Source organism: Novosphingobium sp. ERN07, assembly GCF_012641335.1.
Lineage (GTDB): Bacteria > Pseudomonadota > Alphaproteobacteria > Sphingomonadales > Sphingomonadaceae > Novosphingobium.
The window spans coordinates 1-55,765 of record NZ_JABAID010000014.1; the positions used below are offsets into that span (position 1 = coordinate 1).

56 protein-coding genes (1 of these 56 cut by a window edge) are annotated in these 55,765 nt (G+C 63.0%); 21 read left to right on the forward strand and 35 right to left on the reverse strand.

Annotated features, from left to right (window positions below):
- Window positions 1-227 precede the first annotated feature (227 nt).
- Window positions 228-1,766 (forward strand): lipopolysaccharide biosynthesis protein, encoded by a 1,539-nt coding sequence (locus HGI47_RS16130; RefSeq protein ID WP_168853803.1) that lies wholly within the window; start codon window positions 228-230, stop codon window positions 1,764-1,766.
- Here HGI47_RS16130 and HGI47_RS16135 read toward each other — a convergent pair.
- Both HGI47_RS16135 and HGI47_RS16140 read right to left on the reverse strand, forming a co-directional pair.
- Window positions 1,763-2,644: a glycosyltransferase gene (locus HGI47_RS16135; protein WP_168853804.1), complete on the reverse strand. Its 882-nt coding sequence runs from the start codon at window positions 2,642-2,644 to the stop codon at window positions 1,763-1,765. The two genes, HGI47_RS16130 and HGI47_RS16135, sit on opposite strands and share 4 nt — an antisense overlap.
- Window positions 2,641-3,258: a bifunctional 2-polyprenyl-6-hydroxyphenol methylase/3-demethylubiquinol 3-O-methyltransferase UbiG gene (locus HGI47_RS16140; RefSeq protein ID WP_168853805.1), complete on the reverse strand. Its 618-nt coding sequence runs from the start codon at window positions 3,256-3,258 to the stop codon at window positions 2,641-2,643. Before HGI47_RS16140 ends, HGI47_RS16135 begins: the two co-directional genes overlap by 4 nt.
- A gap of 104 nt (window positions 3,259-3,362) precedes the next feature.
- Between HGI47_RS16140 and HGI47_RS16145 the strand changes: the two genes are divergently transcribed.
- Entirely contained in the window at window positions 3,363-4,304 is a 942-nt protein-coding gene (locus HGI47_RS16145; protein WP_168853806.1) for an aspartyl protease family protein, read from the forward strand.
- A gap of 41 nt (window positions 4,305-4,345) precedes the next feature.
- Window positions 4,346-6,172: an ABC transporter ATP-binding protein/permease gene (locus HGI47_RS16150; RefSeq protein WP_168853807.1), complete on the forward strand. Its 1,827-nt coding sequence runs from the start codon at window positions 4,346-4,348 to the stop codon at window positions 6,170-6,172.
- 330 nt (window positions 6,173-6,502) lie between these two features.
- Here the strand turns inward: HGI47_RS16150 and HGI47_RS16155 are convergent, their stop codons facing one another.
- The 5 genes from HGI47_RS16155 to HGI47_RS16175 are packed head-to-tail and all read right to left on the reverse strand — an operon-like array spanning window position 6,503 to window position 9,568.
- On the reverse strand, window positions 6,503-6,715 hold the full coding sequence (locus tag HGI47_RS16155; protein ID WP_240950239.1) for a DUF1737 domain-containing protein: 213 nt from the start codon (window positions 6,713-6,715) through the stop codon (window positions 6,503-6,505).
- Window positions 6,716-7,120: a GFA family protein gene (locus HGI47_RS16160; protein WP_168853809.1), complete on the reverse strand. Its 405-nt coding sequence runs from the start codon at window positions 7,118-7,120 to the stop codon at window positions 6,716-6,718.
- 53 nt (window positions 7,121-7,173) lie between these two features.
- Entirely contained in the window at window positions 7,174-8,475 is a 1,302-nt protein-coding gene (gene hslU / locus HGI47_RS16165; protein WP_168853810.1) for an ATP-dependent protease ATPase subunit HslU, read from the reverse strand.
- Window positions 8,475-9,032, reverse strand: a complete 558-nt coding sequence (gene hslV / locus HGI47_RS16170) for an ATP-dependent protease subunit HslV (protein ID WP_168853811.1) — start codon at window positions 9,030-9,032, stop codon at window positions 8,475-8,477. The genes hslU and hslV overlap by 1 nt, the downstream gene beginning before the upstream one ends.
- Before the next feature lie 44 nt (window positions 9,033-9,076).
- Window positions 9,077-9,568, reverse strand: a complete 492-nt coding sequence (locus HGI47_RS16175; protein ID WP_168853812.1) for an outer membrane protein assembly factor BamE — start codon at window positions 9,566-9,568, stop codon at window positions 9,077-9,079.
- Window positions 9,569-9,757: 189 nt separating this feature from the next.
- Here HGI47_RS16175 and HGI47_RS16180 point away from each other — a divergent pair, with 189 nt between their 5' ends.
- Genes HGI47_RS16180 through HGI47_RS16190 form a run of 3 tightly spaced genes read left to right on the forward strand, consistent with a single transcriptional unit; the run spans window position 9,758 to window position 12,235 of the window.
- Window positions 9,758-10,276, forward strand: a complete 519-nt coding sequence (locus tag HGI47_RS16180) for a ubiquinol-cytochrome C chaperone family protein (protein ID WP_168853813.1) — start codon at window positions 9,758-9,760, stop codon at window positions 10,274-10,276.
- The gene (locus HGI47_RS16185; protein ID WP_168853814.1) at window positions 10,273-10,785 is read left to right on the forward strand and encodes a DUF177 domain-containing protein; all 513 of its coding nucleotides are present in this window, start codon (window positions 10,273-10,275) and stop codon (window positions 10,783-10,785) included. The genes HGI47_RS16180 and HGI47_RS16185 overlap by 4 nt, the downstream gene beginning before the upstream one ends.
- Window positions 10,786-10,789: 4 nt before the next feature.
- The gene (locus tag HGI47_RS16190; protein ID WP_168853815.1) at window positions 10,790-12,235 is read left to right on the forward strand and encodes an MATE family efflux transporter; all 1,446 of its coding nucleotides are present in this window, start codon (window positions 10,790-10,792) and stop codon (window positions 12,233-12,235) included.
- A 23-nt stretch (window positions 12,236-12,258) separates the two neighbouring features.
- Here the strand turns inward: HGI47_RS16190 and HGI47_RS16195 are convergent, their stop codons facing one another.
- The 5 genes from HGI47_RS16195 to HGI47_RS16215 form a co-directional block, all read right to left on the reverse strand.
- Entirely contained in the window at window positions 12,259-13,959 is a 1,701-nt protein-coding gene (locus tag HGI47_RS16195; protein WP_168853816.1) for an ATP-binding protein, read from the reverse strand.
- Between the two features lie 118 nt (window positions 13,960-14,077).
- Complete coding sequence (locus tag HGI47_RS16200) at window positions 14,078-14,800, reverse strand: TIGR02186 family protein (RefSeq protein WP_168853877.1); 723 nt, start codon at window positions 14,798-14,800, stop codon at window positions 14,078-14,080.
- Window positions 14,801-14,853: 53 nt separating this feature from the next.
- The gene (locus tag HGI47_RS16205) at window positions 14,854-15,768 is read right to left on the reverse strand and encodes a sulfite exporter TauE/SafE family protein (protein WP_168853817.1); all 915 of its coding nucleotides are present in this window, start codon (window positions 15,766-15,768) and stop codon (window positions 14,854-14,856) included.
- Between the two features lie 85 nt (window positions 15,769-15,853).
- On the reverse strand, window positions 15,854-16,960 hold the full coding sequence (locus HGI47_RS16210) for a hypothetical protein (protein ID WP_168853818.1): 1,107 nt from the start codon (window positions 16,958-16,960) through the stop codon (window positions 15,854-15,856).
- The gene (locus HGI47_RS16215) at window positions 16,960-18,441 is read right to left on the reverse strand and encodes a glycosyl transferase family protein (RefSeq protein WP_168853819.1); all 1,482 of its coding nucleotides are present in this window, start codon (window positions 18,439-18,441) and stop codon (window positions 16,960-16,962) included. The genes HGI47_RS16210 and HGI47_RS16215 overlap by 1 nt, the downstream gene beginning before the upstream one ends.
- Window positions 18,442-18,522: 81 nt before the next feature.
- On the opposite strand from HGI47_RS16215, the gene nhaA reads away from it, so the two are divergent.
- Both nhaA and HGI47_RS16225 read left to right on the forward strand, forming a co-directional pair.
- Window positions 18,523-19,695, forward strand: a complete 1,173-nt coding sequence (gene nhaA / locus HGI47_RS16220; protein WP_168853820.1) for a Na+/H+ antiporter NhaA — start codon at window positions 18,523-18,525, stop codon at window positions 19,693-19,695.
- A 102-nt stretch (window positions 19,696-19,797) separates the two neighbouring features.
- A complete protein-coding gene (locus tag HGI47_RS16225) occupies window positions 19,798-20,253 on the forward strand; it encodes a Dps family protein (protein WP_168853821.1) in 456 nt (151 codons plus the stop codon).
- A gap of 3 nt (window positions 20,254-20,256) precedes the next feature.
- Here HGI47_RS16225 and gspN read toward each other — a convergent pair whose 3' ends face one another.
- The 8 genes from gspN to HGI47_RS16265 are packed head-to-tail and all read right to left on the reverse strand — an operon-like array spanning window position 20,257 to window position 28,889.
- Entirely contained in the window at window positions 20,257-20,967 is a 711-nt protein-coding gene (gene gspN, locus HGI47_RS16230) for a type II secretion system protein N (protein ID WP_168853822.1), read from the reverse strand.
- Window positions 20,964-21,443 (reverse strand): type II secretion system protein GspM, encoded by a 480-nt coding sequence (gspM, locus tag HGI47_RS16235; RefSeq protein ID WP_168853823.1) that lies wholly within the window; start codon window positions 21,441-21,443, stop codon window positions 20,964-20,966. The genes gspN and gspM overlap by 4 nt, the downstream gene beginning before the upstream one ends.
- Window positions 21,440-22,558 carry a type II secretion system protein GspL gene (gene gspL, locus HGI47_RS16240; RefSeq protein WP_168853824.1) on the reverse strand — a complete coding sequence of 373 codons (1,119 nt, stop codon included), beginning with the start codon at window positions 22,556-22,558 and terminating at the stop codon, window positions 21,440-21,442. The genes gspM and gspL overlap by 4 nt, the downstream gene beginning before the upstream one ends.
- A 6-nt stretch (window positions 22,559-22,564) precedes the next feature.
- A complete protein-coding gene (gene gspG / locus HGI47_RS16245) occupies window positions 22,565-23,032 on the reverse strand; it encodes a type II secretion system major pseudopilin GspG (RefSeq protein WP_168853825.1) in 468 nt (155 codons plus the stop codon).
- Between the two features lie 2 nt (window positions 23,033-23,034).
- Entirely contained in the window at window positions 23,035-24,264 is a 1,230-nt protein-coding gene (gene gspF / locus HGI47_RS16250; protein WP_168853826.1) for a type II secretion system inner membrane protein GspF, read from the reverse strand.
- Complete coding sequence (gspE, locus tag HGI47_RS16255; protein WP_168853827.1) at window positions 24,264-25,778, reverse strand: type II secretion system ATPase GspE; 1,515 nt, start codon at window positions 25,776-25,778, stop codon at window positions 24,264-24,266. The genes gspF and gspE overlap by 1 nt, the downstream gene beginning before the upstream one ends.
- 4 nt (window positions 25,779-25,782) lie before the next feature.
- Entirely contained in the window at window positions 25,783-28,029 is a 2,247-nt protein-coding gene (gene gspD / locus HGI47_RS16260; protein WP_168853828.1) for a type II secretion system secretin GspD, read from the reverse strand.
- An 11-nt stretch (window positions 28,030-28,040) separates the two neighbouring features.
- A complete protein-coding gene (locus tag HGI47_RS16265) occupies window positions 28,041-28,889 on the reverse strand; it encodes a type II secretion system protein N (protein WP_168853829.1) in 849 nt (282 codons plus the stop codon).
- 189 nt (window positions 28,890-29,078) lie between these two features.
- On the opposite strand from HGI47_RS16265, the gene HGI47_RS16270 reads away from it, so the two are divergent.
- Window positions 29,079-29,561, forward strand: coding sequence for an NUDIX domain-containing protein (locus tag HGI47_RS16270; protein WP_168853830.1), 483 nt, complete (start codon window positions 29,079-29,081; stop codon window positions 29,559-29,561).
- On the opposite strand, the gene dinB is transcribed toward HGI47_RS16270, so the two are convergent.
- Complete coding sequence (gene dinB, locus HGI47_RS16275; protein WP_370521770.1) at window positions 29,540-30,685, reverse strand: DNA polymerase IV; 1,146 nt, start codon at window positions 30,683-30,685, stop codon at window positions 29,540-29,542. The two genes, HGI47_RS16270 and dinB, sit on opposite strands and share 22 nt — an antisense overlap.
- Window positions 30,686-30,787: 102 nt before the next feature.
- Here dinB and HGI47_RS16280 point away from each other — a divergent pair, with 102 nt between their 5' ends.
- Window positions 30,788-32,014, forward strand: coding sequence for a multidrug effflux MFS transporter (locus HGI47_RS16280; RefSeq protein ID WP_240950240.1), 1,227 nt, complete (start codon window positions 30,788-30,790; stop codon window positions 32,012-32,014).
- 9 nt (window positions 32,015-32,023) lie between these two features.
- Here HGI47_RS16280 and HGI47_RS16285 read toward each other — a convergent pair whose 3' ends face one another.
- The 3 genes from HGI47_RS16285 to apaG all read right to left on the reverse strand — a co-directional run bounded on the left by HGI47_RS16285 (window position 32,024) and on the right by apaG (window position 35,344).
- Window positions 32,024-33,967: a putative bifunctional diguanylate cyclase/phosphodiesterase gene (locus HGI47_RS16285; RefSeq protein ID WP_370521771.1), complete on the reverse strand. Its 1,944-nt coding sequence runs from the start codon at window positions 33,965-33,967 to the stop codon at window positions 32,024-32,026.
- A 168-nt stretch (window positions 33,968-34,135) separates the two neighbouring features.
- Complete coding sequence (locus HGI47_RS16290; RefSeq protein WP_168853833.1) at window positions 34,136-34,933, reverse strand: LysR family transcriptional regulator; 798 nt, start codon at window positions 34,931-34,933, stop codon at window positions 34,136-34,138.
- Between the two features lie 12 nt (window positions 34,934-34,945).
- Window positions 34,946-35,344 carry a Co2+/Mg2+ efflux protein ApaG gene (apaG, locus tag HGI47_RS16295; protein WP_168853834.1) on the reverse strand — a complete coding sequence of 133 codons (399 nt, stop codon included), beginning with the start codon at window positions 35,342-35,344 and terminating at the stop codon, window positions 34,946-34,948.
- 97 nt (window positions 35,345-35,441) lie between these two features.
- Between apaG and HGI47_RS16300 the strand changes: the two genes are divergently transcribed.
- From HGI47_RS16300 to HGI47_RS16310, 3 genes are all read left to right on the forward strand, one after another.
- A complete protein-coding gene (locus HGI47_RS16300; RefSeq protein WP_168853835.1) occupies window positions 35,442-36,050 on the forward strand; it encodes a DNA repair protein RecO in 609 nt (202 codons plus the stop codon).
- 23 nt (window positions 36,051-36,073) lie between these two features.
- Window positions 36,074-37,132, forward strand: coding sequence for a 3-isopropylmalate dehydrogenase (leuB, locus tag HGI47_RS16305; protein ID WP_168853836.1), 1,059 nt, complete (start codon window positions 36,074-36,076; stop codon window positions 37,130-37,132).
- Between the two features lie 277 nt (window positions 37,133-37,409).
- Entirely contained in the window at window positions 37,410-38,534 is a 1,125-nt protein-coding gene (locus HGI47_RS16310; RefSeq protein ID WP_168853837.1) for a glycosyltransferase family 2 protein, read from the forward strand.
- 1 nt (window position 38,535) lies between these two features.
- Here the strand turns inward: HGI47_RS16310 and HGI47_RS16315 are convergent, their stop codons facing one another.
- Window positions 38,536-39,840, reverse strand: a complete 1,305-nt coding sequence (locus HGI47_RS16315; RefSeq protein WP_168853838.1) for a phospholipid carrier-dependent glycosyltransferase — start codon at window positions 39,838-39,840, stop codon at window positions 38,536-38,538.
- A gap of 82 nt (window positions 39,841-39,922) precedes the next feature.
- Between HGI47_RS16315 and HGI47_RS16320 the strand changes: the two genes are divergently transcribed.
- Window positions 39,923-41,131, forward strand: a complete 1,209-nt coding sequence (locus HGI47_RS16320; RefSeq protein WP_168853839.1) for a PLP-dependent aspartate aminotransferase family protein — start codon at window positions 39,923-39,925, stop codon at window positions 41,129-41,131.
- 81 nt (window positions 41,132-41,212) lie between these two features.
- Window positions 41,213-42,550, forward strand: a complete 1,338-nt coding sequence (locus HGI47_RS16325; protein ID WP_168853840.1) for a sensor histidine kinase — start codon at window positions 41,213-41,215, stop codon at window positions 42,548-42,550.
- On the opposite strand, the gene HGI47_RS16330 is transcribed toward HGI47_RS16325, so the two are convergent.
- From HGI47_RS16330 to HGI47_RS16345, 4 genes are all read right to left on the reverse strand, one after another.
- Window positions 42,547-42,807 (reverse strand): hypothetical protein, encoded by a 261-nt coding sequence (locus HGI47_RS16330; protein WP_168853841.1) that lies wholly within the window; start codon window positions 42,805-42,807, stop codon window positions 42,547-42,549. The two genes, HGI47_RS16325 and HGI47_RS16330, sit on opposite strands and share 4 nt — an antisense overlap.
- 85 nt (window positions 42,808-42,892) lie before the next feature.
- Entirely contained in the window at window positions 42,893-43,144 is a 252-nt protein-coding gene (locus HGI47_RS16335; RefSeq protein ID WP_168853842.1) for an accessory factor UbiK family protein, read from the reverse strand.
- 78 nt (window positions 43,145-43,222) lie between these two features.
- Window positions 43,223-43,777, reverse strand: a complete 555-nt coding sequence (locus HGI47_RS16340; protein ID WP_168853843.1) for a TspO/MBR family protein — start codon at window positions 43,775-43,777, stop codon at window positions 43,223-43,225.
- Window positions 43,778-43,912: 135 nt separating this feature from the next.
- Window positions 43,913-44,668 carry a TlyA family RNA methyltransferase gene (locus HGI47_RS16345; RefSeq protein ID WP_370521772.1) on the reverse strand — a complete coding sequence of 252 codons (756 nt, stop codon included), beginning with the start codon at window positions 44,666-44,668 and terminating at the stop codon, window positions 43,913-43,915.
- Window positions 44,669-44,693: 25 nt separating this feature from the next.
- On the opposite strand from HGI47_RS16345, the gene HGI47_RS16350 reads away from it, so the two are divergent.
- Window positions 44,694-45,236, forward strand: coding sequence for a hypothetical protein (locus HGI47_RS16350; protein ID WP_168853845.1), 543 nt, complete (start codon window positions 44,694-44,696; stop codon window positions 45,234-45,236).
- Window positions 45,237-45,664: 428 nt separating this feature from the next.
- On the forward strand, window positions 45,665-46,765 hold the full coding sequence (locus HGI47_RS16355; RefSeq protein ID WP_168853846.1) for a branched-chain amino acid aminotransferase: 1,101 nt from the start codon (window positions 45,665-45,667) through the stop codon (window positions 46,763-46,765).
- A 51-nt stretch (window positions 46,766-46,816) separates the two neighbouring features.
- Here HGI47_RS16355 and HGI47_RS16360 read toward each other — a convergent pair whose 3' ends face one another.
- On the reverse strand, window positions 46,817-48,253 hold the full coding sequence (locus HGI47_RS16360) for an OprO/OprP family phosphate-selective porin (RefSeq protein WP_168853847.1): 1,437 nt from the start codon (window positions 48,251-48,253) through the stop codon (window positions 46,817-46,819).
- A gap of 189 nt (window positions 48,254-48,442) precedes the next feature.
- Here HGI47_RS16360 and HGI47_RS16365 point away from each other — a divergent pair, with 189 nt between their 5' ends.
- Window positions 48,443-49,351 (forward strand): SDR family NAD(P)-dependent oxidoreductase, encoded by a 909-nt coding sequence (locus tag HGI47_RS16365; RefSeq protein ID WP_168853848.1) that lies wholly within the window; start codon window positions 48,443-48,445, stop codon window positions 49,349-49,351.
- A gap of 193 nt (window positions 49,352-49,544) precedes the next feature.
- Here HGI47_RS16365 and HGI47_RS16370 read toward each other — a convergent pair whose 3' ends face one another.
- The 5 genes from HGI47_RS16370 to argH all read right to left on the reverse strand — a co-directional run bounded on the left by HGI47_RS16370 (window position 49,545) and on the right by argH (window position 53,682).
- Window positions 49,545-49,808, reverse strand: a complete 264-nt coding sequence (locus HGI47_RS16370; protein ID WP_168853849.1) for a hypothetical protein — start codon at window positions 49,806-49,808, stop codon at window positions 49,545-49,547.
- A 55-nt stretch (window positions 49,809-49,863) separates the two neighbouring features.
- Window positions 49,864-50,643 carry a bifunctional precorrin-2 dehydrogenase/sirohydrochlorin ferrochelatase gene (locus HGI47_RS16375; RefSeq protein ID WP_168853850.1) on the reverse strand — a complete coding sequence of 260 codons (780 nt, stop codon included), beginning with the start codon at window positions 50,641-50,643 and terminating at the stop codon, window positions 49,864-49,866.
- A gap of 112 nt (window positions 50,644-50,755) precedes the next feature.
- A complete protein-coding gene (gene lysA / locus HGI47_RS16380; RefSeq protein WP_168853851.1) occupies window positions 50,756-52,015 on the reverse strand; it encodes a diaminopimelate decarboxylase in 1,260 nt (419 codons plus the stop codon).
- Window positions 52,016-52,024: 9 nt separating this feature from the next.
- Window positions 52,025-52,276, reverse strand: coding sequence for a hypothetical protein (locus tag HGI47_RS16385; protein WP_370521773.1), 252 nt, complete (start codon window positions 52,274-52,276; stop codon window positions 52,025-52,027).
- Window positions 52,277-52,278: 2 nt separating this feature from the next.
- Window positions 52,279-53,682 (reverse strand): argininosuccinate lyase, encoded by a 1,404-nt coding sequence (gene argH / locus HGI47_RS16390; RefSeq protein ID WP_168853881.1) that lies wholly within the window; start codon window positions 53,680-53,682, stop codon window positions 52,279-52,281.
- A 19-nt stretch (window positions 53,683-53,701) separates the two neighbouring features.
- Here argH and HGI47_RS16395 point away from each other — a divergent pair, with 19 nt between their 5' ends.
- The 3 genes from HGI47_RS16395 to serA all read left to right on the forward strand — a co-directional run.
- Window positions 53,702-54,265, forward strand: coding sequence for a TlpA family protein disulfide reductase (locus HGI47_RS16395; protein WP_370521774.1), 564 nt, complete (start codon window positions 53,702-53,704; stop codon window positions 54,263-54,265).
- 97 nt (window positions 54,266-54,362) lie between these two features.
- The gene (locus HGI47_RS16400) at window positions 54,363-55,502 is read left to right on the forward strand and encodes a phosphoserine transaminase (RefSeq protein ID WP_168853852.1); all 1,140 of its coding nucleotides are present in this window, start codon (window positions 54,363-54,365) and stop codon (window positions 55,500-55,502) included.
- Between the two features lie 180 nt (window positions 55,503-55,682).
- Window positions 55,683-55,765 carry the start of a phosphoglycerate dehydrogenase gene (serA, locus tag HGI47_RS16405; protein ID WP_168853853.1) on the forward strand. The gene runs 1,504 nt beyond the window's last position, so 83 of the gene's 1,587 nt are visible here — the first part of the coding sequence; the start codon lies at window positions 55,683-55,685; the stop codon falls past the right edge of the window.

The window sequence follows — 55,765 nt, forward strand, 5'->3', positions numbered from 1 at the left end:
GACTGAGTGTCCGTCTATGTTGGCGACCGCTCCAAAGCTGCTCAGCAACTCCGCTGCGGTGAGAGGCCCTCTATGACCACCAACGAGTCGCGTCAACAGCCAATCTTGCAGTTTTTTGAAAAACTTCTCCACAGCACGAGATTACCGACGCGGCACCTCAACGGATCGGCCTGGACTGGCGCAACCGTAAGACCGGGTTAACGGCCCAAGCTGTAAGGCAGCCCCGCATGACCGACACTTCTTCCCCCGCATTGGCACCAGCGATGCCGCACGACTCGTTCGCACCTGCACCGCTTGCCGGCCAGGAAACGCTGACCAGCGATGTTAAAAGGGCGATCATCTGGCGCTCCGGCAGTCAGATCGCCGCGCAGATCGTGAGCTGGTCCTCAACCCTCATCGTCATGCGGTTGCTCTCGCCCAGCGACTACGGGCTGTTTGCGATGTCGCTGGTGATGTTGAGCTTCCTTACCTTTCTTAACGGCTATGGTTTTGCCAGCGCCCTGATTCAGGAACGCGATCTCGATCAGCACCGCATCCGCCAGGCGTTCGGGCTGCTGCTGTCAGCAAATGCGCTTATCGCGTCGGTCCAATGGTTCGTAGCCCCTTCCGTGGCAGCCTATTACGGGCAACCGGTGGTGGCAGACATGTTGCGCGTGCAGACGCTGATCTACGTCTCCACCCCGTTCATCGCGATTCCCGAAGTCCTGATGGGGCGGCGGCTCGATTTCCGTAGTCAGGCGATCGTCAATCTCAGCTCCGCGCTGACCGGCGCGATTCTCTCGTTGGTCATGGCGTGGGCCGATTTTGGCGTCTGGACGTTGGTCTACGCGCCAATCGTGATGTTCTGGGTGCGCGCAATCGGGCTGACCATCCTTGCGCGGTCGCTTGTCTGGCCAAGCTTCGATTTCCGTGGCTGCGGCAGCATCTTCCGGTTCGGCCTTGCGATTCTGCTCACACAGTTATTCTGGCTGGTGCAGACGCAGAGCGACATTTTCGTGATCGGTCGCAAGCTTACCCCGCATGAGGTAGGCGTCTATTCGCAGGCGGTGTTTCTGGCGACGATCTTCTATTCGCGTTTCGTACCGCCGCTCAACGAGGTGGCTTTCCCCGCCTATTCGCGCTTGCAGGACGATCTGCCCGGCCTGCGCTGGGCATTCCTGCGCTCGGCCCGCCTGATCATGCTGATTGCGGCACCGCTCTATGTCGGCATGGCGGCAAGTGCGAAGCCTCTGGTTGCAACGCTGTTTGGCCCGATATGGCACGAGCTGCCGCCGCTGATCGAGTTCATGGCGCTGGCCATGCCGTTCATGACGTTGCAGGTGCTGTTCTCGCCCGCGCTCAATGCCATTGGTAAACCCGGCGTGCCGGTACGGACGGCGATTGCCGGGGCGGCAATTTTTGCAGCATCCTTCGTGGCTGCCGCGCAATTCGGCATCATGGCCGTGGCGATGGTGTGGTGCCTTGCTGCGCCATTGCTATTGCTGGCCACAGTGCTGCTGTCACGCTCCGCACTGGGCATCGGGCTCGGCGATATGTGGCGAGCGCTGGCCTTGCCCGCCGGAAGCAGCATCGCGATGGGCACTATCGTGTGGGCCGCCGACCGGTGGCTGATTGCGAACCGGCTCGACGCTTTGCCCGTGCTACATTTGGGGCTGCTGGTTGTGGTGGGCGTGATTGCCTATGCAGGCGTGATCCATGCCGCAGATCGCGCCGCGCTGGGTCAGATATGGGGCCTGATCAGAAGAAAACCGGAAGCGACGGTCTAAACGCCGCGCGTTGCCGCCGCCTTCATCCGGGCAAGCGCACGGCGATCAAACCATGACCAGATCCCGCCGCGAGGCTTGAAGCCCGAAAGATGCGCGGGATAAAGGCTCGCCAACCGCTCCGGCAGGCCATGCGGACCTTCGTTGCGCAGGATGTGGGTGATGATGCGGTCCTGAAAGTGGCGGACGGCGTAATTGATCATGCGCCCATGCTGCATCCGCCAGCTCGACATATCGAGCGGCGCGAAGGGTTCACAGCGGAACCCGGCGCCCATGACCGGGCGCACACGCTCTTCACACCATTGCAACAGGGGGCCGAGATCGGTCTTGGCGAGAGCGCCGACCAATCCGTCATCCCCGACAAGATCCACTGGCAAGCGGACGCCGCTAGCCCGCATGGCATCAACAAAGCTGCCACGCAGCGCGTAGAGATCGCCAAACACGCCGTGCGAGCGCGCCATGAGGCGACGGTAGTGATCCGCACGCCGCCCGTTCAGCGGCGGGGCAGAGGCCAGTTGCGCTTCCGGGTGGGCATCAAAAGCCGCCAGCAAGGCAGGGATCGATCCTGCTGCAACTTCGGCATCGCCATCGACCAGAACCACCGCACGCAGGCCGGGCGGCAGTGTATCAAGAATGATCCGGTTCCAACTGCGCGCCTTGCCGGGTTCGGGCCAGTCATGCAGCGTCAGGTTTTTATGCTGCCCGGCGATTTGAGCAACGATTGCCGCCGTTCGATCACGCGATCCATTGACGACGACGTGGATGGCATATCCTGCATCCGATAGCGGCAGCGTAGCAAGGCAACGGGCAATGCGGCGCTCCTCATTATGCGCAAGGACGACCACTGCGACAGGCGCAGCCCCCTCGCCCGCAATCGTCATACCTCGGCCATCGCCCAGATCGTTACCGGGAAGCGTTCGTCATTGATAAAGCGCTTTTGCCATCCTGCGCGTGCCCAGCGGAACAGGTTGCCCCGCACGGCGGCGGCGTTGCCCCAGCCACCTGTCTCGATCTTCGCAGGATCAAAGCCGCACTCTTCAAGGAAATGCACCATGCCAAGCTGCGTCCAGCGCGAGCAATCGGTGGGAATCGGGTGATAGCGGATTAGGAATGGCGTGATGTTGATGAAAACGCCGCCGGGCTTGAGCATCGCACGGACATTCCTTGCCGCGCGATAGGGATAGAGCAGATGCTCCCATACGTTATCTGCGATGATCACATCGAACTTCTGGTCGAGAACCTCGTTGCAGATATCGTGTTCCGGCCAGTTCATCTCGGTGTAGCTGCCCCAGCGGCGCTGCCGCCACTTCCAGCCCGCCGAAATCTCCAGCGCATCCAACGATTCGGTGCCCCGCCTGTCGAGCCATGCGTCAATCTCGCGATAGGCCACGACGCGCGTGATATGCGTCTTGTCATAACCGACAGCCCGCGCTGCCGCTTCTGCAAGACCAAGCGCCCGTGTGCGCCAATCGGAAGATGCCGAATCCGTGCTCATTTTGTCCGAATAACCGCAGGGGATTGCCACGGCGTTAAGGCCATGATCGAACAGACTGGTGGCATCGTCAAAACAGGCGTAAACTGCGCGCAGGGAGAAGGACGATGCGCAAGGCCCTTGCAGGCTGGACTGCGGTTCTGATGGCGGCAAGCCTGCCTGCGCGGGCTGCCGACGATCCGTTGCAACCCACCGGCGATACCGAACTGGTCAAGACCATCGACGACCGTCACAATCGCATGACCGTGCCGGTCCAGATAGGCACCCACGGACCTTTCCGCTTCCTGATAGATACGGGGTCCGAGCGTACCGTGCTGTCACGCCAGATCGCCACCGCGATGAGCCTGCCTATCGCCGGAAACGGCATAGTGGTGGGCGTTGCCGGATCGCAGGCCGTCGAACTCGTCGATGTCGAGGAAATCAGCCTTGGCAAGCGCACATATTACACACTCACCGCGCCACTGCTCGAACAGCAGCATATCGGGGCCGACGGCATTGTCGGGCTGGATAGTTTGCAAGATCAGCGCGTCCTGATCGACTTCCGCAAAGACACGATGCTGGTCGGTGACGCCGCATCGCTGGGGGGATCGCGCGGGTTCGAGATCGTGGTCAATGCGCGGCGCAGATCGGGCCAGTTGATCATGACGAATGCGCTAGTCGATGGCGTGCATACCGATATCGTGATCGATACGGGATCAGACAGTTCCATCGGCAACATGGCGCTACGCAACGCGCTGACCCGGCGGCGGCAGGCACAGCAGACGGTGCTCTATTCGGTCACCGGCCAACAATTGAGCGCGGACCTGATCATGGCATCGACCATCGAGGTGAGCGGTCTGCAACTGCACAACACGTTCCTCGCCTTTGCCGATTCGCCCGCGTTTCATCGCCTTGGGCTGGAAAAGCGCCCGGCCATGCTGCTGGGGATGGCGCAGTTGCGCATGTTTCAGCGGATCGCCATCGATTTTGCCAAGCGGCGCATCCTTTTCGATCTGCCTGCCGAGGTTGCCAGCGCAAATCGGCGAGCGCCGGGTTTGCGAATCCAATGAAGGCACTGGCATAGCGCGCCACTGCGCCTATGTGGGGAGCCATGCCGCCTGAAAACCCCACAAGTGCCAAAATAACCCGCCACGATGGCTGGCAAACCCTGCAGCGCTTCCTGCCCTATCTGTGGCCAGCCGATAACGCGGTCCTGCGCCGTCGGGTGATAGGCGCGGTGCTGATGGTGCTACTGGGCAAGGCGACCACGCTGGCCCTGCCATTCGCTTACAAGAAAGCGGTCGATGCCATGACGCTGCCCGCGGGCGCGCAGCCCGCGTTGACCGTGGCGATGGCTTTCGTTCTTGCCTATGCGCTTGGTCGGTTCGCGGGCGTTTTGTTCGACAACTTGCGCAACATCGTTTTCGAACGGGTGGGTCAGGACGCAACCCGGCATCTGGCCGAAAATGTCTTCGCGCGGCTGCATAAGCTTTCGCTGCGCTTCCACCTTGCCCGACGCACCGGCGAGGTGACCAAGGTGATCGAGCGCGGGACCAAGAGTATCGACACGATGCTCTATTTCCTGCTGTTCAACATCGCGCCCACGGTGATCGAGCTGACCGCCGTCATCGTGATCTTCTGGATCAATTTCGGGCTGGGGCTGGTCACGGCAACGGTCCTGGCGGTGATCGCCTATGTCTGGGTCACGCGCACCATCACCGAATGGCGCTCCGCCCTGCGCGAGAAGATGAACCGGCTTGATGGGCAAGCCCTGTCACGCGCGGTCGATTCGCTGCTGAACTACGAGACGGTCAAGTATTTCGGGGCCGAATCGCGTGAGGAAGCCCGCTATGCCTCCGCCGCGCGCGCCTATGCCGATGCGGCGGTAAAGAGCGAAAACAGCCTTGGCCTGCTCAACATTGCCCAGGCCGTGATCGTTAACCTGCTGATGGCAGGGGCGATGGCGTGGACGGTGTGGGGCTGGTCGCAAGGACGGCTGACGGTGGGCGACCTCGTGTTCGTCAACACCTACCTCACCCAGCTTTTCCGCCCGCTCGATATGCTGGGCATGGTCTATCGTACGATCCGGCAGGGCCTGATCGACATGGCCGAAATGTTCCGCCTGATCGATACGCCGGTGGAAGTGGCCGATGTACCCGGCGCGCCCGCTTTGGTGATCAACCGCCCCTCGGTGACGTTCGACAACGTGGTCTTCGGCTATGACCATGACCGCGAAATCCTTCATGGCCTGTCGTTCGAGGTGCCTGCAGGCAGCCGCGTTGCCATCGTCGGACCGTCGGGTGCCGGGAAATCCACCATCGCCCGGTTGCTGTTCCGCTTCTACGATCCGTGGTCCGGGCGCATCCTGATCGACGGGCAAGACATTTCGCAGGTCACGCAAGGTTCGTTGCGCGCCGCGCTCGGCATCGTGCCGCAGGATTCGGTGCTGTTCAACGACACCATCGGATATAACATCGCCTATGGCCGCGATGGCGCGGGCATTGATGAAGTGGACGCCGCATCCAAAGGCGCAGCCATTGCCGATTTCATTGCGCGCCTGCCGCAGGGCTATGACACCGAAGTGGGCGAACGCGGCCTGAAACTGTCCGGCGGCGAAAAACAGCGCGTGGCCATCGCCAGAACGCTGGTAAAGAACCCGCCGATCCTGCTGTTCGACGAAGCGACCAGTGCGCTCGACACGCGCACCGAACAGGATATCCTTTCCACCATGCGCGCGGTCGCCAGCCACCGCACCACGATCTCGATCGCGCACCGGCTTTCGACCATCGCGGATTCGGATACCATTCTGGTGCTGGATCAGGGACGTCTGGCCGAACAGGGCAGCCACACCGACCTGCTGCGCCACAACGGGCTTTATGCTGAGATGTGGGCGCGGCAGGCGCAGGAAAGTGCGGAAGTCAGCGAGGCGGCGGAGTAGCCTTCCTGCGACGCGCCGCGAGATATGCGCTCTCACTTTCCGCGTATTCTGGCGGTAATGAATAGCGATCGCGTTGTTCATATCGCCTTGCCGCGACACGATTGGCTGCCCGTGTAAGGCGAGTGCAACGCCAAATTACAAACACTTCGAAAACTATTGCTGAAGCGCATAAGATCGCGCCAACGCCAACCCAAACATGGCTGATGTCTCGTAATAAAAATATACCAAGCCAAGCCGGTAAACTCGCAACCACAGGGGAAGCTGGTTTGCCATTCCGCTTAAGGTCTTCATCGGTCCATCGTCGTACAGCCAAATAGAACCGTTTCACCCTCACTTCACCACATCCGCCTCATGCCACACCACGGCCTGCGCCACTTTGATGCAGTCCATCCCGCCGTCATAGGTCATCGACGGTGAGCCATAGAGCCGCCAGCCCTGCTCCAGCGCTTCGGAAACGCGCTCGCAAAAAGCGCGGTCATCCTTTCCGGTAAGCAGGCGATAAACAGGGCGATCTTCGGGCGTCTGGTAGGTCATCCTGCGCATCTACTCCTGACCGGGGAACCGCGCAAATTCCGGCAGGCCGTGCGCCTGTGCCATCCAGCCAATGCGTTCTGCCGTCTGGATATGGAGTTGCGCGGGCAACTGGTCAGGATCGTCGAACGTGGCGGATTGCACGTCCACGATGCCTGGCAAAGTCTCAGCATTGGTGAAGAACAGCCCCGTGCCGCATTTGGGGCAGAAGTTGCGCATCGATGCGCCCGACGAATTGTGCGTCGTCACTTCACCCTGCGTCAGCGCGAACTGGTCTTCCTTGAACATTGCCCACGAAACCAGCGGCGCCCCCGCGCTCTTCCGGCAATCGGTGCAATGGCACAACGCGACGTGCATCGGCGCGCCATCCACCTTGTATCGCACTGCGCCGCAATGACAGCCGCCTGCAAGTTCCATCATCTCTCTCCCCGCGAATCGATGGATGGAACATTACAGGAACGAACCACGCCTCACAATATGTACTTGGAAAGATCCGCATTGCTGGCGAGATTTGCCAGCTTTTCGGCCACGTAAGCCTCATCCACCATCACCGTTTCGCCCGTGCGGTCTTCGGCATCGAAGCTCACTTCCTCAAGAAGCTTTTCCATCACCGTCTGCAAGCGCCGCGCGCCGATATTCTCGACGCTTTCGTTCACTTGCGCGGCAGTGCGTGCCACGGCGCGGATCGCTTCGGGCGTGAAATCCAGCGTCACGTTTTCGGTGGCGATCAGCGCGCGATATTGCTCGACCAGATTGGCGCGCGTTTCAGAAAGGATGCGTACGAAATCGTCTTCGGACAGCGCCTTCAGTTCCACCCGGATCGGCAGGCGGCCCTGCAGTTCGGGCAGCATGTCACTGGGCTTGGCCACATGGAACGCGCCACTGGCGATGAACAGCACATGGTCAGTCTTCATCGGGCCGTATTTGGTGGCCACAGTCGTCCCTTCGATCAGCGGCAGCAGATCGCGCTGCACGCCTTCACGCGAAACCGAACCGCCGCGCACATCGGAAACCGCGATCTTGTCGATCTCGTCAAGGAACACGATGCCGTTGGTTTCGGCATTGCGGATCGCCTCGCGCTGAACATCGTCCTGATCCATGCGCTTTTCGGCTTCTTCGTCGACCAGCTTGTCCCAGGCATCGGCAACCCGCATCTTGCGGCGCTTCAGGTTCTGCTTGCCAAAGGCCTTACCCATCATGTCGGACAGATTGATCATGCCGATGTTGCCGCCCATGCCCGGAATTTCCATGGGCATCGAAGGGGCATCTTCCACCTCGATCTCAACTTCGACGTCGTTCATCGAACCATCGGCCAGCCGCGCCTTGAAACTTTCGCGCGTAGCTTCGCTTGCACCGTCACCGACCAGTGCCTTGAGCAGCCGGTCCATCGCCGCCTTGCTCGCGGCCTCACGCACCGCATCGCGGCGGCGCTCCTTTTCCAGCCGGATCGCTTCTTCCACCAGATCGCGCGCAATCTGCTCCACATCGCGGCCGACATAGCCGACTTCGGTAAACTTGGTGGCTTCCACCTTCACGAACGGCGCATCTGCCAGCTTGGCAAGACGGCGGCTGATCTCGGTCTTGCCGCATCCCGTCGGCCCGATCATCAGGATGTTCTTCGGCGAAACCTCGTCACGCAGATCGGCAGACAGGCGCTGCCGCCGCCAGCGATTGCGCAGCGCTACGGCTACGGCTTTCTTGGCATCGGTCTGGCCAACAATGTGTTCGTCCAATGCACGGACGATGGCCTTTGGTGTCAGTGAATCGAGCATCAGATTTCCTCGACCGTCACGCGGTCGTTGGTAAAGACACAGACGTCAGCGGCCACCTGCATGGCGCGGCGGGCGATCTTTTCGGCGTCGTCCTCGTAATCGGTAAGCGCTTTTGCTGCGGCCAAGGCATAGTTCCCACCCGAACCGATGGCAGCAATGCCGCCCTCAGGCTCCAGAACATCGCCATTGCCAGTAAGAATGAGCATTGTCTCCGCGTCGGCCACGATCATCAGCGCTTCAAGGTTGCGCAGATATTTGTCGGTGCGCCAGTCCTTGGCGAGTTCTACGGCAGCGCGCATCAACTGGCCGCGATGCTGCTCCAGCTTGCGCTCAAGTCGTTCGAACAGGGTGAAGGCATCTGCAGTCGCACCGGCGAACCCGGCGATGACTTTCCCATCCCCGATGCGGCGCACCTTGCGGGCGTTCGGTTTCATCACCGTGTTGCCCATCGAAACCTGCCCGTCACCGGCGATGACGGTGCGGCCGTTCTTCTTCACCCCGATGATGGTGGTGCCGTGCCACTGGATAAGGCCGTGGCTCGCCCTGCTATCGTCCATTGCCGCGATATGTGGCGCGCGGCGGCTATTTCAAGCCGGAGCGATCAGCTACCGTTCGGACCTGTGCCGCCGGTTGCCTGCCCCTGCCCACCCGGAATCGCGCCAACTGCACCGATATTGCCGAACAGATCCTCGAAGAACGACCGGTCGCGGCCCAGTGTCGGCGTCTTGTCGCTTTCGGGCGAGAGGCGCGCGACCTTCTCCATTCCTTCACGACTCAACGAAGCGACGTTGCCCTTGCCGTCAAAATTCACCACCAGCACGTTCTGATCTTTGGTGCGCGGGCGATTGAACGGCTTCTGTTCGGTGTTCTGCGAAATATAGTACCACGTCTGCGTGCCATAGGGACTGGTGAAGGTCGGGCGGCCAAGCGTGCGTTCCACTGACTGCTTGTTGTCTACGCCGGGCTGGACCGAAGAAACCAGCACTTCATCGACAATATAGCCGCGATGGTCCTTGATGCTGGAACATCCCGCCGCCGCCACGCCGAGCGCAAGCACCGCCGCACCCTGCACCATCAGCCGCATGTTCCGCATTCGCAAACTCCGCTCTTCAGTCTTGCCGTGTCATGCCCGTTTGCATCGGGAATGCACAGCCACTATCTGCCGGACCCTTAGGGTCCAATCAGCATTACCGCAATGCCGCCCGCACCGGCTCTGCTATGTGCCTGCTGAACGGTCCAGATTTAATAGCCCATGAACGGGCAGAATATTAGGAACTGCGCAATGTCATTCTTGGGAAAGCTGTTCGGACGCAAGGATGATGACCGCGCCGTCGCCCGCCCCCTGTGGCACCGCACGGTGGAAATCGCGCGCGAAAAGGAATGGTATCGGGATTGCGGCGTGGCCGATACCGTTGGTGGACGATTCGATATGATCACGCTGATCCTTGCCATCGTGCTGATCCGCATGGAGCGTGACGCCGAACTGATCGAGCCTTCGGTGCGCCTTACCGAGCTCTTCGTCGATGACATGGACGGCCAGTTGCGCGAAAGCGGCGTGGGCGATCTGGTGGTGGGCAAGCGCATGGGCAAGTTGATGAGCGTTCTGGGCGGTCGCCTTGGCGCCTATCGTGAAGGGCTGAACGCTTCGGACGAAGCCGTCATGGCCGATGCCGTCGCCCGCAACGTCAGCTTGCACGATGGCACCGATCCGCTGCTCGTCGCCCGCCGCGCGCGCGCCTTTGCCGCCGGGCTGGACCTTGTGCCCGCCTATCGCGTGCTCGATGCGGAGATCGGAAAATGAGCGCTTCTGAATTTTCACGAGTGATCGACATCCGCCAGATCACAGACGAACCGGTTGTGCTGGTGCCAGACGACGCGGAACGTCGCCGTCTTGCCGGGCGGTTCGGCATTTCCGCGATTGATGACATGCGCGCTGAATTGCACCTGTCGGTTGAAGGCCACAAGGTCGATGCCAAGGGCCGCCTTACGGCCAGCATCATGCAGGCCTGCGCGATTTCGGGTGAGGACTTCCCCGTCAAGATCAATGAGCTGATTGCCCTGCGCTTCGTCCCGCCGGGTGAGGATCATGCGCCCGACGAAGAAATCGAAATCACCGCCGACGATTGCGACGAGATCGAATACGAAGGCATGACCTTCGATCTGGGCGAGGCGGTAGCGCAAAGCCTCGCTCTCGCCATCGATCCTTTCGCCGAAGGGCCTGATGCCGACAAGGCACGGGCCGAACACAATCTCGGCGGTGATGTGGCGTCCGGCCCTTTTGCCGCGCTCGCCGCGCTGAAAAAGGACTGATTCTTTGGCATCACCTCCGGGCCGTGGCCGCGATCTGACCAGCGGTCCGATCCTCAAGACGCTTGTGCTGTTTTCGGCACCGACGCTGGCATCGAACATCCTCCAATCATTGAACGGCTCGATCAATTCGATCTGGGTCGGGCAGATGCTGGGCGAAGGCGCGCTGGCCGCCACGGCAAATGCGAACGTGGTGATGTTCCTCGTCTTTGCCGCCGCATTCGGTTTCGGCATGGCGGCAACGGTCAAGATCGGCCAGGCTTTTGGCGCGCGCGATGTGTTGGCCGCGCGGCGCACCTTCGGCTCGGCAGTGGGCTTCTGCGTGCTGCTTTCGCTGGTGGTCGGCTCGCTCGGCTGGATTTTCGCGCCCGAACTGCTGACAGCAATGGCGGCGCCCGGTGAGACGTTTGGCCTTGCGCTCACTTATCTACGGGTGATCTTCGTGGCCATGCCCGCCTCGATGGTCACGGTCATGCTGGCAATGGGCCTGCGCGGCGGCGGCGATGCGGCCACGCCATTGAAGTTCATGATCCTCTCGGTGGTGCTTGATGTCGCGCTGAACCCGCTGCTGATCCGTGGCTTCGGCCCGGTGCCTGCGATGGGCATCGCCGGGTCCGCCCTCGCCACCGCTATTGCCTCATTCGTGTCGATGATCGGCATCGTTGGCTACGTCTATGTCAAGGATCTACCCCTGCGCCTGCGCGGCGCAGAGCTGGCCTGGCTCTGGCCCCGCCGTGACGAGCTTGGCTATATCCTGACCAAGGGCCTGCCGATGGGGGCGCAGATGCTGGTCATCTCGGCAGCGGGCATCATCGTCATCGGCCTCGTCAACCGCGAAGGTATGTTGGTGAGCGCGGCCTACGGCGCGGCACTGCAATTGTGGACTTACCTGCAAATGCCCGCAATGGCCATTTCAGCCGCTGTCAGCGCAATGGCGGCGCAGGCCATCGGTGCAGGCCTGAACGACAGGCTTGGCCGCATTACCCGATCGGGCATCGCGCTCAATCTCACCGTCACCGGCTTGCTCTGCGCGCTAATCCTGCTGTTTGATCGCCCCGCTCTCGAGCTGTTCCTCGGCACCGGCAGCGCGGCTGTGGACGAGGCGCGCCACATCCAGTTTCTCGCCAGTTGGAGCTACCTCCTGTTCGGCATCACCATTGTCCTGTTCGGCACGATGCGTGCAGGCGGCGTGGTGTGGACGCCACTGATCATCCTGTCGCTGGTGCTCTATCCGGTTCGGTTGGGCTTCTACTATGCCGTCTACCCCCGCCTCGGTGCAGACGCATTGTGGCTGGCCTTCCCCGTCAGTTCGCTAGTCGCGGTGGCGCTATCGCTATGGGCCTATCGCCGCCCGCAATGGCGCGAAAAGGCCCGCGCGGTCCCTTCGGAAGAGTGCGAGGAGGAAACCCACGCCGATGGTGATACGGCAGGCCGGATGGCTCCCAGCCTTTAGTCTCGACCCAGTTACCGGCCCAATTACCGACTCTGCGCGCGCCAACGCTGCACGGTGCGCTCCACTGCGCGTTCCTCACCCCCGCTCCTGCTCCACAGTTCATAGAACGAAGGATCGTTTGAAGCAGGGCGCTTCATCGCGTCCAGATCATCGAAGGCCACGCGCATCGGGATCGAAACGCCTTCCCCCGATATGATGCACTCACGGTTGCGCAGCGCCGGGATGGTATCGACAAAACCCCGCGCGCCTTCAGGCATCGCCGCCTTGACGAAAGCCTGATCGCGGTCGTTGTTCAGTCGCATGGAGATGATCGTACCGCACTGCGAAAGCACGCCTTCGGCAAGGTCGGACGGCCGCTGCGTGATCAACCCCAGCGACACGCCATATTTGCGCCCTTCCTTGGCGATGCGTGAAAGGATGCGCCCCACCGACGATCCATCGGAGTTCTTCTCGCTCGGCACATATCGGTGCGCTTCTTCGCACACCAGCAGAATGGGCCGCGTTTCCTCTTCACGCGCCCATATTGCATAGTCGAAGACAAGCCGACTGAGCACCGCGACAACGGTCGACGTGATTTCGGACGGCACGCCCGAAACGTCAATGATCGAGATCGGCTTGCCGTTGGCAGGCATACGGAAAATCTTCGAGATGAACTCCGCCATCGTATCGCCCACCAACATGCCCGAAAACATGAACTGGTAACGCGGATCGCTGCGGATTTCCTCGATCTTGGTCTTCAGCCGCATGTAGGGAATCGAATTGGTCCCCTTGTCCAGCCGTCCCATCTCGTTCTGCAAGATGATCATCAGATCCGACAGCAGATAGGGGATCGGTGAATCGACCGTGATCTTGCCGATCTGTTCGGCCAGCCGGTTCTTGCTGCGCGCCGCCAGCAGACACTTGGCCAGAATATCGGAATCGAGCTGCCGATCCGGTCCGGTCGTGGTGATAAAGACTTCGCAATGCTCTTCGAAGTTCATCAGCCAATAGGGCATCTGCAGGTTTGAAACGTCCAGCAACTGGCCCGTCGTTCTGAAAGCGGCGGAATATTCGCCGTGCGGATCGACCATCACGATATGGCCCGAAGGTGCCATCTCGCAGATGCGGTGCAGGATCAGCGCGGCAGCGGTCGATTTGCCCGTGCCGGTCGATCCCAGCAGCGCAAAGTGCTTGCCCAGCAGCGCATCGACATACACCCCGGCACGGATATCGCGCGTCGGGAAGACCGTGCCGATGGAAATGTTGGTGCGCCCATCGCTGGCATAGATCTGGCGCAAATCGCTCGACGTTGCGGGATAGACCAGCGCGCCCGGCACCGGAAAGCGCGTGACACCGCGCCGGAAGCCAAAAATACGCTTCGTCAGACGCTCTTCGTCGCCCTCGCCCAGAAAGTCGATCTGCGCAACGATGCCGCCAGGAACCGACGTATCCTGCCGCTGCGTGCGGACGCTGGCGAGAAGCCAGGCGTTGCCAACGCGGATCTTGATCTGGCTGCCAACCTTGCCCGAAAGCGCAATCGACGGATCACAATCTTCCGAACATTCGTCCAGCCGCACCAGATCCAGCGCGATGGCCGAACTGGAACCAGCGATATCGCGGACAAAGCCAATCGGCTTGCGCGCATTTTCAGACGGCGGCGCGTCTGGGGTGACGCCATAGAAGGGTTTGCTTTCGATTTGCTCCTCTGCCGCAGCTTCCGGCACCACGAAAGTCTGCTTCCCCATATCGGACATCGCGCAACCAACCTTTTCGCCAGGCATTCTCAGCCAGTCAGGGCATTGGAGGTTGTCGATATCCCGACAGGGTTAAAATCGACTGAATTTTAGGTAGGCACGCAAACGCTCAGACCAGCGCGAACAGTCGTCCAGCAACCCAACCCATCGCCACGGATACCAGCACGGCGAACAGGCCATACAGCCAGCCGTTGCGGTCGGCAGCCACGGCGACAAAGCGTTCGAAGCCTTGCTTGTTCACTTCGACACGGGTGATCGCCGATGCCACCACCTTGCCCCCGCGAATAGCGAATGTTTCTGCCGTGTACGTCCCCGTCTGCACGCTGGAAGGCAGGCTGATCCGTGCCTGATAGAGCACCTGCCCGCTGATCTTCACACTGCCTTCCTCTTCGCGGTAAAGACCCTGCCGGCGCATCAGATCGACCAGGCCTGCCGAAAAGCGCTGTTGCTCCTTCGGCTCGATCACTCCGATCGGTGAAAGTTGCAGCCATTTCAGCCCCAACTCGTAAATCGCCGCCGTCTTGTCATCCACGATTTTGGCGATTGGCCGCGATGAAGCGACCGCGAAATAGCTGGGAGCAGAGCGGAATTCGAGCGAATCCGCGTTGATCCAGATCCCGGCCAGCTTCTGCTTTTCGCGCAGCACGATGGATTGCACCGGGCCTTCCAACACCACGACGATATCGTATTCCTGCGCCGCGCGGCTGCCTTCGGGGCTGAGGATCGCCCCGAACAGGAGCAGGTCAGCGCCAGTAAAGCCTTGCCGCACCTGAATTTCGTGTTGCGAGATTTCGGGCACAAGGATCGGATCGCGCGCGCCCAGCAGCACCATGCAAGCCAGCAGTGCCAGGAAACGAAGCCTGCCGCCGAAGGTCAGGCCCGCCGTCACAGCGGCACCACCGTATAGATTTCGTCCGGCCTGTAGCCCAGCCCCAGCGCCATGCGCAGCGCCACCAGCAGCACGATTGCCGCAAGGATCAGCCGCAGATGCTCAGGCTTGGCCTTCTGCGCGAATTGCGCTCCCACTTGCGCGCCGGTCACCGATCCGATCAGCAGCATCACCGCCAGCACGATATCCACCGCCCGCGTCGTCAGCGCGTGCATCATCGTCGTCGCCATCGTCACGAACAGGATCTGGAACAGCGACGTGCCCACAACCACGTTCACGCCCATGCCAAGGATGTAGAGCAGCGCTGGCACAAGGATGAACCCGCCGCCGATACCCATCAGCATGGTCAGGATGCCCGTCGCCACGCCCAGCAGCAGCGGGGCCAGCGGCGAGATGTAAAGGCCAGACCGATAGAACCGCCAGCGCAGCGGCAAACTGGCCACCAGCGGATGATGCCTTCGTTTGCGCGCAGGCTGCGGCACGCCCGACTTCTGCGCGCGCAGCGTGGTGATGCTTTCGTGCGCCATCAACCCGCCGATGCCGCCCAGCATCAGCACGTAGAGGATGTTGATCACCGTATCGATCTGGCCGAGCGATTGCAGCAGGCGGAACAGCAGCGATCCTAACCCGGTGCCGATCACGCCGCCCGCCACCAGCACCGCGCCGATATGGTAATCGATCCCGCCGCGCCGCGCGTGGGCGAAAGCGCCCGAAACGCTGGCACCGGTCACCTGACTGGCGGCAGAAGCCGCAGCCACCGTCGGCGGCACGCCATAGAAAATCAGCAAAGGCGTGGTCAAAAACCCGCCGCCAACCCCGAACATGCCCGAAAGCAGCCCCGTCAGCGCGCCAAGGCCGATGATGACCAGTCCGTTGACGGAAAGATTTGCTATCGGAAGGTAGACATCCATTGCACTTCAGACGCTAGGCCGACCGTGGCCCGCCAGCAACCCCGCGCAATTGCTTTTGCGGCAAAAAGCTGTGCCCTGCCATCTGTCAGAACGAAGACGCCACCGTCAGCGCGGGGCCACTGCCCGGCCGCGCATTCCCGGCAACCCGAAAACGCCAGTCCACCGCCACGCGCGCAGGACTGGCGTCCCCAAGATCCAGCCGGAACGAAGCGCGCGGCCCCACATCAAGCCTCACCGCCCCTTCCTGCCCGCCTGACCACACGCCCGCCCCAAGCCGCAGATCACGGTTGCGCCCGCCGATGCGCGGCAAGGCGCGCTCCACCACGGCTTGCACATCGTAAAACGCCGTCGCGCCGCGCCCACCGGCATAGCCCGCCTGTCCGTAGGCTTCGGCGGTGAGACCCAGCGGCAGGCGCTGCGGCATCAGTTCAGTCACGACAGTAGCCACGGGCCGCACCTGCATCGCGCTGCCTTTGGTATCTTGCAGCCGCGCTTCGGCCAGCACCCGCAAGGGCAGGCGCGATACCGGGCGGAACCCGAAACCCAGCGCCACTTCTTTGTCCTTGCCCGGCGCGTTGATGGCCAGCGACGTGCGCAGATAGCCATAGCTTTCGTGCAGATCACCCCGCCCCAGCCGATAGCGCACCACTGCACCTGCCTGACTCGCGCCATAGGACGCCGCACCCGGTGCCTGCGCCGCTGCGCCGCTGCCCGCGCGCATCAGCAGCCAGTTGTCCCCGCTCCAGCGTGGATCGTCTTTCACAGGGGCCGGTGACGGTGGCGATAGCACTTCCGCCTCACGCGGCACCCTCATGCGCCGCGTTAAAGACTGGTGTGGCGCAAGCGCTGGATTGGACTGACGCAAAAGGCGGGGCGCAATCAGCATCTGCCCGTCCGTCTCCCGCTGCGGAATCCGCACGTCCGTTTCGTTCAGATCGCTATGCGAAAGCCTTGCGCTGACCGTCCGGCCACGCCGTTTCTCGGCCACGGCAAGCACGGATCGAATGACCTGCCGCCGGTCCGGCACCTCCACAGGCATCGCCCCCACCTGCAACCCCCGCGCACTGGCAAGCCCCTCGGGCGAAGGCGACACCGCGCTCAACATCGTCACACGCGTTCCGCCCCACGCGGCAACGATCAGGCACAAGGCAACCAGCGGCTTTCCGCGCCACCCGGTCTGCCCGTCTGCCATCAGGCGGGCGTCGGCAAAGCCGCGCCCTTATACTCGGCCATGTATTCATCATTCACCCGCACATCGGCAGCACAGACCTGCGCCACATGTACCCGATGGGCCGTGTGCTCCCAAAGCAGTCGCCCGCCCATCAGCACGCGCAAATAGGCCACCAGAGCGCGCCGCGTCGCCATGATGGCAATCACATTTCCCACCGGAAAGCGCAGCACCGCGCGCAGACCCTCGTTCCAGCCATATTCGCGCGCGGTGTGCATGGCGCGCATGGCCAGACGCCAGATCAGATTGATCAGATTGAATACCAGCAGCCCCTGCAACAACCCATCACGCTGTAGTGGCGCGGCCATGCCCACCATGTCGAGCAGCAGCAGCACCGGCCACATCAGCACGAGCAGATAGGCCACCGCCAGCACCAGCGCCACCAGCGGTCCGCGCCTATCCCGTAACCGCATCCACAGTTCGCCGCCCGGCCAAGCATTCCAGCCCAGTCGGTCCCACCCTTGAAATGCTATCCCGTGAATCCACCGCGTCTTCTGCCGTACCGAAGCCGCCACGGTGGCAGGAAAGAACTCCCGCGTGGCGATCAGCCCGCCCTGTTCGTCCCGCATCCGCAAAAAGGTTGATCGCCCGCCGGTTTCGTTGACCAGCAAGCCGCACTCATAATCCTCGGTGAGGCATTCGGCGGCAAAGGGATGCACGCTCGCGCGCCGTTCGATGATCCGGTCAATCGCTATGCGCGAAAATGCGCACCCTACCCCCGCCGCTGGCAGCGCAGCCCCGATCCGGTCCCGCACCACCATGTCGCGCGCATGGGCCTCGGCAAATTCGTCGCAGTAATGACCCGCTACCCAGCGCGAAGCCGCCTGCGGCTCAGGCCGCACCGGCAATTGCACGAAGTCTACCTTGTCAAGCGCACGATCCATCAGCGTCAGCGCCGAAGGATGCACCATATCCTCAGCATCGTGCAGGATCAGCGCACGCACCCGGTGCCCGCCGCGCCGCTCATCCTCGCAAACGGCGCGATAGATGCGGTTCAGGCAATCGGCCTTGGTCGTCGGTCCATCGGCATCGTGAACGACCACGCGCAGCCGCCGGTCCCCGCCCGATGCGACCAGTGCCGCCAGCGTCGCTTCATCATTGCGATAGCAGCCGACATAAATCCGCAAATCACGTTGCGGCCAGCATCTGAACGAATGGCGCACCATCTCGGCAATGACGCCAGCTTCCTGCCATGCAGGCACCAGCACCGCCGCAATCCCGCTCAATTCCCCTTGCGCCGGAGCGGCAAGTCGCTCTGTTCGAAGCCCACCCGAAAACCGCAACCGGAACCATGCAAGGTCCACCAGCATTTCATCAATGGCGAACACGGCAAACCAGATTGCCGCAAACAGCAGCAGTTCATGCTCTACAATGGCAAGCCATTGCAGAGGCGTGAAGCATGACCCGGAAATCAGCGGACATGCCAGCAAGAACCTGAACCCCATTTGACGCGCCCGACAGCGCTGGGCACAAGGATCATGCTATGCCTGCTCGACAAGGTTCAGGAACCAAGGGATAATTCGAAAATGGCAGTATCGCCTGCAAAAAAAGGCATTTGGCACAAACTGAAACACAACGAGGCGGCGCCCGGCATCGTCCTGATGATCTGTGCCGCCGCGGCCCTGATCCTGGCCAATTCCCCGCTGCACGATCCTTGGCACGCGCTGTTCCATCACGATCTGCCGTGGACTCCGGTTGCCAAGCTGAACAACCTGCACATGTGGATCAACGACGCGCTGATGGCGGTTTTCTTCTTCGTCGTCGGGCTTGAGATCAAGCGCGAGATTCTCGACGGCGAACTCTCCAGCCCTAGCCGCCGCCGCCTGCCGGTGATCGCAGCCGTCGCTGGCATGGCGATACCGGCGCTCATCTACCTTGGCATCGTGGGGAGCGATCCGTCGCTTCATCGCGGCTGGGCCATTCCTTCCGCCACCGACATCGCCTTTGCCATCGGCGTGCTGGCGCTGGCGGGGAAGGGCCTGCCATCCTCCCTCCGCCTGTTCCTGCTCACCGTTGCCATCGTCGACGATCTGGGCGCGGTCATGGTCATCGCGTTCTTCTACACCAGCGGGCTTGATCTCAATTGGCTGGCCATTGCCGCCGCCGTGTTCATCGCGCTGGTCGCGGTCAATCGCATGGGGGTAAGCGCGCTCGCGCCCTACATCATCGGCGCAATCGTGCTGTGGTATGCCGTCCTACATTCGGGTGTCCATGCCACCATTGCAGGCGTGCTGGCCGCGCTCACCGTGCCGCTGGCGCTCAATGAAAAGCACGATAGCCCGCTGCTTCGCCTCGAACATGCGCTTGTCGCCCCCAATGGCTTCCTGATCGTGCCACTGTTCGGCCTTGCGAATGCTGGCGTAGCGCTCGGCTCCATCGACGGCGGCCCACTCGCCCTGCCCATCGCCATCGCGCTGGGGCTTGTTCTGGGCAAACAGGTGGGCATCCTCGGCAGCATCATCGTGGCCGAAAAACTGGGCATTGCCGCACGACCCGCCGGTGCCACCTTGCGCCAGCTCTGGGGCTTGTCGCTGCTCTGCGGCATCGGCTTCACCATGAGCCTGTTCATCGCAGGCCTCGCCTTCCCGGAAAGCCCGCTGCTGGTCGAAGAAGCCAAGCTCGGGATTCTGGGGGGTTCGATCCTCGCCGCGCTGGCAGGATTGTTCCTGCTGAAAGGTAGTGCCAAATCCACTGCATGATCGACAAATCCGATCAATCAAACCACAACTCTGCGTGAAACCTTCATCCCGTTTTCGCGTATAAGCGGCTCAACGATCCCGCCATCATGAAAGGGGAATGTCATGCCCGGCGACAATGCGAAGAAGGCCCTGATCGACAGTCTCAATGGCCTGCTGGCCGATTATTTCACGCTCTATCTCAAGACCAAGAACTACCACTGGCACGTCGCCGGTCCGCAATTCCGCGATCTGCATCTGCTGTTCGATGAACAGGCAACCGAACTTTTCGCCCTGACCGACATCATTGCCGAGCGCGTGCGCAAGAACGGCGGCTCCACGCTCACCGGCATCGGTGCCATCGCGGGCAAGTCCTCGATCAAGGATGATGACCGCGCCAAGGTCGATGCAATGGACATGGTAAAGGCCCTGCGCGACGATAACGTGGCGCTGGTCAAGGCTATCCGCGCGGTAAAGGAAGCCGCAACCGAAGCGGGCGACAACGCCACCGAAGGCATGGCCGACGACTGGACCGATCAGGCCGAACAGCGCGCCTGGTTCCTCACCCAGATCGCAGCGTAAAACTCAAAAACTGCCGCTCGTCCCGATGCCAATACCGCCGGGACGAGCGTCAAACCCTCCAGCCCGCAGCGCATCCGCCGCTTCCTGCGGCAAGCCGCTCAACGTCAGATCCGCCTGCCAGCGCCCATCGCGCGTCATGCGCAACGCCAGCCGCTCCATGCCCTGCGGTCCGCGCATCGGCACCACCAGCGCGCCCTTTTCACACCGGGCCGTGCCCGAAAGCGCAAGACCATTGGGCATCAACGGCCCGAACGACGCCAGAGTAACGCCCAGCGTGCCTTCTGCCTGCACGCAGCCGCCATGATCCATCCGCACTGAAAACCGGTTGAAGCTTAACCCTGTCACCGGCAATCCTCCCAGTCCATCGGGCAGAGCGATGCTGCCGCTGGCCTGCGATATCCCATGCGCGCCACCCTTGGCCGAAAACCCATCGCGCGAAATGGCGAACTGCGCCCGCCCGATCAGCAGCGGCAAAGGCTCCAGCCCCGCGTCCACCGTGCCCAGCGGCAGCGGCCCCACGTTGAGATCGGCAATCCGCCCATCCCAGACCGATCCTTCCACACTGCGCGCTGTCACGTTCTCCGGCATCGCAATGCCCAGCACCAACCGCAGCGGCAGCAGCACGATCAGCGCAAGCAGAGCCAGCGCGCCAAGCGCCAGCCAGCCACGCCGGGTCATCCCGCTATCGCGCACGAATATCCAGCGTCCGATCATGCCCCGGCCCGCCGCAGCGTGACATTGACCGAAACCGTGCCATCGGGCGCGGGCGTCATCGTCAATTGTTCCACGACAAGCCCTTGCGCCGCCAGCCCATCAAGCCATGACAGCGTAGCCGATGGCCGCGCCGTGGGGATGATCAAAACCACCATGTCGCTGCCTTGCCGCTGGCTGGATTGCACGACAAAGCCCGCAGCCTGTGCGCTGCCTTGCGCCACCTGTTCCACCGGTCCGGCCAGCGCCGCAGCCTTCACCACAGGCGCACGCTTCAGCGCTTCCAGCCCGGCCACGATCCGCCCGGCCCGCTCAGTCGCCTCACGATGGCGCAGCGCCGCATCATCCAGCGCATGGCCCAGCGGCAGCACGATGCCATAGACCAGCACAATCAGCGCGGTCAGTCCGCCCGCCACCCCCACCAGCCAGCGCTCGCGCCCGGTCAGGCCAATGAACCATGCAGAAAGCCTGCCCATCATGGTGCCCTCACCGTGATGGCGGCAACCGTCGCGCCGGTGGGATCAGGGGCCAACGATGGCGGCACGGTCACTTTCCAACCCTGATTTTGCAGCGCGATCAGCACCGCGTTCACATCCTCGGCACGCGGGGCTGCTGCAGTGAAGCGCAAGGTGCCATCCGCACTATAGCCCATATCGCGCAATTTCACCCCCGGCACGCCGCGCATCACGTCCAGCAGCGCGGCGGCGGGCGCAGCGAAACTCGCCCCGCCTTCACCCCGCCGCGCCAGTTCGGCGTTCAGCAGGCGTTCGGCGCTGTCCAGATCCGTCGCCGCCGGAAAGCGCTGCTGCGCCAATTCCACCGCACGGGCTTCCTCGGCGGAACTGTCCATGTTCCACTTCACCACCCACACCAACATCAGCAGCAAGGCCAGCAAAGCTGCCACCGCCGCCATGCGTGCAAGGCCCAGCCAGTCCGCCGTGCGGAACACCGAAACCCGGCGCAGGCCGTATTGGCCCTGTCGCAGGTTCAGCGGCGGCGCGGCGTGAATTTCCGCCAGACTGCCCAGCAGATCGTCGCCCGTCAGTGCCGATTGTTCCTGTCCTTCGGCCAGTGCCGCTACCAGCCCCGGCTCGGCCACAAAAGCCGCCTCCGCCGTGCGCGCCAGCAAATGCCCGCCAAGGTCAGCCAGCATCAGCCCGCGCTCAGGATGGGGCAGCACCAGCGCCGCAGGAACCAGCGCCTGCGGATCGATCCCCTGCCCCGCCAAGGCGGCCAGCCAGCGGTCCATCGCCGCAGGGGCAACGCGGCACGCCAGCAAGCGCCCCGCATCTGCGCCAACCGCAACATGCTGAACAGGATCAAGTCCGCCCTGCGCCAGCGCCAGTCGCTCCGCCGCCAGTGCCTGCGCCTCCGGCATATCGGGCATGTCCCGGTCGATCACCGGGGCGTCCGCCGCCGGGACCAGCACGGTCACAGCCTCCACCTCACCCCAAGGCGCACGCTCGGCCTGCGCGTCTAAAACCATCTCCCGGCCCAGCCCGCGCTCGCCCACGCGCCACCAGCGCCACGGCGCACCAGCCTCGACAGGCAGCAGGACGATCAGGCCGTCAAGAACAGGCGCGGCAGCAGCCATCGGTCGTCAGTTCTGCCCGGCGTAGATATCGGCGTTCTGATCGGTCCCGCCCGGCTGGCCATCGGCCCCCAGCGAGAAGATTTCGAACGGCTTCCCGTCGCGCCCCGGCACCTGATACTGATAGGCATGGCCCCACGGGTCGGTCGGCACATCCTTCACATAGCCGCCCGAACGGTAGTTCTGCGGCATGGCAAGGTTGGCAGGCGGCGTCTTCAGCGCATTCAGCCCTTCGCCCATCCCCGGATAGCTTGCCATATCGAGCCGGTACATCTCCATGCCCTGCTCCAGCGTGGCGATATCGCTGCGCGCCTTCACCACCATCGCCTTGTCCTGGCTTGGCAGCACGTTGATCAGCACCACCGTGGCCAGCAGGCCGATGATGAAGATCACCACCATCAGTTCGACAAGGCTGAAGCCGTTGCGGCGGCGCTTGTCTTTGGTTTCGGGCGATTGGTTCGGGGTCTGGTCGGTCATCATCAAAGTCCGGTTAGGTTCTGAAGCTGCAGGATCGGCAGCAGGATGGCGAGGATGATCAGCGCAACAAGCGTGCCCATCACCACGATGATTGCAGGTTCGAGCAGCGCCATCGCCGCAGCGGTAAAGGCCTCGAACTCACGCTCAAGATAATCGGCGGCACGCTCCAGCATCGGCCCCAGTTGCCCCGCCGCCTCGCCGCTGGCGGCCAGATAGACCAGCAGCGGCGGAAAGGTACCCGCTTCGCGCAGCGCGGTGGACAGCGATCCCCCCGCGCGCACTTTCTCCGAAATGCCCGCCAGCGATTGCGCCTGCACCGCGTTGGAAACTGTGCGCGTGGCCAGCCGCAAGCCATCAACCAGCGGCAAACGCGCCTCGATCATCGTCGCCAGCGTGCGCGCCAGCGATGCGGCATGAACATCGCGAATCAGCTTGCCGATGAACGGCAGGCGCAGCAGTCCGGCATCGAAGCGCAGCTTGAATGCCGGTTGGCGCAGCGCGCGGACGACACCCAGCACGCCCAGCGCCAGAACCAGCAGCAGCGCCCACCACCAAGTGCTAAGGAACTGCGAAATCCCGATCACCACGCGCGTCAGCATCGGCAATTGCCGTGCGGCATTGTCGAACTGTTCCACCACGCGCGGCACGACAGAGATCATCAGCCCTGTCACCACCGCAATGGCCACCAGCGACAGCACGATGGGATAGGCCAGCGCCGCAATGATCTTGCCCCGCACTTGCGCCTGCTTTTCCAGCATATCGGCCAGACGATCAGCAATCTGGGGCAGGCTGCCCGAATTTTCGCCCGCCGCGATCATCGCGCGGAAGATCGGCGGAAAGCTCGGCTCCTCGCGGCGCATCGCCTCGGCCAAGGGCAGGCCTTCCACGATCCCGGCGTGAACATTGGTCAGGATCGCCTGCGCCTTGGGCTTTTCGGTCTGCCGCGCAATCGTGCGCAGCGTTTCCTCCAGCGGACTGACCACCATCAGCGACGACAACTGCCGGGTGAACAGCGCCAGTTGCTTGGCAGAAAGCTTGGTCGCGAACAGCGCAATGCCGCTGGTGCTCGTCGCCGCACGCCGCGCCGAAGCCGCCGCATCGGTGCTCACCGTAACCACAAACCATTCGCGCGCAGCCAGCTTGTCACGCGCCGCAGCCTCGCTCGCCGCTTCGATCGCGCCGCGCCGCTCTGTCCCTTTGGGGTCAATCGCGTGATAGGCAAAGCGCGCCATCAGCCATCCCGCCGCATGATGCGCGCCGCTTCCTCAGGGCTGGTCACGCCATCACGCACCATGCGCCGCACCGCCTTGGCCAGCGTTGGCGAATCCGCAAAAGCGTGACGCGCAATCGCCGCTTCATCGGCGTTGTCGTGGATCATCTGCCGAATGGTGTCGTCCACCCGCAGCGCTTCAAACACGCCGACGCGGCCCTGATACCCAGTCTGCCCGCAAGCCGCGCAGCCCTTGGCAGACCACACCTGGCGCACTTTCTTCATGCCCAGCACTTCGGCCATGCCGGGCGAAATCTCGTGTTCTTCGCGGCAATGCGGGCACAGCCGCCGCACCAGCCGCTGCGCAATTACCGCGCGCAAGGTGGACGCCAGCAGGAACGGCTCCACCCCCATATCGCGCATCCGCGTGATGGCACCCGCCGCATCGTTGGTGTGGACGGTGGACAGCACCAGATGCCCGGTCAGCGATGCCTGCACCGCGATGTCCGCCGTCTCCTTGTCGCGGATTTCGCCGACCATCACCACATCGGGATCCTGCCGCAGAATCGCCCGCAAACCGGCGGCGAAGGTCAGCCCGACCTTCGAATTGACCTGCGTTTGCCCCACGCCATCCACAGCGTATTCCACAGGGTCTTCCACAGTCAGGATATTGCGCTGCCCATCGTTCAGCCCGCGCAGCGCGGCGTAAAGCGTCGTCGTCTTGCCCGAACCGGTCGGCCCGGTAACCAGCACGATGCCGTTGGGTTCGCCCAGCGCGCGGCGCAGCGTGTCCTCAGCTTTTGGATCAAGGCCCAACTGGACGAGATCGATACCCGCATTTTCCTTGTCCAACAGGCGCATCACCACCCGCTCGCCCGCGCGGTTGGGCAGGGTGGAGACACGCACGTCCACCAGTTTTCCGCCCAGACTCAAAGAGATGCGCCCATCCTGCGGCACGCGGCGTTCTGCGATATCCAGCCGCGCCATCACTTTGATGCGGCTAACGAGGACCGGCGCGACATGCGGCGGCATCCGCAACTTCTCGGTCAGCACGCCATCCACGCGCATCCGCACCACCAGCGCGGTTTCATACGGTTCGATGTGGATATCCGACACGCCTTGCCTCAGGCTTTCGGCGATCAGTCCGTTGATCAACCGGATGGCGGGAGCATCGTCGGCGCTGTCCAACAGGTCTTCGGCGGACGGCAGACCAAGCGCGAGCGGGTCCAGCCCATCGCCTGCAATGCCCATGTCACCGGCCACCGCTGCAGCCGCACCATCGACCGCGTAAACCTCTGACAAGAGGCGCTCAAAGTCACCTTGGTGCACTCTATGTGCATCTAGGTGCAGTTCAGAAACGCGCCGTAATTCGAGCAAGACGAGCGGATCAGCCCCTTCGCGCAGCGCCACGACCATCTCTGTGTCGGTCACGCTCTGCACCAGCACACCCCGGTCCCGCGCAAAGGCATAAGGCACGTGAGGCACCTTTGGCGCCACCTCCACGGTCAGCCCTGCGATGTCCTGCGCGTCTTCCACCCGATCAGTCCTGCGCGCTGCTCGGCGGGAGTTCAGACTGTTCCAGCGGAGCAGGCACCGCGCGCGGACGGATCAGCGTATCGCCGGGAGCCACCACCGCCACTTGCGCAGAAGGCGCGGCGGGCAGGATTGCGCCCATGTAGTCCACGATCAGTTCGTCGATGCTCGGTTCGCGCTTGGGTTCAAAATCCACCTGCGCCTGCCGCACCGTGCCATAGCGGCGCGCGGCCAGCGCCTGCCGGTCTGCCGCATTGCGCAGGATCGTCGGGCGGATGAACACCATCAGGTTGGTCTTCACCCGGCTGCGCGCGCGGGATTTGAACACTTCGCCAAGAATCGGAATATCGCCCAGCAGCGGCACCTTCTGAAGCGTGCGCTGCTCGTTATCGTCGAGCAAACCGCCCAGCGCCACGATCTCGCGGTCCCCCACGGTCACGGTCGTCTTGATCTCGCGCTTGTTGATGATCAGTTCGTCCGACTTGCTGGAGACGGTCCCCGCAATCGAGCTGACTTCCTGCCGCAGGTCCAGCCGGATCAGGTTGCCCGCGTTGATCTGCGGCGTCACGTCAAGCTCGATGCCGACGTTCTGGCGCTGCACCGTACGGAAGGTATCGTTGAAGTTGCCGCCCGAAAGCGCTTCGCCGGTGGTGATCGGCACGTCCTGGCCGAAGAGGATCGAGGCGGGGACGTTGTTGTTGGTGGTGATGTGCGGCGTGGACAGGATGTTCGAGTTCTTGTCGGTCGCCACGGCATTGATCAGCGCACCCAGGTAGGTGTCCTTGCTGAGCTCGGTAAGGAAGCCGGTATAGGCCCCGCTGGCACCGAGGATCTTGGTCGCCGCGTTTTCTCGCAGCAGATCGCCCGCCGTGCTGTTCGTAGTGGTGGTGACGGTTGCGCCATTTACCACGGTCGTCGTCTGGTTGAGATTGTCGGCCAGCAAACCGCCCGCAATATCGATGATGTTGGGCGAGGAATTGGAGAAGTTGGTGACGGCAAAGGGCTTGTCCTTTCCGCCGAACAACAGCTGGACGCCCAGTTCCTTGGCCACGTTGTTCGAGATTTCGACGATGATTGCTTCGACCAGAACCTGCTGCTGCGGAACGTCGAGCTGGCGGATCAGTTCGGAAATGCGGCGTTGGTCGTCTTCCGGTGCAGCAATGATGATCGCGTTCGCGCCCGGATAGCGCGTGATCGTGGCGGTGCCGCGACCGTTGGCCAGCTTGATCGGGCCATTGCCGAGACCGCCTGCCGTTGCGCCGATGGGGCTGGTGGCGTTGCCTCCGGTTGATGCGGCCTGACCGGTCGAACCTTGTGTTCCGGCGGACGAGGTACCGCTGCCGCCCACACCGCCGAGCGAGATCGGCGCGGCGCTGGCCGAAGCGACTTCGCCCCCGCCCTGCCCGCCGAGCAGGCGTTCCAGCACCGGCACGAGCGCCGCCGAATCCGCGTGATCGAGCCAGACGACCTTGATTTCACCGCCCGTCGCCGCGCGCGCATCAAGCTGGCGTGCCATCGCCGCCATCTTTGCCAGCGTGGCAGGTTCGCCGCGCATCAGCACGGCATTGGCGCTGTCGACCGCAACGACGGTGGCGAGCGAACGCCCGCCTTCGCCGCCAGCGGGCACAAGCTGGGTCAGCGCCGTGGCGATTTCACGCGCGCCAGCGTGATCGAGCATCACGGTCTGCGTGGCGGCGTTGTCCCGATCAATATCGGCCAGTAGCGCGCGGATGCGGCGCATGTTGTCGGCATAATCGACCACGACCAGCGAATTGCCCGATTTGTTGGCAGTGATCGCGCCTTCCTTGCTGATCAGCGGGCGCAGCGTTTCCACGGCCTGCGTGGCGTCTATCGCGCGAAGGCGGATCACTTCGGTCACCATCTGGCTTTGCATCGCACCCCGGCTGCCGATGCGGCTGGGATTGCTGGCGGCACCATCGGCGGGCTGAATGCGGAATGCGCCATTGGCGGTGGGCACGGCCACAAGGCCATTGGCGCGCAGGGTGGAAAGGAACACTTCGAAGTATTCGGAACGGCTGAGCGGCCTGTCGGACACGACGCTGATCTTGGCCTGCACGCGGCTATCGACAATGAAGGTCCGCCCGGTGACTTCGGCGGCATCGGCCACGAAAGCGCGGATATCCGCCTCGCGCACGTTCAGCGTATACTGCGCCAGCGCGGCTTGCGGCACGGCCAGAGCGAGGGCGGCGGCTCCGAGGAGCATCTTTGGAGCAAGGAGCGAGCGCAGGTTCATGGAGAAAGCATTCATGGAGCGAGGGTGATGGCAAGCGGAAGCTGGCGATCACCGCGCTTCACGGTGACCGAAATCGAAGCGCCGGGGCGGATCGCGGCGGAAAGAACAGCGGCATCGGGCGCGCCGGTCACGGGCTTGCCATCGATGGCCTGAATGACGTCTCCGGGCTGGAACCCTGCGGCGCGGAACGTGCTGCCATCGCCCGACGACAGCACTTCAAGGCCGACGATACGCCCGCCTTCGGCACGCGGGCCAAAGTTCACGCCCGAACGCAGCGCCTCAACGCTGACCGCCCCGCCAGCGGGACCGGCACCGAGCGGCGGGACCACGGGGTTGGCCGCAACCACCTTTGCCGCTTCTGGCGCAGCGCCGGACTGATCCAGATAGAGCAGTTCCTTTGCGCCATTGTGCGCCAGTTCGACATGATCAAAGGCGACGGCGGCAAGCGTAACGCCCGGCTGCACTTCGGCGCCGACGCGATAGACCTGTTGCAAGCCATCGCCGCCTGCGATGATCGCCGTGCCCCCACCGCCCGGCGTAGCGCGCGTGGCGAAAAGCGTGAGAGCGAGCGAGGTGACCGCGCCTGAGGTTTCAGCTTGCGCTGCAGGCGCGCTGCGGTTGAACGGATCGACGCTGGCGAAAAGCGCCGCGCGCGCGGCGGGCGACATCATCCGCACGCCCTGCGGACGCCAGTTGCCAAGCGACGAAACCGGGGTGATCAGCGCCCAGAGCAGCGCGGCACCCAGAAAGGCGATGATCACCGCCAGCGCCCACCACAGCACGGTGTGCAGCGATGGCAAAGCCAACGCATTACCCGGCTTGGCCAGTGGTCTTGGCAGCGTGATTCCCCCGAATCTCAAGCGCGTTTTCCCTTCCGATGGCGCAGGCATAGCCGCTAGGCACCGATTCACAAACGCCTGTGGCCGACCGAACCTTCGGGAAGCCCAAGCAGTCAAATGCTACGATGGTGTGACAAGATGATGGCAATCCCGACACACCGCTGCGGACACGGATGACAAGCTGCAAATGATCGGTCAGAGTCCCGCGCCATGCTTTCTTTTCTGCCCGGTCCGGTTCATCGCACGGCGTTGCGAAGTGCACACGCCCTGCGCCTGTGGTTCTGGCGGCTGACCAAACGCAAAGTGCGCGGGTGCAATGTCATCGCCGCCAATTATGCGGGCGAAGTTCTGCTGGTGCGCCACAGCTATCACGCGCGTGACACATGGATGCTGCCGGGCGGTGGGCTGGGCCGCGATGAAAGCCCGATTGCCACCGCGCAACGCGAACTGCGCGAGGAAACCGCCTGCTTGCTGCGCGATCCGGTACATCTTGGCACGGTGACGCTGGATCGCAACGGCTGGACCAACCTGATCGAACTGGTCTGCGGCCGGGCCGAAGGCACGCCAGCCCCGGATGGCCGTGAGATCGAGGAAGCGCGGTTCTTTCCGCCCGATGCCCTGCCCGAAAGCACCAGCGGCCCGGTGCGCGCCATGATCGCCCGATGGGCTGGTCAGAACGGCAGTTCTGCCTGAAGCACTGGCGTTGCCGCATGGGCGTCGCTCTCGTCAGGCTCTTCGCCTTCCAGCGCCGAAAGCGTCAGCCCCATGAGGCGGATCGGCTTGGGCAAGGGCAATTGCGCATCAAGCAGCTCGCGTGAAAGCGCGGCAAACTCTCCCTTGCCTACAATCGGGCGCGGCAGCGATTTGGCGCGGGTGCAGGGGGTGAAATCGTTGAACTTCATCTTGAGCGTAACGGAGCGGCCTTTCGCGCCGCTGCGTTCGATCCGCTCCCACACGATTTCGATGATGCGCTCCAGCGTTTCGCGCAACGCCGCGCCTGCGGAAATATCGCGTTCGAACGTGCGTTCGCCGCCCACCGATTTGCGCGGGCGGTCAGCCTTGACCTGCCGCAGGTCTATCGCGCGGGCAGCGCGGTAGAGATAGTCTGCGGAACTGCCGAAATTGGCGCGCAGGAACGCAAGGTCTTTTACCCGCAGGTCTGCCCCGGTTTCGATACCAAGCCGCGCCATCTTTTCGGCCCCGCGCGGGCCGATGCCGTGGAAGCGGCGCACGGGTAGGCTGGCGACGAAAGCTGCGCCTTCTCCGGGCCGGATCACGCAAAGGCCATCGGGCTTGTTCTGGTCGCTGGCGATCTTGGCGAGGAACTTGTTGTAGGAAACGCCCGCACTGGCGGTGAGGCCCGTCTCGGCCCGGATACGCTGGCGGATCAGTTCGGCAATACGCGTGGCAGACCCGATGCCGCGCACATCGTCGGTCACATCAAGATAGGCCTCGTCGAGCGAGAGCGGTTCGACATGCGGGGTGAAGTGCAGAAACACCGCGCGGATCTGCTGCGAAACGCCCTTGTAGACATCGAAGCGCGGCTTGCGAAAGATCAGGTCCGGGCAAAGCTGGACCGCACGGGCCGATGGCATGGCCGAGCGCACGCCAAACTTGCGCGCCTCGTAACTGGCAGCAGCAACCACGCCGCGCCCAGATGAGCCGCCGACAGCAACGGGCAGCCCGCGCAATGACGGATCATCGCGCTGCTCGACGCTGGCGAAGAAGGCATCCATATCGACATGGATGATCTTGCGGATTCCGGTCGCCGTGCGGTCAGGTTCGATAGAGGCAGCAGACGATTCCATCGTTGCCATGTTACGCGCTTTCGCAGCGCAACATAAAGGGTAGGAATCGCGGCCGTTCTGGGCCACTAGACAGTTATGCCTTCAAACAATAGCCTTCCACGCTCGCACAGCATGGGCGACCGCGAAACCATCGCGATGATGGCGCTTGTCATGGCGCTGCAAGCATTGGCCGTGGATGCGATGTTGCCTGCACTGGGCTTTATCGCGGACGATCTTGGGGTGACCGACCCGAATCGACGCCAGCTTGTGATCGGCACATTCCTGCTCGCATCGGGCTTTGCCTCACTGCTGCCCGGATCGCTGGCCGACCGCTTTGGTCGCAGGCCGGTGCTGCTGTCGTGCATCGGGATTTACATCCTGTTCTCGCTGGGATGCGCACTGGTAACGTCGTTCGACGGGCTGCTGGTCATGCGGGTGTTGCAGGCAATGGGCTGCGGTGGCCTTGCCGTTCTTCCCGGCGCGATCATTCGAGATCGCTTTTCGGGCGACCAGATGGCCAAGCAGATGTCGATCATCTCGGTGGTGTTTCTGGTGGTGCCGATGCTGGCCCCCAGCATCGGGCAGGTCGTGCTGCTGTTTGCAGGCTGGCGCTGGATCTTCGTGTTTCTGGCGGTGATGGCGGTGGTGATGGCTCTGTGGGTCTATATGCGGCTGCCCGAAACGCTGCACCCCGAATATCGCCAGCCGATCCGTCTTGGTGCCATCGCGGTCAATATGGCAGGGGCGGCCACAAACCGTTCGGCCATCGGCTATGTGCTGGGCGGTTCGCTGACGTTCGGGGCGATGCTGGGCTATATCAACTGCTCGCAGCAGCTTGTGGCCGAACACTTTGGCGCGGGCGAAACGTTTCCGCTGCTGTTCGGCTTTTCCGCGCTGATGATGGCGGCAGCGAACTTTTCAAACTCGCGCATCGTCGAACGGTTCGGCGCGCGGCGCGTTTCGCACACGGCAGTGTTCGCATTCATTGCAGTGAGCGCCACGCAATTGTGGTTCGCCACGCGCCCCGGCGAAACGCTTTGGCAGTTCATGCCGCTGATGATCCTGAACATGATCCTGATCGGCTTCATTGGCGCGAACTTCAATTCGATAGCCTTGCAGCCGTTTGCCAGCACGGCGGGTTCGGCCAATTCGATGCACGCATTCCTGCGCATGGTGATCGGATCGGTGATCGGGATTTTTGTGGGGCAGGCCTATGACGGATCGGCCCGTCCGCTGGCGCTGGCGCTGCTGATCTGCGGCGTGGTCAGTCTCCTGCTGGTGCTCTACAGCGAAAAGGGCAAGCTGTTCCGCCGCATTCACCCGCCGGGCACCCCGCGCCCGATCGTGCTGGAGCATTAAGTTATACGGCTAGGCCCACAGGCTGACGGTTTCGGTCAGAGGGTCGGCCGCCATCGCGGCAAGTGCTACATGCGCCGGTTCAGGATGGCCGAAGTGATAGCCCTGCATCAACCGGATACCCAACGCACGGGCGGTTTCGGCCTGTGCGGCGTCTTCCACGCCTTCAATCGTGCAATCGATGCCAAGCTGCCATGACAGCGAGATGATCGTGCCGACCAGCGTGCGCGCGCCCGGATCGCTGGCCAGCGCGCGCGACAGTTCCTGATCGATCTTGATCATGTCCAATGGCAGGCGATGGACCTGGCTGAGGCTGGACCAGCCCGCGCCGAAATCGTCAAGCGCGATGCGAAAGCCCTTGCTGCGGAAGGTCTGAAGCTGCGATTCGGCACGGCGCGGATCAGAGATCAGCGCGCGTTCGGTCACCTCAAGGATGATCGCGCCCGCCGGTGCGCCCGCCTCTTCGACCAGCTTTGCAAGAGCATCGGCCGTGCCCGCGCGCGTGACATCGCGCGGAGCGAGGTTGATCGATAGCGTTCGGCCATAGTGCCATGCCGGGCATTCGCGCAGCGCGCGGGCCATGACCATGCGAGTGAGTTCGCCAGTGCGGCCCGTGGCATCGGCCAGCGCCATGAACTGGCCCGGCGCAAGCCAGCGTTCGCCATCGGGACTCCACCGCACGAAGGCTTCGTAGCCGGTGACGCCGCCCGTTTCTCCATCGATGATCGGCTGATACAGCAGGCGCAAACGGTCTGCCAGATCGCTGTCGTTGAACAGGCGCGTGATCGCCGCGCGCGTTTGCAGCTCGGCCTCATCATCCGGGCTGAACACGATGACCGCGCCATCGGACTGCTCCTTGGCCTTATACAGCGCGGCATCAGCACGTTCGAGGCAATCGCTGGCACTGCGTCCATCCATGCGGTGCACGCCGACCGAACCCGACAAACGCAGAACAGCGCCGGCATGGAGAACCGGCGCACGCAGCGATTCGGAAATTTCGGTGGCCAGCGCTCGCACTCCGTCTTCATCGAGATCGGGATCGAGCACAGCAGCAAATTCATCACCGCCGAGCCGCCCGAAACATCGAATGCGCCCGAACGTGGCGAATCGCTGTGCCACGGCGGCAAGCACTGCGTCTCCGGCGGCGTGACCATAGGTATCGTTGACGTGCTTGAACCCGTCGAGGTCCACAAGCGCTAGCCAGGCCTTGGTATCGGGGCTTCCGGGCCGTTCAAGTTCCTGATCCAGCCGGGTCAGGATCGCACGCCGATTAAGCGCGCCGGTCAGCGGATCGACGGTAGCCTGCAGCAGGTTGTCTTCGGCAAGTTGCGCGGCTTCGCGTTCACGACGGACAAGCTGCTGGCGGGACAGCTCAAGCTTCACGAAATCGCGGTGATGGCCATTGGTCACCAGCAGCAGGATCGTTGTCACTACGACCTGCACCATCATGACCAGAACGGCATTGGGATGACCGCTGAACAGGATCTGCCCGGTGGTGGGAATGGTGATCGCAATGGCAATGCGCAGCGCTGTAAGCGGCGAATGCGCAAGGCCAAGAATGCCGGAAAACAGCGTTACGGCAATGATGTAGTGGACGAAAGACTGCTCTGCCACATCGCCATAGGGATAGAGCAGCATACCCCAGAGGGCGAAGAGGAAGCCGGCGAATGCGCCGAGCCAGCTCATCGCGTTCAGATCGCGCCGCAACACTGCGAGCGAACGGCCTACCACGGCGCTGGGCCGCCAATAGAATGCGCGCCATATGGCAAAGCTGCCCAGCAAGAGCGGTACGAACAGCGTCAACCAGATCGGTGCCTCGCTGCGAAAGCGCAAAGCTACCAGCAGCGCGTCGAACACCACAACCATGTAAAGCAGTGGCAACCGGTGCGAGAGGCTGTTGGCATAGGCCTGTGTGAAGCTATCGCCTTCATGCTGCGCCCAACGTCGGCCTGCCACGCGCAACAATTGGGCCAGCCCGCCGCGCCTTGCGGAAGAATCGGCAGAATGGTGCGGCCCGGTGTTCATCGCCGGACATATTTAAGGCTACGCGGTTAACAGGGCGTAAGGAGTGATCGCACGAGTGGAACCGGTATGGTGCGATTATGCGAACCTATGGTTTGATGATCAGGCCGAAAGCGCTTCGACCAGTGCTTTGACCTTTTTCTGGCGCCATTGCGGCAGCGGCGCGACCAGCCAATAGCCCTTGCGCGAGGCTTGCGCTTCACCCAGCGTCACCACCCGACCCGAAGCGATTGCCCCCTCGGCCAGTTGCAAGGGCACATGCGCGCGGCCCAGCCCGGCGCGCGCCGCGCTGATTGCCGTTCCCGCATCGCCAACGGAAAACCCCACATCACCGCCGCCGGGGGCAGGATCACCTGGCCAGCCGATCCAAGGGCAATCGGCAGGCGCATCCGGCGCGGCTACGGTGACCATCAGCGGTTCGCCCAGAGCAAAGCCTTCAAGTTCACCCGGCCCGTCAGACCAGCGCACGGCCAGATCGAGGTTCGCTTCGGTAAAATCGATATCGGCATCGCCGCCGACCAGCGAGAATCGCATCTGAGGGTTGCCAGTACGAAATTCTGCAAGGCGGGGAGAAAGCCATGCGGCAAAGAAATCGCGCGGGCAGGCAATGGTATAGACGTGGCTGGATTGCCCCGCCTGCATCGCCTGCACACCTTCTTCAAAACGCAGGAAGCCTTCGCGGATCGCATCCAGACCGGCAATCGCCTCGTCCGTCAGTTCCAGCCCTTTTGACGTGCGGCGGAACAGGACGACGCCCAGCAGATCCTCAAGCGCGCGGATCTGTTGGCCGACAGCGGCAGGGGTGACCGCGAGTTCGTCCGCCGCGCGCGTAAACGAGAGGTGCCGTGCCGCGGCGTCGAGAACACGCAGGCCGTTGAGGGGGAGATGCGTCCGCTTCATTGCGAACCGGCTTTAGTTTGCAGGGGCCGGTGCCGCCAGCGGAAAGAACGGAATCGCCACATCGAACAGCGAACCATCGGCGCGCTGCATAGTGTAGTGCCCTTCCATGCTGCCGTTATGCGTGCCCAGCGGGCAGCCCGACACGTAATCATGGCTCTGGCCCGGTTGCAGCACAGGCTGTTCGCCCACGACACCATCGCCATCGACGAAATTGACCATCCCGCGCCCATCGGTGATCCGCCAGTGGCGCGAAAGCAACTGAACGGGCTGGTCGGCTTCATTTTCGATTCGGATATGATAGACCCAGAACCACTTCCCCGCTTCTACCCGCGACTGCTCGGGCAGAAAGCTTACGGCGACTCGCACCGTGACCCCTTCGGTCATTGCGGCATGGTGGAAGAACTGCTTCATGCCACATAAACTATCGCAATTGCGCCAATGTTCCAATGCACTTGTGCAGTTTTCGGGCGCTTGCCCCAAACGCCGAACAAGCGCAGAGCGCTGAGCGATGCTGATCCGCGCTGCTGCCATTGTCTGTTCGGTGCGCCCCCACGGGGAGCATGGCGCGATCGTGCGGGTGATGACCGAAGATCACGGCCTTGCCGCCGCCTATGTGGCCGGGGCGCGGGGGCGGGAACTGCGCCCGGTGCTGATTCCCGGCAACCTTGTGGCCATCGAAGTGCGCGCGCGCGCATCATCGCAACTGCCATCCGCGCGGGTAGAGCTGCTGTCCAGCCGGGGGCCGTGGCTTTCCGAACCGCTGGCCAGCGCCGGGATCGGCTGGGCCTGCGCGCTCACCGCATCAACGTTGCCCGAAGGCCACGCCTATCCGGTCCTGCATGATTCGCTGGCCGCGCTGCTCGATGCCATCTGCCACGCGCCATCGGCGCGGGGATGGGCGCGGGTTCTGGCCGGATACGAAGTACTGCTGCTGCGCGAGGTGGGCTATGGCGCGGCACCCGCCCCGCCGCCTGAGGAAGACTGGCCCGATCTGCTGGCCCGGCTGGACCGACAGGGCAAGGCCATTGCCAATCGCCTGCTTGCCGAACGAACCGGCGATGTTATGGGGGCGCGCACGATTCTGCTCGACCGGCTGCGGCGTATCGGCGGCGGATGAAGAGAACGACAAAGGGGTTTTCCATGAAGATTGCGGTTCTGCCGGGCGACGGCATCGGTCCCGAAGTGACGCGCGAAGCCGTGCGGGTGATCGAAGCGCTGGGCATCGGCGGCATCGAGATGACCGAAGCGCTGGTCGGCGGCGTGGCCTACAAGGCCAGCGGCCACCCCCTGCCGCCCGAAACGCTCGCCATTGCCGAAGCGGCAGACGGCATCCTGTTCGGCGCGGTGGGCGATCCTGATTGCGATGCGCTGGAACGCCACCTTCGCCCGGAACAGGCAATCCTCGGCCTGCGCAAGGCGCTGACCCTGTTTGCCAATCTGCGCCCCGCCAAGGTGTTCAGCGGGCTGGAAAGCCACTCCGCACTGCGCCCCGAAGTGGCGGGCGCCATCGACATGGTGATCGTGCGCGAGCTGAACGGCGACGTCTATTTCGGTGAAAAGGGCTTTCGCACCGCCGCCAATGGCGACCGGGAAGGCTACGATGTGATGTCCTACAACGAAAGCGAAGTGCGCCGCATCGCGCACGTCGCTTTCCGCACTGCGATGGGTCGCGCCAAGCGCCTGTGTTCGGTGGACAAGGCCAACGTGCTGGAAACCAGCCAGCTTTGGCGCGACGTGGTGATCGAAGTCGCCAAGGAATACCCCGAAGTCGCGCTTGAACACATGTATGTCGATAATGCCGCCATGCAGTTGGTTCGCGCGCCGGGCAAATTCGACGTGGTACTGACCGGCAACCTGTTTGGCGACATTCTTTCAGATCAGGCATCGATGTGCGTCGGCTCGATCGGGTTGCTCGCTTCGGCCTCGCTGGGTGAACGCCAGACCGCATACGGCACCTTCGGCCTTTACGAACCGATCCACGGCTCCGCCCCGGACATTGCCGGACAGGGCCTTGCCAATCCGATGGCGACGATCCTTTCGGCGGCGATGCTGCTGCGCCATTCGCTGGGCCTTGCAGCGCAAGCTGACCGCGTAGAAGCCGCTGTAGCCAAGACGCTGGCCGATGGCGTGCTGGGCCGTGACCTTGGCGGCACAGCAGGAACGACAGAAGTTGGTGACGCGGTGCTTGCAAGGCTTTAGGCCCCAAACCCGATCAGGACATGTTCGAGGCGCCCAAATGGCGAACATATCAGGCGAAGCGGCCCGCAGCGAAGGCTGGTTGCCTTTGCAAGGGTCGGTTTGCCTGAGATGGAAGCCATTTGGGCGTCGCGAAGCGATTTGACCAGAATGGCCCAGCGCCGCGTCGGCAGGGCTGGAAATATCGACATATTCCTGCGCCCTGCCTCCTTGCACTGAGCCATTCTGCCTCAAACCTCGAACTTGTCCTGATCGGGTTTGGGGCCTAAGGGCCGCGATCATGCTCCAGCTAGCCGTAATCCTGCCGACCTATCGCGAACGCGCCAACATCGCGCCGATGGTCGCGCGTCTCGACGCCGCGCTTCAAGGCGTGGCGTGGGAGGCGATCTTCGTTGACGACAACAGTCCCGATGGCACGGCTGATGAGGCCCGCCGCATCAGCCAGACCGATCCGCGCGTCCGCGTGATCGAACGCATCGGGCGGCGCGGGCTGGCTTCGGCCGCCATCGAAGGCATGTGCGCCACCGCCGCGCCCATCGTGGCGGTGATGGACGCCGACCAGCAGCACGATCCGGCGTTGCTGCCGCAGATGCTCAGCGCAGTGCAGGGCGGTGAATACGACATCGCCTATGCCTCGCGCTTTGCCGAAGGGGCCAGCACCGAGGAATGGGGCCGGCCCGATCGCGTAAAGGCATCGGGCCTTGCCAACCGCATCGCCAACAAGGTGACCGGCGTCGAACTGTCTGACCCGATGAGCGGCTACTTCATGCTCCGCGCCGAAACGCTGCGGGCCGATGCGCACCGCCTTTCCGGCGTGGGCTTCAAGATTCTGCTCGACATTCTGGCCACGGTGGACAAGCCCCTCAAGGTCAAGGAATTTCCCCTCAATTTCGTCGCCCGCACCGAAGGCGAGAGCAAACTGGACCAGACCGTAGTGTTCGAATTCCTCGTGGGCCTTTACGACAAGTGGCTGGGCCGCATCATCCCGACGCGCTTTGCGCTGTTCGGCACCGTGGGCGCAATGGGCGTGGCGGTGCAGCTTGGCGCGCTGTGGGTGCTGCTGAAGATCGTGGCGGGCGAACGCTTCGTCTATGGCAACTGGTCGGAAAGCGCGACGTTCAACACCGCCAATACGCTGGCGGCGATCATCGCGATGACGTTCAACTTCGTGCTGAACAACGAACTGACCTATTCAGACAAGCGCCTGCGCGGCTTCGGGCCGCTGCTGCGCGGATGGGCGCAATTTGCGCTCACCTGCTCACTCGGCCTGCTGACCAATGTCGGCGCTGCTGCTGTGCTGAAAACCATCGGCTTCCATGATGTCGTGGCGGTAATCGTCGGCATCGTGCTGGGTTCGGTCTGGAACTTCGCGCTGTCCTCGCGCTTCGTTTGGGGGAAGTATTGAGCTACTTCCAGCTATCCAGCCAGGTGTAATCCCGGAATGAATCCTTTCGCGGCAATTCCCCTGCCGAAAGGATCGGGTAGAAGCCGATGAATAGCCCGAAGGCCAAGACCAGCGTCGCCTTGGCGGGCCAGCGCAGGCCCAGATCCCACCACTCTGCCAGCACCAGCGCCAGCGCGGCGATCAGGAAGCAACTGGCCAGCATATAGTGGTAATAGAACTGCACCGGCTTGCCGTTGATCGCCCAGAAGCCGACAAGCAGGGCATAGGCGGCGAAAACCAGCAGGTGCAGGCGCTTGCCCTTCAGGCCATCCCACCCGCAGAACAGCAGCGCGGGCAATCCGGCCAGCATCGTGAACGGGTTGCCCAGCATCAGCACGCCGCGTTGCGCGCCGTCGACGTTCTCGTAGAGGAACCAGATCGGGCGAATGTTGGCCATCCATTGCCACCACACGCTCATATAGGTGTGCGGCTTCTTCACGCTGTCCTGCAATTGCAGCATGTATTGCTGCCATTCGATCAGGCGACCCACCGTCAGCGGGTCTTTTTCATAGAAAAAGGCGGGCAGGAACGTGGCGAAATAGACCAGCAGCGGCAGCGCACCGAGCCAGAGCGCAGCCTCGATCAGCGAAACGCCGGGGACCGGGCCTGCGCCTGTGGCACTCCACAGCAGGCCCGCGCGACGGCCTTTCAGCGCTTCCCATCGGTTCAGTGCGAACAGCAGCCCCGGCAACGGCAGCAACAGCGCGCCATTCCACTTGGCGCCTAGTGAGAGACCCATGAAAGCACCTGTCAGCATCAGATGCAGTCGCGCGCGGCTCACCTTGCCCGAAGGATTGCGCCACGCCAGCGCCCATTGCCATACGGCCAGCGCCATGAAACCGCCCATCGCCATGTCGAGCAGGGCAATGCGGGACATCATGACCCAGATGAAATCGGTGGCCAGAAGCAGGCCGAACAGCACCGTGGCCGTGCGCGAAAGACTGGCCCACCACAGCGCCCGCATCATCCCCCACAGCCCCACCGCACCCAGCAATGCCGAAGGCAGGCGCCAGCCAAATGGCGTATCTCCCACCAGTTGCATCGACCACGCGATCAATTGCTTGGCCAGCAAAGGATGTTCGGGATTGAGCCGCGCTGTGAGATCGATCAACCGGCGCGCGGCGGGGAGGTAGTGGATCTCATCGAACATCATCTTCGACGGGATGCCGACACGATGCAGCACAATGAGGAAGAACGCAGCGGCTATGCCCATGCACCAGAGAGCGGGGTCATTCTCGCGCGGACGATCGGATAGAACTGGCGTCATCTGCGCCGGGAATAGGGCCGCTGCTGCAAGTTCGCAATCCCGCCGCTTGCGCACAGCCATGCGGAAACCTAAGGCGAGACCTATGAAACGCACGACTGGTCAGGACCGCTCCGTCACCCGCAATTGGCGCCCCGCAACGCAGGCCATTCGTGGCGGCACGTGGCGTTCGGATATGGGCGAAACGTCAGAAGCCCTGTTCCTGACATCGGGCTTCACTTATGATGATGCCGCAACGGTTGCCGCGCGCTTTGCTGGCGAAGCCGAAGGTATGACCTATTCGCGCCTGCAGAACCCCACGGTGCAGATGCTGGAAGAACGCATCGCCCTGATGGAAGGAGCCGAAGCCTGCCGCACGCAAGCCACCGGCATGGCCGCCATGACCACGGCCCTGCTTTGCCAACTTTCCGCAGGCGATCACATCGTTGCCGCCAAGGCCGCGTTCGGATCGTGCCGCTGGCTGGTGGACAACCTGCTCCCGCGCTTCGGCATTGAAGGCGCCACGATCCATGCGTCCGACAATGCCGCATGGGAAGCCGCGATCAAGCCGAACACCAAGGTGTTCTTCTTCGAAAGCCCGGCCAACCCCACGATGGACGTGGTCGATCTGGAATTCGTCTGCGCGCTGGCCAAGCGCCACGGCATCACCACCGTGGTCGACAACGCTTTCGCCACCTCTGCCCTGCAACGCCCGATGGACTTCGGCGCGGATGTGGTCGCCTATTCCGCCACCAAGATGATGGACGGTCAGGGCCGCGTCATGGCCGGTGCGGTCTGCGGATCAGCCGATTGGATCAACAATGTGCTGCTGCCGTTTCAGCGCAACACCGGGCCGAACATCGCCGCGTTCAACGCATGGGTGGTGCTCAAAGGCCTCGAAACGCTCGACCTGCGCATCCACCGGCAGAGCGAGAACGCGCTGAAGGTTGCCAGCTTTGTCGAAGGCCGTGTCCCGCGCCTGCTCTACCCGCACCTGCCCAGCCATCCGCAGTATGAACTGGCCAAAAAGCAGATGAAGGCGGGCGGCACGATCTTCTCGTTCCATCTCGATGGCGGGCTGAAACAGGCCCATGCCGTTCTCGATGCGCTGAAACTCATCGATATCTCGAACAACATCGGTGATTCGCGTTCGCTGATGTGCCACCCGGCATCGACCACGCACTATGGCGTCGGCCCCGAAACCCGCGCCGACATGGGCGTGGGCGAAGGGATGCTGCGGCTTAACGTCGGGTTGGAAGACCCTGATGATCTGATCGAGGATCTGGATCAGGCGCTGCGCACAGCCGGGTTGTGACGCGGCGTTTCGCCTGTTGCATCGCCAAGGCGTTCGCCTAAGGTGCCGCACAGGGGTGGGGTCGCAACGGAGCATGGCAATTTGCTGGCCGAAGCGCACCTGTCTGCGATCATTCAATCATCCGACGACGCGATTATCAGCAAGGATCTGAACGGTACGGTCCTGAGCTGGAACCCGGCTGCGTCGCGCATCTTCGGCTTCGCCGAGGCCGAGATGGTCGGCCAGTCGATCCGCAAGCTGATCCCGCATGAACGGCAGAGCGAAGAGGATGACATCCTTTCCCGCATCGCGCGCGGGGAGCGGATCAAGAGCTTCGACACGCGCCGTTGCCGCAAGGATGGCACCGAGATCGCCGTCTCGATCACCGTATCGCCGGTCTATGACAAGGCGGGGCGCATCGTCGGAGCCAGCAAGATCGCGCGTGACATTACCGCCCGCGAAGAAGGCCAGCGCGCCCTGTTCGAAAGCGAAACCCGCTTCCGCATGTTGGCCGACAACATCTCACAATTGGCGTGGGTGGCCGACGCCACCGGGGCAATCGGGTGGTACAACAAGCGCTGGTACGATTACACCGGCGTTCCCGTCGGCAGCACCGATGGCTGGGGCTGGGACAAGGTTCATCACCCCGATCATGTTGAACGGGTCAAGGATCACTTCGTCCGCAGTATCGAAAGCGGCACCGAATGGGAGGACACCTTCCCGTTGCGCGGGACCGATGGCCACTATCGCTGGTTCCTGTCGCGGGCCAAACCGATCCGTGATGAGCGGGACCGCATCCTCTTCTGGTTCGGCACCAACACCGACGTTACGGATATGCTCGAAAAGGAAGAGCAGATCCGCGTCCTGCTGATGGAAGTGAACCATCGGTCAAAGAACATGCTGGCCGTCGTGCAGGCATTGGCGCGGCGGTCGGGCGGGAATGACCGCGAATTTCTGCGCCGGTTCGAAAACCGTCTGGCAAGCCTTGCCGCCAATCAGGATTTGCTGGTCCGTCGCGGCTGGTCAACGATCCTGATGGACGAACTGGCGGAAGCGCAAATGGCCATTCTGGGCCAAGACAGCCGGTCGCAGGTGCAGCTTGTAGGCCAGTCGGTGACGCTCAGCCCGCGCGCGGCAGAGATAATCGGCATGGCCTTGCACGAACTCGCCATCAACGCCCTGAAATATGGCGCATTGAGCGTACCGGGCGGCAAAGTGGCACTTTCCTGGGCAGAGAAGGACGATAGCTTCACAATCGACTGGCACGAGTCAGGCGGCCCCGAAGTCCATATGCCAGAGCACGACGGCTTCGGCACCACGCTTATCCGGCACATTCCCGCCCGCAGCCTGAATGCGGACGTGACGTTGGATTACAAGCCGACGGGTGTGCACTGGTCGCTGCACTGCTCCAGCGAAACCGCACGCAAGCTGGCGAGTTAGGCTGCTTTCGCTTCGCTCTCCACGGCGTGCGCAGCGCGCTTATCTTCGGTGATCAGGCGGTTCTCTCCGCGCCCCATCGTCCAGTTCTTGCCCAGTCGCACCTTGTGGTTCGGCGCGCACCAGATTTCGCCGGATTCATCGAGCGCGGTAACCCAGATTAGGTTATGCTCCTGGCCATAATCGATCATGCCGATGGCATAGCCATCGCCTTTGCCCAGAACGTGCAAGGGTATTGTCGGATTGAGTTGCGTGAACACGGATTTTTTCCTGCAAAGACTGACAGTTGCCAGATTGTTACAGGCTAAATCCCTCAAGCCTTGACGCGGTTCCCGCGGGGCAGCTTCATTCCCCCTTAGCGGCAGCCTCCAGCGCAGCAATCCGCGCTTTGAGAACTTCCACTTCTTCACGCGCCGAAGCTGCCAGCTCCTTCACCGCGTCAAACTCTTCGCGACTGACGAAATCAAGGCCGCCAAAGATTTCCTTGGCCTTTTCGCGCGCATTCTCGCCCGCTTCGCGGCCCATCCCGGCAATCGTGCCAGCCGCGCTGTTCAGCAGCTTCACGAAATCGGCGATCATCGGGTTTTCACTCTGCATCGGGCAAGGTCCTGCTTGGCGTTACGCTGGCTATGTGGGCAGGCAAAGCCCGCCCTGCAAGGGTCAATCGCCGCTCTATCAAATCTCGACGCGGACAGAACTCGCCTTGCCAAACGCACCATCGGCTTCGGGATTCAATTGCAGGAACTGCCAGGTCAGCACCGAAGCGAAGCAGACCCATGCAAGATAAGGCAAGAGCAGCATTCCCGCCACCGGGCGGATGCGCCAGAACAGCACGATCGTGATCGCAATAGCCACGATCATCGCCACCGTGATCCAGAATGCTCCGGTGATCTGGTGCAGGGCGAAAAATGTGGGCGACCATGCAAGGTTGAGGATCAATTGCACCACGAAGGCCGCCGCAGCCCCGCCCCGGCCCCGTGCCCCCCGCGCCGAAAGGATCATCGCGAACGACACCCCCATCAGCACATAGAGGATCGTCCAGACGATGCCGAATGCGGCAGGCGGTGGGTAGATCGCAGGCTTTTGCAGCGCATCGAACCAAGGGTTGCCGGGGCCGCTACCGGCCACCTGCCCGGCCAGAAAGCCAAGCGCGACGATCAGCGGCACTGTAAACAAGGACCAGCGCAGAAGGCTGGCACGAAGCTGGCCGGAAGAAGCGAGGTAGTTCATGTCACCCGTTAGCTGCGCGCCGTTTAGCCGATTGTAAAGCGCGATTCGCCAAGGATATTGGCGGGGTGCAGCCGCCGGCGCAATCCGAACTCCATCCGGCAACCAAGGCCGATGGACACATTTACCGGGGAAAACTCAGTTGCGCTGTGCCGAAACGAGAAACTCGACATTGCCTTCCGGCCCGGTGATCGGGCTTGGCACGATGCCCTGCACGTCCCAGCCATCGCTTTCCAGCCAATCGCGCACTTCGTTGCAAACGCGCTGATGCAGCGCAGGATCGCGCACCACGCCGCCTTTGCCGACCTCGGCCTTGCCCACTTCGAACTGCGGCTTGATCAGGGCGACGAGCCGCGTGGGCCGCGCCGCCAGCATCAGCGGCACTTCCAACACCTTGCGCAAGGAAATGAAGCTGGCATCGCACACCACCCACGTTGCCTGCCGGTCGATGTGATCCGTGGTCAGGATGCGGGCGCTCGTCTGCTCAAGCACAGTCACGCGCGGATCTTGCCGCAGCTTCCACGCAAGCTGATTTGTGCCTGAATCGACAGCAAAAACGTGTTCTGCACCGCCCTGCAGCAGCACATCGGTAAAACCGCCAGTCGAACTGCCGATGTCCATTGCAGTTACGCCAGCCGGATCAAGGCCGAAATGCTCTATCGCATGGGCCAACTTGATCCCACCGCGCGAAACCCACGGATGGTCGCGTCCGCGCACGTCCAGCGGGGCTTCTGCGGAAAGCGGCTGTCCGGCCTTGGCGATCTTGGTTTCGCCTGAAAAAACAAGCCCGGCAAGGATCAGCGCCTGCGCACGGGCGCGGCTTTCGGCAAGGCCGCGCTCGACCAGCAACTGGTCCACGCGGGTCTTCTGTTTGGGGGGGCGGGTTGAGGTCACGGCGCGTTCCTTCCATAACTGGCGCATGAAGATCAATCGCGCTGCACTGTCCGCCCATGTTTTTTCCTGCGCACTGCTGCTGTTGGCAGGGGCCTGCAGCGGGCCTCAAGTGGTGCCATCGCCCGCACCGCAGCCCACCAGAAGGCCGGCACCGCCCCCGCCTCCGCCGCCTGCACAACCCGCGTTCAAGGATTGGCGCGATGCCCCGCAGACACCGGGCGACTGGCGTTATGACAATGGCACGGCGCGCTTCGGCTCCGCTGGTGCCACGCTGTTTGCGCTGACCTGCAACCGCACTGCACGCACCGTCAGCCTGATCCGCACGGGCACCGCACCGCAATCCCTGCCGATGACCGTATCGACCAGCAGTGAAACGCGCCCGCTTTCCGCCGAACCTGCACCTCAGGGGGCCGCGCAACTGGTGGTGACGCTGCCTGCGCGCGACAAACTGCTCGATGCAATGGCCTTCAGCCGTGGCCGCTTTGCCGTGGAAGTGAACGGATTGCCGACGCTTTATCTGCCCGCATGGCCTGAAGTGGCGCGGGTTGCCGAGGATTGCCGGAGATAAAACCTGCCAATCTGGTTGCAACCGCGCCTATTGTGCGGCGCGAAGCGGGGATTGTGACGGCAAATTTTTTTCATGCAAGACTTGTTGTTTGGGCCGGAATGAATCACATTCGAATCAAGGACGGTGAGAATACGCACTCCCGGCCCAGCAGGCCACAAACCTGCGACTTTGGCTCAACAGCGCGAAAGGAGGTGATCCGATGTCTCATGGTTCAGCAGAGAGGTCGGTACAGTCCCGCGCGAGGCATTATCGCTGAGTTTCGATTAAGCGATAGAGGCTTCGTGGGCGGCACTTCCGGCCGCTGACCATGCGAAGGGCCGCTTCGGACTGACCGACGCGGCCCTTCACATTTATTACATTCCCCTTGCCTTTCGCGCAACAATAGTTCACGGCGCTGCATCTTCGATTCTAGCGCAAGGACTGCCCAAATGGCGACGCCCGCCGATACCAGCCTCACCTTCAGCCGCACCCCGCACCCTTCGCCGGTTGCTGCGGACGTGCGTGCGCAGGTGCTGGCCAATCCCGGCTTCGGCACCGCCTTTACCGATCACATGGTCGAGATCGACTATAGCGAAGGTGCGGGCTGGCACGATGCCCGCGTCGTTCCCTATGGCCCGATCGCGCTCGATCCTGCCGCTGCCGTGCTCCACTACGCGCAGGAAATCTTCGAAGGCCTGAAGGCCTATCGCCTTGCCGATGGCGGCATCGCGCTGTTCCGGCCCGAAGCCAACGCCGAGCGGTTCAACGCCTCGGCCCGCCGCCTCGCCATGCCCGAACTGCCGGAAGGGCTGTTCATCGAAGCCGTGCGCCAGCAGGTTCTGACCGACAAGGACTGGTTCCCCACGGTTGAGGGCGGGTCGATGTATCTGCGCCCCTTCATGTTCGCCAGCGAGGCTTTCCTCGGCGTTCGCCCGGCCAAGCAGTACAAGTTCATGGTCATCGCCAGCCCGGCGGGCAACTATTTCAAATCGGGCGCGCCTGCCGTTTCGATCTGGGTTTCCGACTATACCCGCGCGGCGCCTGGCGGCACGGGCGCGGCCAAGTGCGGCGGCAATTATGCGGCCAGCCTCGTTCCCACTGCCGAAGCCTTCTCGCGCGGGCACGATCAGGTGCTGTTCCTCGATGCTGCCGAGCGCAAGTGGGTTGAAGAACTGGGCGGCATGAACCTGTTCTTCGTGTTCGACGATGGCTCGATCCTCACGCCCGAACTGACCGGCACGATCCTGCCCGGCATCACCCGCTCCAGCCTGCTCAAGCTGGCCGCCGAAGAAGGCCTGACGGTGCGCGAAGGCCGCTACAGCCTCGATCAGTGGCAGGCCGATGCGGCTTCGGGCAAGCTGCTCGAAACCTTTGCCTGCGGCACGGCTGCGGTTGTCACCCCGGTGGGCAAGGTCGCCAGCCATGCGGGCGAATTCACCATCGGATCGGGTGGCCCCGGCCAGTTGACGCAGAAGTTGCGCGCCAAGCTCGTCGGCATCCAGCGCGGCGAAATTGCCGACGCTCACGGCTGGGTAAAGCGCATCGCCTAAGCGTCGAACGCCCAGCGCCCCCGCCTGCGCGGGGGCGCAAGGTACTACGTATCAGAAGTCGAACTGCGCACGCATCCCGATGACATCAGCGTTGTAGTTGCGATCCGTGCCAGCGGCGACGGCGGCATCCTTCAGCCACAGATGCCCATAGTCGACGATGAAGCGCACGTAGTCGGTCGGCACCCACAGCAGCGATGCACCGGCCAGCTCCTGCCTGCCACCGATCACGCCGTTGTCGTTCAGATCGAGCCAATCGTAGCGCACGTTGACCTGCAACGCGCCCAAGCCGCCCTTGTCCACGCCGTTCTTCGGCTTGATTCGGGTCCAGGTGCCTTCGCTTGCCTTGTAGGGCAGCGTATCCCCCTTGGTCAGAAACAGCCCGGCCTCCACATACCCACCATTGAAAGTGGGATCGGCAATCCCGGCGGGGCGGTTGACCTTCATCCACTGCGATTCCGCTGTGAAGTGCAGCGGGCCGCCCGTCCAGCCCAGTTCCAGCCCATAGTTCGTTTCCGACAGGGCGCTGATCGCCTTGGTATCGACAAAACGCAGGTCCGTCGTGTGCGTGAACGGCCGCGCGCGGTAGCGGACGGTCGCCGCGCCATCGTTCAGATCGTGGTAGTGCGCCGATCCGCCCAGATGCGCCTGCCCGCCCATCACTTTGGGTTGCAGGGCAAAGCGCCCGTCGATGGAATAGCTGTTGTCGGTGTCGGCGTTAAGGTCGGTCACGTTATCGGTGAACACGCCAACTTGCGCCAGAACCATGCCCTTCTGATATTGCGCCGAAAGACCCAACCGCCGCTCGAACCCGAACGCGGTGTTGAAAGATGCGCGCTCCATGAAGCTGGTGAACAGGTCGGACTCGGTGTCCTCCATCGATTCGAACGGCTTGTGCTGGCCGATCGTCAGCGTCAGGTTCTTGATGCCCGTGTAGTTCAGATAGATGTCGGTCGGATCGATGCTGCTGTTGGCAATGTCCGCCTCGATGCGGTAGCCGAAGTTGCCCGGTATCGTGCCATCGAAACCGAAATAGGCGCGGCGGAATTCTGTGGCGAGGCCAAGGCTCTTGCTGCCGATGGCCGAAGGTGCCGAAACCGAAGCGGTATCGATCTGCAGGCGTCCGCGCGGCTTGAAGCTCCACTTGCCCGCCTTGGGGTTTTTCGGGTCAACCGGCGATTCGATTTTTGGCCCACCATCCCAACTGATCGCCACGGGCGGTTTGGCGCTGACGGTCGGTGCTGGCATCGCGGCAACAGCGCTGGCGGTAGCGTCGGTCTTCGCCTTGGCCTCGGCAAGCTGCCCTTGCAGCGCTGCGATCTGCGTCTGCATTGCCTGCATCGTGTCCATCTGCGTTTGAAGCTGCGCCTGCATCTGCTGCAATTGCGCCTGCATGGCCATGACATCCGCGCTCGTCGCCGCAGCGGCAGGAACGGCCCAACCTGCCGCGCAGGCAAGCGCGATGGTCGAGATGCGCGTGACAGGATTCATTACCGTTCCTTGACTTCAATTGGGCGGATTGCGGCCCAATATGTCTGTTGTGTTACATTTTGTTGACGGTGATCTTGCCAATTTATCGCAAACGTTACGGCGCTCCGGCCAAGGTTGCCTTGCGGCCTGCGCCGTGGCATCGCTGACAGCAATGTTAACCGCCCGGTTAGAGTGCATGGAGATTTTGGCATGAGCATTTCGTTCGAAGGCCGCGTGGCCATCGTCACCGGCGCAGGCGGCGGGCTGGGCCGCGCCTATGCGCTTGAACTGGCAAAGCGTGGCGCGAAAGTCGTGGTCAACGATCTGGGCGGTTCGCGCGATGGCACCGGCCATTCAGACGCAGCGCTTAAAGTGGTCGAGGAAATCGAGGCTGCGGGCGGCAAAGCCATGTCGAACGGCGGCTCGGTCAGCGAATACGAACAGATGGTCGAGATGGTCGCACGCGCCAAGGAACGCTGGGGCGGCGTCCACGTGCTGATCAACAACGCGGGCATCCTGCGCGACAAGAGCTTCACCAAGATGGACCCGGCAGACTTCGAAATGGTCGTGCGCGTCCACCTCATCGGCTCGGCCTTCGCCACCAAGGCCTGCTGGGATCTGATGCGCGAACAGAACTATGGCCGCATCCTGATGACCGCATCGTCCACCGGCCTGTTCGGCAACTTCGGCCAGGCGAACTATGGCGCAGCCAAGCTCGGCCTCGCCGGCCTCACCAAGACGCTCTACCTTGAAGGCGCGAAGAACAACATCAAGGTCAACACACTGGCCCCCGTCGCCGCCACGCGCATGACCGAGGACATCTTCCCGGAAGAAGCCTTCAAGCTGTTCGGCCCCGAAAACGTCGTCCCCGCCGCGCTCTTTCTCGTCTCGGACGACGCCCCCACCAACGCCATCGTCGGCGCAGGCGGCGGCGCCTACCACGGCGCGTGGGTGACGATGAACAAGGGCGTCCTGCTGGCACCGGGCGAACGCACCGTCGAGGGCTTCGCCGCCAACTGGGACAAGATCAGCGACCGCACGGGCGACTTCGCCCCGCAATCAGGGGCGGAGCAGAGCCAGGTGATTATCGGGCAGTTGCAGGCGGCGATGAAGGGATAATTGGCTGACGGCTTGTCGTTACCCTCAAACACATTATCAGAGGCAGGCGTCTACTATTGGCCTGCCCAGTCTCCAAGGGCAAAGAGAGCTGCTATCACCGCCCACATTCCGAAGCCGTAGATAATCCAGCGCCAAGCGTCGCGGAACTTCTGATCATACCCTTGATACTTTAGGGCAACAGTCGCAAGCCAAGTTAACCAAAGCGCGCCGAACAGAAAGAACAAAACCCTACCGGCTGTTCCCAGTGGCTCACTGGCCTTAGGTCTTCTTCAATCTTGAGTTCGACCAACTCCTCCCGAAGATCAGAAATCTCTCGCGGCGCGACCCCCCGCCGCTCAAGCTCCGAACGAGCCGCATCCACGTAATCTTCTTCAAAACCTTCTGCATCGCCTCCGAAAGCAATGCGCACCAGTTCTTCATCGCGCAGTCGCGCCATCTTGGTTGCGACGATTTCCATTAGTGCCGACCCCTTTCCAAACGCCTGCAATGATACGGATGCCCAAAAAGCGGCGTCACCGCGTCCGCAATTCTACCACAATCCCGCCCTCAGGCACCGCCCCCCCCGCCAGCACTCGCACCGCATCTGCCCGCGCACGCGCCAGAATCTCCGGCGCTACCCCGGCATCATGCACCACGACATCCGCCTGCCCCAGCAGCCGCGCCGCGCGTAGCGTCAGGTCTTCGGGATCGTTTGAAGTCAGCACGATCTCGAACCGCCCGGACTGCCCTTCTGCGCCGGCGGCCAGCCAGTCGGCTACCTTCGCCTCGCTCCCCGCCCGAAACAGGTCGAGGTCCCCGCCCTCGTCCAGCGCCGCGTCCAGCGCCCGCCTACGATCCGCAACCGACGCCCAGCGCTTGCGCATCCCCTCACGCGCCTCTTCCAGCGCGCGCGCCAGCGCACCCAGCCCTTGCGGCAGCAGCCGTTCCAGCCGCAAACGCAGGATCTTCGCCAGCCCTGCCGAGGCTCCGCCCGTGCCCACCGCGATCAGCACAGGGTCGCGGTCCAAAATCGAAGGCGTGGTAAAATCACACAGCTCTGGCCGGTCGACCACGTTGACCAGCAGCCCCGCACAGCGCAGCCGGATCGCATCGCCCTGCGCCATGTCGGGGTTGTCGTGCGCGATGAAGGCGAGGCGCGCGCCGTCGTCGATCCCGGCGGTGATATCGCGGTAGATCACCCCGCCCGCGCGTTCGATCAGCCGCTGCTTGGCCGCAGCCGCGTCCCCCTCGCCCAGCAGGATCACCGGCTGGCCCGCGATGCGGTGGAAGAGGGGGAGGCTGTGCAGCGTCATGGCATTGCGCCAGCGTCCTTCGACAGGGTCAGGACGAGCGGAGGTCGCGTAAATTCGCTCTCCCAACCCCGCTCATGCTGAGCTTGTCGAAGCATCTTTGCGCCAGATCGCATCAGGCCAACCACTCCGGCACGCGCTCTGCCGCCAGAATCGTGGCGGGATCGATGCGGTCAGCCACCACGGCCCAATTGTCGCCATCCACCATCACTTCGGGCACGAGGGGGCGCGAATTGTAGGTGTTGGCCATCGTCGCGCCATAGGCCCCAGCGGTGCGGAACACCGCAAGATCGCCGCGCTCCACCTTGTCGATGGTGCGCGCCATTGCGAAGGTATCGGAACTTTCGCAGATCGGGCCGACGATGTTGGCGGTGAACGTCTCGCCCTTCGGCTCCACGGCCACGAAATCGTGCCACGCATCGTAAAGCGCAGGGCGCGCCAGATCGTTCATCGCGGCATCGACCACGACCCACGGATTGCTCGCCCCGTCCTTCACGCGGATCACTTCCGTCACCAGCACGCCGGTGTTGCCGGTGATCACGCGGCCCGGTTCGAACATCAGCGTCACGCCCCAGTTGCCGGTCACGCGCGCAACCATCGCGGCGTATTCCTCTGGCTGCGGGAACACTTCGCCCGTCTTGTACGGCACGCCAATCCCGCCGCCGAGGTCCATGTGCGTGACGGTGTAGCCCGCCGCGCGGATCTCTTCCATCAGCCCGCCCACCTTGGTGAAAGCGGCTTCCAGCGGCTCCAGCTTCGAAAGCTGGCTGCCGATGTGCAGCGTAAGGCCGCGCATGTTCAGCCCCGGCGTGCCCGCCAGCCGCGCATAGATGGCGGCTGCCCGGTCAAACGGAACGCCGAACTTGTTTTCGGCCTTGCCCGTGGAAATCTTGCCGTGCGTTCCGGCGTCAACATCGGGGTTCACGCGCAGCGCGGCAGAGGCCACCTTGCCCATCGACGCGGCGATCTCGGCCAGTTCCAGCCCTTCTTCCTCGCTTTCGAGGTTGAACTGCCCGATCCCGGCCTCAATCCCCCGGCGCATTTCAGCGGCGGTCTTGCCCACGCCCGAAAACACGATGCCATCGGGCGCCATGCCAGCGGCCAGCGCGCGCTCCATCTCCCCGCCCGAAACCACGTCCGCGCCATAACCCTCTGCGGCCAGCACCTTCAGCACCGACAGGTTCGGGTTGGACTTCACCGCAAAGGCGATCTTCGCATTGCGCAGCACGCCCAACGCATCGCGGAACACGCGGGCATGGCGCGTCAGCGTGGCGCGCGAATAGACATAGACAGGGGTGCCAACTTCAGCCGCGATCAGCGGCAGGGGCACGTTCTCGGCGTGCAGCACGCCGTTGTTCAGTTCAAAATGGTCCATCGGAAAAACTCAGCCTTCGGGTGGCAGATCAAAAGGATCGTCTTCACGATCCTGCGAGCGGCGACGCGGCTCGACATTGCGCGCAGGGACTGCCTGCGCGGGAGGTTTGAGCAGATCGTCAGCGCCCGGTTGCACCTCGCGCCCATAAGGGATCGGCGGCGGCGTCTGATCGGGTGCCAGCTTCAGTTCGGCCCGGTTGCCACAGCCCGCCAAGGCAAGCGCGGCAAGACCGACCATCAAAGATGTGCGTCTGGCGTTCAAGCCTATTCCTCCAGACCCAGCGCGACGCGCGCTTCGGCCACGCGCTTCCTTACCTCGTCCGGCGCGGTTCCGCCATGACTGCATCGCGCCGCCACGCTCGCTTCAACCGAAAGCGCGGCATAGACCCGATCGTCGATCCGCGCGTCGATGGCCGTCAGGTCTTCGATCGAAAGCTGATCCAGCGCGATCCCGCGCGATTCGGCCAGCTTCACCGCACTGCCGGTGATGTGGTGTGCCTCGCGGAACGGAATGTTGGCCTGCCGCACCAGCCAGTCGGCAAGGTCGGTCGCCGTGGCATAGCCAAGCTCGGCAGCAGCGCGCATCCGGTCCGTGCGGCACTTCGCCTCGGCCACCATGCCGGTCATCGCGGCGATGGACAGAGCGAGCAGGCTGGCCGCTTCGAACACCGGTGGCTTGTCGTCCTGCATGTCCTTCGAATAGGCCAGCGGCAGGCCCTTCATCGTGATCATCAGCGCGGTCAGGCAGCCCACGATCCGGCCTGAATGGCCGCGCACCAGTTCGGCAGCGTCGGGATTCTTCTTCTGCGGCATGATGCTGCTGCCGGTCGAAAGGCTATCGGGCAGCGTCACGAAGCCGAAAGGCTGGCTCGCCCAGATGATGAACTCCTCGGCCAGCCGCGAAAGGTGCAGCGAGCATTGCGCGGCGGCCATCAGGTAATCGAGTGCGAAATCGCGGTCGGACACCGAATCGAGGCTGTTGTCGGTTGGCCCGTCAAAGCCCAACGCCTCTGCCGTGCGGAAGCGGTCGATGGGAAAGCCGGTTCCGGCCAGCGCCGCCGAACCCAGCGGGCAGCGGTTCATCCGCACCCGCGCATCGGCAAAGCGCGAACGGTCCCGCCCGATCATCTCGTAATAGGCCATCAGGTGATGCCCCAGCGTCACCGGCTGCGCGGTCTGTAAATGCGTGAAGCCGGGCATGATCGACCCTGCATGTTCGCCCGCGCGGCCCACCAGCGCCACCTGCAACTGCTTCAGGCCCAGTTCGGCCTGATCCATCGCATCGCGCACCCACAGGCGGAAGTCGGTGGCGACCTGATCGTTGCGGCTGCGCGCGGTGTGCAGGCGGCCTGCCGCCGGGCCGATCAGTTCGGCAAGGCGGCTTTCGGTGGTCATGTGAATGTCTTCGAGATCCCAGTTTTCGGGCACCCCGTTCGCTTCATACTCCGCCGCAACCTGATCCAGCCCGCCCGCAATCAGCGCGGCATCGTCTGCTGAAACGATGCCTTGCGCGCCCAGCATGTCCACATGAGCCTTTGACGCGGCGATATCTTGCCGCCACAGCGCCTTGTCGAAGGGAATCGAGGCGTTAATCTCGCGCATGATCGCCGAGGGACCGCCTGCGAAGCGCCCGCCCCACATCTGGTTGGAGCCTGAATTGCCGCTCATATTCGTCCGTTCGCCCAAATTGCTGCTGCTCATGGCGGCGCTTGCCGCAGCGGGGTGCGATAGGCAAGCCGCGCCCGACTCGCAACCGAAGACCGCCGCTACGGCATCGGAAAGCGCACCGAAGGGCGAATTCAACGGCACGCTCGACATTGCCAATCGCGGAAAGGCCATGCCGGACTTCAGCGTGACCGATCCTTCGGGCAAGACGCTGAAGCTGACAGACCTCAAAGGCACGCCGGTTCTGGTGAACCTCTGGGCCACATGGTGCGGCCCCTGCGTGCTGGAAATGCCCATGCTGGACAAGCTGGCGGCGGACAATGCGGGCAAATTGCGCGTCCTCACCGTGTCGCAGGACATCGACGGCGCGGCCAAGGTCTCCCCGTTCTATGCCGAAAAGAAGTTCGCGCAGCTTGAACCGTGGCTCGATCCTGAAAACAACCTCGGCTTCTTCTACGAAACCGGAATGCTGCCAACGACCGTGCTTTACGACAAGGACGGCAAGGAAGTCTGGCGCATGATCGGCGCGCATGATTGGTCGGGACCAAGAACGGCGGCGATGCTGGCTGATACTTTGGGTAAGTAGCCCCAAACATCATTTGACATATCGGCCCGCGCCACTAGAGCGGCCGACGGGCCACGCGGTCCCAACGCCGCGCGTGCTCTCTGTAAGGAGAGACTACATGTCTGCTACGATTCCGGCTCGCAAGCCTGCGCGCCCCTATTTCTCGTCCGGTCCCTGCGCCAAGCCGCCCGGATACTCCCCCGAAAAACTGAACACCGAATCGCTCGGCCGGTCACACCGCGCCAAGATCGGCAAGTCGCGCCTTCAGTACAGCATCGACCTGATGCGCGAAGTGCTGCAACTGCCCGATACGCACCGCATCGGTATCGTTCCGGGGTCTGACACCGGCGCTTTCGAAATGGCGATGTGGACGATGCTCGGCGCTCGCCCCGTCACCGCGCTTGCCTGGGAATCGTTCGGTGAAGGTTGGGTCACCGATGCGGCCAAGCAGCTCAAGCTCGATCCCACGATCCTGCGCGCCGACTATGGCCAGATCCCCGATCTGAACGCGATTGACTGGTCGAACGACGTGCTCTTCACTTGGAACGGCACCACATCGGGCGCGCGCGTTCCGAACGCCGATTTCATCCCGGCAGACCGCGAAGGCCTGAGTTTTGCCGACGCGACCTCGGCAGTCTTCGCCTACGATATCGACTGGTCGAAGATCGACGTTGCCACCTTCTCGTGGCAGAAGGTTCTGGGCGGCGAAGGCGGCCACGGCGTGCTGATCCTCGGCCCCCGCGCGGTCGAACGGCTTGAAACCTACACCCCTGCTTGGCCCCTGCCCAAGGTGTTCCGCCTTGTATCCAAGGGCAAGCTGGCCGAAGGCGTGTTCAAGGGTGAAACCATCAACACCCCGTCGATGCTCGCCGTCGAAGATGCCATCTTCGCGCTGGAATGGGCAAAGGGCCTTGGCGGTCTGAAGGGTCTTCAGGCGCGCAGCGATGCCAATGCGGCAGCGCTGAACAAGATCGTGGAAGAACGCTCATGGCTCTCGCACCTCGCCGCTGACGAAGCGACCCGGTCGAAGACCTCGGTCTGCCTCTCGGTCGAAGGCGCAGATGCCGACTTCATCAAGAAGTTCGCAGCCCTCCTCGAAAAGCAAGGCGCAGCCTACGACATCGCCGGTTACCGCGATGCCCCTGCGGGCCTGCGCATCTGGTGCGGCGCGACCGTAAACGTCGAGGACATCGAAGACCTCGGTCCGTGGCTCGACTGGGCCTACGCGGCGACCAAGGCCGAACTGGCCGCGGCCTGATTTTCCGAGATTGCGCCCCCGCGAAAGCGGGGGCCTCCCTCGGCACAGCGCTACCTCGACAATCGTCACACCACCCTAGTTCGTCATCCCCGCGAAGGCGGGGATCCAGTTTCAACCTCACGCCCCAACGCGACGCCGGGACTGGATTCCCGCTTTCGCGGGAATGACGAGGATATTGATATGACCAAGCCCAAAGTTCTCATCTCCGACAAGATGGACCCCAACGCCGCCCGCATCTTCACCGAAATGGGCTGCGACGTTGA

What these genes read in the sequence shown, in the direction of transcription:
- HGI47_RS16130 (WP_168853803.1), top strand. Translation starts at nt 228, where the DNA reads ATGACCGACACTTCTTCCCCCGCATTGGCACCAGCGATGCCGCACGAC.
- HGI47_RS16135 (WP_168853804.1), bottom strand. Translation starts at nt 2,644, where the DNA reads ATGACGATTGCGGGCGAGGGGGCTGCGCCTGTCGCAGTGGTCGTCCTT.
- HGI47_RS16140 (WP_168853805.1), bottom strand. Translation starts at nt 3,258, where the DNA reads ATGAGCACGGATTCGGCATCTTCCGATTGGCGCACACGGGCGCTTGGT.
- HGI47_RS16145 (WP_168853806.1), top strand. Translation starts at nt 3,363, where the DNA reads ATGCGCAAGGCCCTTGCAGGCTGGACTGCGGTTCTGATGGCGGCAAGC.
- HGI47_RS16150 (WP_168853807.1), top strand. Translation starts at nt 4,346, where the DNA reads ATGCCGCCTGAAAACCCCACAAGTGCCAAAATAACCCGCCACGATGGC.
- HGI47_RS16155 (WP_240950239.1), bottom strand. Translation starts at nt 6,715, where the DNA reads ATGCGCAGGATGACCTACCAGACGCCCGAAGATCGCCCTGTTTATCGC.
- HGI47_RS16160 (WP_168853809.1), bottom strand. Translation starts at nt 7,120, where the DNA reads ATGGAACTTGCAGGCGGCTGTCATTGCGGCGCAGTGCGATACAAGGTG.
- hslU (WP_168853810.1), bottom strand. Translation starts at nt 8,475, where the DNA reads ATGCTCGATTCACTGACACCAAAGGCCATCGTCCGTGCATTGGACGAA.
- hslV (WP_168853811.1), bottom strand. Translation starts at nt 9,032, where the DNA reads ATGGACGATAGCAGGGCGAGCCACGGCCTTATCCAGTGGCACGGCACC.
- HGI47_RS16175 (WP_168853812.1), bottom strand. Translation starts at nt 9,568, where the DNA reads ATGCGGAACATGCGGCTGATGGTGCAGGGTGCGGCGGTGCTTGCGCTC.
- HGI47_RS16180 (WP_168853813.1), top strand. Translation starts at nt 9,758, where the DNA reads ATGTCATTCTTGGGAAAGCTGTTCGGACGCAAGGATGATGACCGCGCC.
- HGI47_RS16185 (WP_168853814.1), top strand. Translation starts at nt 10,273, where the DNA reads ATGAGCGCTTCTGAATTTTCACGAGTGATCGACATCCGCCAGATCACA.
- HGI47_RS16195 (WP_168853816.1), bottom strand. Translation starts at nt 13,959, where the DNA reads ATGGGGAAGCAGACTTTCGTGGTGCCGGAAGCTGCGGCAGAGGAGCAA.
- HGI47_RS16200 (WP_168853877.1), bottom strand. Translation starts at nt 14,800, where the DNA reads ATGGTGCTGCTGGGCGCGCGCGATCCGATCCTTGTGCCCGAAATCTCG.
- HGI47_RS16205 (WP_168853817.1), bottom strand. Translation starts at nt 15,768, where the DNA reads ATGGATGTCTACCTTCCGATAGCAAATCTTTCCGTCAACGGACTGGTC.
- HGI47_RS16210 (WP_168853818.1), bottom strand. Translation starts at nt 16,960, where the DNA reads ATGGCAGACGGGCAGACCGGGTGGCGCGGAAAGCCGCTGGTTGCCTTG.
- HGI47_RS16215 (WP_168853819.1), bottom strand. Translation starts at nt 18,441, where the DNA reads ATGGGGTTCAGGTTCTTGCTGGCATGTCCGCTGATTTCCGGGTCATGC.
- nhaA (WP_168853820.1), top strand. Translation starts at nt 18,523, where the DNA reads ATGGCAGTATCGCCTGCAAAAAAAGGCATTTGGCACAAACTGAAACAC.
- HGI47_RS16225 (WP_168853821.1), top strand. Translation starts at nt 19,798, where the DNA reads ATGCCCGGCGACAATGCGAAGAAGGCCCTGATCGACAGTCTCAATGGC.
- gspN (WP_168853822.1), bottom strand. Translation starts at nt 20,967, where the DNA reads ATGATCGGACGCTGGATATTCGTGCGCGATAGCGGGATGACCCGGCGT.
- gspM (WP_168853823.1), bottom strand. Translation starts at nt 21,443, where the DNA reads ATGATGGGCAGGCTTTCTGCATGGTTCATTGGCCTGACCGGGCGCGAG.
- gspL (WP_168853824.1), bottom strand. Translation starts at nt 22,558, where the DNA reads ATGGCTGCTGCCGCGCCTGTTCTTGACGGCCTGATCGTCCTGCTGCCT.
- gspG (WP_168853825.1), bottom strand. Translation starts at nt 23,032, where the DNA reads ATGACCGACCAGACCCCGAACCAATCGCCCGAAACCAAAGACAAGCGC.
- gspF (WP_168853826.1), bottom strand. Translation starts at nt 24,264, where the DNA reads ATGGCGCGCTTTGCCTATCACGCGATTGACCCCAAAGGGACAGAGCGG.
- gspD (WP_168853828.1), bottom strand. Translation starts at nt 28,029, where the DNA reads ATGAACCTGCGCTCGCTCCTTGCTCCAAAGATGCTCCTCGGAGCCGCC.
- HGI47_RS16270 (WP_168853830.1), top strand. Translation starts at nt 29,079, where the DNA reads ATGCTTTCTTTTCTGCCCGGTCCGGTTCATCGCACGGCGTTGCGAAGT.
- dinB (WP_370521770.1), bottom strand. Translation starts at nt 30,685, where the DNA reads ATGGCAACGATGGAATCGTCTGCTGCCTCTATCGAACCTGACCGCACG.
- HGI47_RS16280 (WP_240950240.1), top strand. Translation starts at nt 30,788, where the DNA reads ATGGGCGACCGCGAAACCATCGCGATGATGGCGCTTGTCATGGCGCTG.
- HGI47_RS16290 (WP_168853833.1), bottom strand. Translation starts at nt 34,933, where the DNA reads ATGAAGCGGACGCATCTCCCCCTCAACGGCCTGCGTGTTCTCGACGCC.
- apaG (WP_168853834.1), bottom strand. Translation starts at nt 35,344, where the DNA reads ATGAAGCAGTTCTTCCACCATGCCGCAATGACCGAAGGGGTCACGGTG.
- HGI47_RS16300 (WP_168853835.1), top strand. Translation starts at nt 35,442, where the DNA reads ATGCTGATCCGCGCTGCTGCCATTGTCTGTTCGGTGCGCCCCCACGGG.
- leuB (WP_168853836.1), top strand. Translation starts at nt 36,074, where the DNA reads ATGAAGATTGCGGTTCTGCCGGGCGACGGCATCGGTCCCGAAGTGACG.
- HGI47_RS16310 (WP_168853837.1), top strand. Translation starts at nt 37,410, where the DNA reads ATGCTCCAGCTAGCCGTAATCCTGCCGACCTATCGCGAACGCGCCAAC.
- HGI47_RS16315 (WP_168853838.1), bottom strand. Translation starts at nt 39,840, where the DNA reads ATGACGCCAGTTCTATCCGATCGTCCGCGCGAGAATGACCCCGCTCTC.
- HGI47_RS16320 (WP_168853839.1), top strand. Translation starts at nt 39,923, where the DNA reads ATGAAACGCACGACTGGTCAGGACCGCTCCGTCACCCGCAATTGGCGC.
- HGI47_RS16335 (WP_168853842.1), bottom strand. Translation starts at nt 43,144, where the DNA reads ATGCAGAGTGAAAACCCGATGATCGCCGATTTCGTGAAGCTGCTGAAC.
- HGI47_RS16340 (WP_168853843.1), bottom strand. Translation starts at nt 43,777, where the DNA reads ATGAACTACCTCGCTTCTTCCGGCCAGCTTCGTGCCAGCCTTCTGCGC.
- HGI47_RS16350 (WP_168853845.1), top strand. Translation starts at nt 44,694, where the DNA reads ATGAAGATCAATCGCGCTGCACTGTCCGCCCATGTTTTTTCCTGCGCA.
- HGI47_RS16355 (WP_168853846.1), top strand. Translation starts at nt 45,665, where the DNA reads ATGGCGACGCCCGCCGATACCAGCCTCACCTTCAGCCGCACCCCGCAC.
- HGI47_RS16360 (WP_168853847.1), bottom strand. Translation starts at nt 48,253, where the DNA reads ATGAATCCTGTCACGCGCATCTCGACCATCGCGCTTGCCTGCGCGGCA.
- HGI47_RS16365 (WP_168853848.1), top strand. Translation starts at nt 48,443, where the DNA reads ATGAGCATTTCGTTCGAAGGCCGCGTGGCCATCGTCACCGGCGCAGGC.
- HGI47_RS16370 (WP_168853849.1), bottom strand. Translation starts at nt 49,808, where the DNA reads ATGGAAATCGTCGCAACCAAGATGGCGCGACTGCGCGATGAAGAACTG.
- HGI47_RS16375 (WP_168853850.1), bottom strand. Translation starts at nt 50,643, where the DNA reads ATGACGCTGCACAGCCTCCCCCTCTTCCACCGCATCGCGGGCCAGCCG.
- lysA (WP_168853851.1), bottom strand. Translation starts at nt 52,015, where the DNA reads ATGGACCATTTTGAACTGAACAACGGCGTGCTGCACGCCGAGAACGTG.
- argH (WP_168853881.1), bottom strand. Translation starts at nt 53,682, where the DNA reads ATGAGCGGCAATTCAGGCTCCAACCAGATGTGGGGCGGGCGCTTCGCA.
- HGI47_RS16400 (WP_168853852.1), top strand. Translation starts at nt 54,363, where the DNA reads ATGTCTGCTACGATTCCGGCTCGCAAGCCTGCGCGCCCCTATTTCTCG.